Origin of the sequence: Pseudomonas nitroreducens, from assembly GCF_014204515.1 — a bacterium.
GTDB classification, from domain to species: domain Bacteria; phylum Pseudomonadota; class Gammaproteobacteria; order Pseudomonadales; family Pseudomonadaceae; genus Pseudomonas; species Pseudomonas nitritireducens_A.
Genome location: NZ_JACHLI010000046.1, coordinates 1 through 45,776, shown reverse-complemented (window position 1 = coordinate 45,776; position 45,776 = coordinate 1). Strand labels below are relative to the sequence as shown.

Sequence of the window (45,776 nt, the reverse complement as noted above, 5' to 3'; positions counted from 1 at the left end):
CACCTCTAGCTTGAACTTCCCATCATGCCTTGCCATGTGGACCCCTCAGAGTTGGTGTCCAACATCTGGGGGTCAGTTCAATAGAGGGGCTTTTTCTTGTCGCTGAATCAACTCTGGCTGATCAGGCCAGCTGACGGCGACGGAACAGCGGTTGCGGCTGGGTCACCGAGGTCTGGTAGACCTCGCTGAAATCATCCAGGCCGGCCAGCGCCGCTTGCGGGTCGCGGTCGGCGCGGATGGCGTAGGCGTCGAAGCCGCAGCTCTGCATGAAGAACAGCTGGTCACGCAGCACGTCGCCGATGGCGCGCACTTCGCCTTTGTAGCCGAAGCGCTCGCGCAGCAGGCGTGCGGTGCTGAAGCCGCGGCCGTCGGTGAAGGCGGGGAAGTTCACGGCGATGACCTGGAATTTGTCCAGGTCTGCGGCGATGGCTTCGGGCTCTTCGTCCGCGTCCAGCCACACGCCCAGGCCACCGTCACGGCCGCGCAGGGCAGGGCCGTGTTCCAGCCACAGGTTCAGCGGGATGATCACGTCGTCGCAGTTGGGCACGGTTTCCAGGGTCGCGTCCTTGGGCAGCAGGTGCCAGCGGTCGTCGACGACTTCGCGGTGCTTAATGATTCGCTGCATATACGCGCTCCTTGAAGGGGTCGATGCCGATGCGACGGTAGGTATCGAGGAAGCGTTCCTCTTCGGTGCGCTGTTCTACGTAGACGTTGATGATCTTCTCGATCACGTCGGCCATCTGCTCCTGGGCGAAGGACGGGCCGAGGATCTGCGCGAGGCTCGCCTCACGGCTGGCACTGCCGCCGAGGGAGACCTGGTAGAACTCCTCGCCTTTCTTGTCCACGCCGAGAATGCCGATGTGGCCCACGTGGTGGTGACCGCAGGCGTTCATGCAGCCGGAGATGTTCAGGTCGAGGTCGCCGATGTCGAACAGGTAGTCCAGGTCATCGAAGCGACGCTGGATGGCTTCGGCCACCGGCAGCGACTTGGCGTTGGCCAGGGAGCAGAAATCACCGCCCGGGCAGCAGATCAGATCGGTCAGCAGGCCCACGTTGGGGGTGGCGAAACCGTTCTCGCGCAGCTCGCCCCAGAGGGTGAACAGCTGCGCCTGCTCGACGTCGGCGAGGATGATGTTCTGGTTATGGCTGTTGCGCACTTCGCCGAAGCTGTAGCGGTCGGCCAGGTCGGCGACCACGTCCAGCTGCTTGTCGGTGATGTCGCCAGGCGCCACGCCGGTTGGCTTGAGCGACAGGGTCACGGCGACGTAGCCGGGCTTCTTGTGGGCGAAGGTGTTGCGCTGGCGCCAGCGGGCGAAGCCGGGGTTCTCGGCATCCAGCTGGGCGAGGGCGGCGTCCTGGTCTTCCAGGCTCTGGTAGGCCGGGTCGACGAAGTGCGCGGCTACGCGCTGCAGTTCGGCGTCGGTCAGGGTGCTCGGGCCGTCCTTCAGGTTCGCCCATTCGGCGTCGACCCGTTGGGCGAAGACTTCCGGCGTCAGTGCCTTGACCAGGATCTTGATGCGCGCCTTGTACTTGTTGTCCCGACGGCCATAGCGGTTGTACACGCGCAGGATGGCGTCCAGGTAGGACAGCAGGTGTTTCCAGGGCAGGAATTCATTGATGAAGCTGCCGACGATCGGGGTACGGCCCAGGCCGCCACCGACGGAAACGCGGAAGCCCAGCTCGCCGGCTTCGTTCTGCACCGCTTCCAGGCCGATGTCGTGCACCTCGATGGCAGCGCGGTCGCTCACGGCGCCGTTGACGGCGATCTTGAACTTGCGCGGCAGGTGGGCGAATTCGGGGTGGAAGGTCGACCACTGGCGGATGATCTCGCACCAGGGGCGCGGGTCCACGAGTTCGTCGCGGGCAACGCCGGCGAACTGGTCGGTGGTGGTGTTGCGGATGCAGTTGCCGCTGGTCTGGATCGCGTGCATCTGCACGGTGGCCAGCTCGGCGAGGATTTCCGGCACGTCTTCCAGTTCCGGCCAGTTGTACTGGACGTTCTGGCGGGTGCTGATGTGCGCGTAGCCCTTGTCGTAGTCGCGGGCGATCTGCGCCAGCTTGCGGACCTGCCGGGAAGACAGCAGGCCGTAAGGCACGGCCACGCGCAGCATGGGCGCGTAGCGCTGGATGTACAGGCCATTCTGCAGACGCAGCGGGCGGAATTCCTCGCCGGTCAGCTCACCCGCCAGGTAACGGTGGGTCTGATCGCGGAACTGCTTGACGCGATCCTCTACGATCCTCTGATCGTATTCGTCATATACGTACATGAATCTTCCTGCTGTCAGGCTATGGCGCTCAGGCTTACTGCGTATCCCAGCGCGCACGGCAACGCGCTCCACGCGGAGTGGGGCGCACGATACCAGTTCGGGAATATGCGCAAAAGTGATGTTTGAGTATATGGCGAGAACTTTCGGATCTAAGCCGCGCCAGGCTTGAAACACAGGTGGGACGGGGGCGTGAATCGGGACGCCTGTGCCGCTGCGCTTTGCGATGCAGCGGCTCGGCGATGATCGATCAGGCCTCGCGGCCGTGGGCGGAGTCGCGCAGTTGCGAGGTGTCGACACGGACGAAGATCGAGTCGCCGATGCAGGTCAGCACGTCGCCGGCGTAGACCTCGCAGATGATCCGGCTCTTGCGGCCGACTTCGCCGTCGACGTAGGCCTTGAGGGTCAGCGGTACGCCCATGGGCGTCGGCTTGATGTACTTGATGCCCAGGTTGCCGGTGACGCAGTCGATGCGCGGCAGGCTGCCCGGCTCGCGGCCTTCGGCGCGGTAGTGGTAGGCCATGGCGGTCCAGTTCGAGTGGCAGTCCACCAGCATGGCGATCAGGCCGCCGTAGACCAGTTCCGGCCAGCCGCAGTATTTGGCTTCGGGCAGGTGCTCGGCGACGACATGGACGCCGTCCTCGTGCCAGCGGCTCTTGATGTGCAGTCCGTGCGGGTTGCTGCCGCCGCAGCCGTAGCAGACGCCTTCGGGCGCGACAGTGTCTTGCAGTGAGTCCACGTGCATGGTCCTACCTTTCTATCCGCTTGTTCTTATGGAGCAGGCAGCCTAACGGCATTTGCGCGACGGTGGAAAGGTCCGGTTCCTTGAGGGGCGGGCGGAGCTGGTCTTAACTCTTGCCTGTGGTCCTTCAGCCAATAACGAGAAGATGGGGGAAACATGAGCGAAGAGTCGTCCAACAAGACCAGCGACAGTGTCGTCGATGCCCGCGCCGCATTCATCCTGATCCTGCTGGTGGTCGCCACCGCGGTGTTCTGGGTCAGCCATCAGTGACAGCGGTGCCGGCGGGCCGTCCTGCGGCCCGCCCGGTGCCCTGCTAGATTCCTGCGAAGTGCAGCACCAGCTGCACCAGTCCATAAAGCAGCAGCACGAACACCAGCGTGAAGAGAACGCCCATGGCGATGAAGTGGCTGGGCTTGCCGTGGGTGAAGTCGCGCGCGCGATTGCGCCCGCTCTGCACGCCGAAGGCCGCGGCCAGCACGCTGTGCAGCATCTGCCAGAAGGTCGGCGGCTTGTTCTGTTGCTCGTCCATCGTTCGTCCTCCTTTTTGCCTGCAAGCCTAGCTGCTGAGCGGGCAAGCGCTAGAGCTCGATCTGCGTCCACTGGCGCTTCTGCCACATCACCGCGAAGATCGCCGAGGCCAGCCCGCGCTGCAGGATCTGCATGCTCCAGATCGCCAGCAGCCCGCCGCCCAGAACCGGGCCGACCAGATAGGCCAGCGGCAGGAAGAACAGCCACTGGTTGCCCAGGCTGACCGCCATCACCGTGCGCACGGCGCCCGCACCCAGCAGCGCCTGGGTCAGCACCAGCGCCGTGGCGTCGATCACCATGCCCAGGCCGGTGAGCATCAGCGGCACCCGGCCCAGTTGGATCAGCGCGGGATCGCTGACGAACAGCCGCAGGATGGCCTCGGGAAACAGCCAGAACGGTGCGCCCAGCAACGCCAGTCCGCAGGCGGCGACCTTCACCACGTCCCAGCCCCAGCGGTGCGCGCTGTCGAAATCGCGCTCGCCCATGCTCTGGCTGACCAGGGTGGTCGCCGCCATGCCCAGGCCGACGCCGGGCAGGATCAGGAACAGCGCCAGGTTGATCAGCACGTGGGCCACCGCCAGCTCGCGGGTGCCGACCTGGGCGATGATCCAGAACAGCAGGGTGATGCCGGCGGCGAAGAAGAACTGCTGCAGCGAGTTGGGCAGCGACAGGCGCAGCAGGGTACGAATCTCCCGTTCGCTCGGCCGGTGCGGCTGGAAGCCCTGGGCGCGGGCATCGCGCCAGGTGATCCAGGCATAGATCAGCGAGCCCAGGTACAGCGCCAGGGTCGTGCCCAGCCCGCTGCCCACCGCGCCCATCCTGGGCAGGCCGAACAGGCCGTGGATCAGGCTGTAACTGATCGCCGCGTTGGCCAGGTGCATCACCACCAGGGTGCGCATGTACATGCCCGAACGGCGGGTGCCGTTCCAGTAGCCGCGGAAGGAGAAATTCAGGCCGACGGCGAGCACCGACAGCGCACGCCATTCGAAATAGGGGATGCCGACCGCGAGTACCTCGGGGTCATGGGACAGGGCGCGGACGATGGGTTCGGCGAACAGCAGGCAGACCAGGGTGATCGGCAGCGACAGCCCCAGAGCCACCAGTAGCCCGCTGTTAAGCGGCGCCGCCAGTTCCTCGCTGCGTCCTTCACCGCGCCGCCGTGCCACCAGCGCCTGCACGCCGGCGCCCAGACCCATCACCAGGGAGATGGCGACGAAATTGGCGTAGCTGCCGATGCCGACCCCGGCCAGGGACTTTTCCCCGAGATGCCCGACCATCGCCGCATCCACCAGGTTGAGCAGGCTCTGGCTGAGCATGCCGCCGATGATCGGCAGGCCCAGGTTGAGGATATTGTGGAACCGCTGGCGCTCTAGCATGGCGTCTCGGGGCAGTGTGCTCCGGCCTGTTGTGGACGTCCGGCGGGCCCGTGCCGGTAGGGCGCCGCTTTAGGAAATCCTAGCCGACAGGAGCCTGTCCCGCCGTCGTTCAGGGCGGAATGTGCCTAGGAATATTGCGAAGTAGTTCCAGAGATATTTCCGGTGCTTGTGTGAGATGCGTCACGCTTTTTCGCCTTGGCGTTTGGCACCGGCGTACTACGCTCAGAAGCAATTGACCAGGGCAAACCTGCGCGAAAGCCAGGGACGCAAAGCCACCGATCTACAGCCTGCAAGGGCCATGACCGCGGGGTTGCCAAGCCGGCCGGACGTTCGTCCGCGCCTTCTGCGAGCCTCGCGCTCGGCAACTTCAGAGTCCCGGTGAGCCTCCTGATCAACCCGTGCAGGTTGATGGTGTTTGTTGGCCCAAGGGAGCGCGCCGATGAATCAGCCGTATCAAGTCAGGTGCACCTATGGGTTCGCCCGGATGGCACTGCGGGATCAAGTGGTCTTCAAATCCATCGTCGGCCTGCTCAGCGGCCGTACGCTGGCGGACTGGGCCTATGTCGAGGGTCCGGCCGACCTGCTGGTGGAGGGTGAAGAGGGCGAGCCGAGAGTGCAGTTGCGCACCGTCGACGGCGAACCGCTCTGGGTGCATTGGCCGCTGCGTGCCAGCGAAGTCTTCGATTGCCTGGAGCGCGCGGCCCGCGCCATCAGCCACCAGCCTGTACAGATGGGTGGCGAGGCGTTGCGGCTCAAGCACTGGCCGGCGGCTTCGCTGCTGCAGGGCGATTCCCGCTACGTCCGCCTCGCTACGCTGCTCTGTGCACGAGCCATGAGCCTGGACGAGCTCTGCGAGCGCTCCGGCACGCCGCGGCAGGTCGCCGAAGCCTTCGTCCGCGCAATGGCCGGGCAGGACCTGTTGCAGCGCAGCGAGTCGGCTCCCGTGGCTGCCAGGCCGCAGCCTGCGGCACCGGTAGGGCTGCTGGCGCGAATCCGCCGCCACTTCGGCCTGGGCGGCAGCGAGGAAGCCAGTCGATGAGGGAGTACAAGATCCTCTTCACCGGCACCATGGGCGCGGGCAAGACCACTGCCATCGCCGCGATCAGCGATGTCGCACCGGTCAGCACCGACGTGCAGAACAACGACCCGAGCCTGGACAAGGCGCGCACCACGGTGGGCCTGGACTACGGCGAGGTGGTGCTCGGCCCGGACGAGCGCCTGCGCCTCTATGGCACGCCCGGCCAGGCGCGCTTCTCCTTCATGTGGGGAATTCTCTCCCGAGGTGCCCTGGGGCTGGTCATCCTGATCGACAACTCGCGGCCCGATCCACTGGGTGACCTGCGCATCTACCTCGACGGCTTCGCCGAGTGCATTGCCGTCGCGCCGTGCGTGATCGGCGTGGGGCGTCTGCCGGGCCATCCCCACCCCGGCCTGGACGACTATGCCGCCGCGCTGGCTCAGGCCGGACATACCTTCCCGGTGGTGGAAGTGGATGTCCGCGAGGCGCAGCAGGTACGCATGCTGCTCGACCTGCTGCTGCTGCAACTGGAATGCACGGTGGCCTGAGGTTCACCACGGACTGGAGTGGATGATGGAACACGCCTTGATGAACCTGCCGGAGCGCCTGCGCCAGGATGCCGAGAGCGCACTGGACGAGTTGAGTGCCAGCCTGGGCCGGCTGAGCGCGGCGGTGATCGCCACCACCGATGGCTTCGAGGTGGCTTCGCGCGCCGGCAAGGGCCTGGAGGTTTCCAAGCTGGCGGCCATGGCCTGCTCGATCTCGGCCCTGGGCGCCATGGTCGGCCAGGAAAGCGAAGTCGGCCCGCACCAGAACGTGATCGTCGAGGCCAGCGAGGGCTACATCGTCATCGTCGATATCCCGCACCCGAGCCATCCGATGATCCTCAACCTGGTCGCCGACCGCGAGGAGATGCTCGGCCAGGTGCTCTACCAGGCCAAGCGGACGGCCACGCGACTGGCTGACCTGTCGCTCGCCGGCTGAGACAAAAGGCTCCGTGGCGCGCGCGGCTGCGGGGCCCCTAAAACAGAACGCGCACTGAGGAGTAATCGCTATGGCTGCACTGCAACAATCGCTGGATGAACTGCTGAACCTGGATGGAGCCCTGGCGTCGGCCGTGGTGGATGCCAAGAGCGGCATGCTGCTCGGTCAGGCTGGTGGCGGCGTGGACCTGGAGCTGGCCGCGGCGGGCAACACCGAGGTGGTGCGGGCTAAGCTCAAGACCATGAAGTCCCTGGCGCTCAACGACGTGATCGAGGACATCCTGATCACCCTCGGCCGCCAGTACCACATCATCCGCCCGATGGCGAAGCACGAGGGCGTGTTCATGTACTACGTGCTGGACAAGGTCAAGGCCAACCTCGCCCTGGCACGCCGCAAGTTGCAGGAGGTGGAGGGGCAGATGGCGATCTGAGGTCCTTCCCGGGAGGCGGGCGGAGGGGGAGTTCCGCCCGAGTCGCGCCCATCTGGCTGGCCCTTCACGGGCCAGCTTCGTTTCATGCCAGCAGCAAGCCGGCAAGCTGCGCGGCGTGGTTGCGCAGCTCCGGTACTGCGGTGGCTTCCCAATGGCTGGCGCGCAGCATGGGACTGAGCAGATAGAGGTTCGGGTTGGCCTGGCCATGGACATCGAGCAAGCGGTACTGGTCATCGGTATCCAGCCCGAGGCACTGGCGGTCCTGGCGGATCACACCACGCTCCAGCAGCCCGTTCAGCAGCGTTTCCTGCACGCTGCGCAGGTTGGTGCACGGGCCCGTGCAATTGATCAGATAGTCGAACTGCTGCTCCTGGGATTGCCTGGCGCCACGTTGGCGAACCGTCACGGCGATGCCGGGATTGGTCGGCCGGGCCGCCAGCACGCGACCTGCCTGTACCCGCAATTGGCCGCTGTCTCGCAGCTCGCTGACGCGTTGCGCAACAGGCGGCGCGGCGCGGTGGCGATGCACATCCCAGTAAGGTTGCAGATGGCGCAGGAAGCGGCTGCGCTCGCGCTCTTCCAGGGCCTGCCAGAGCTGGGGCGTGAGCGGGCGGAGTGCCGCGATCACGTCGCGCCAGTCGTGGCCGTCAGCGCTGGCCTGGCGGATCAGCAGGCGCAGATCGCGCACCCGTTGGTTCAGGCCTGTGGCCTGCCGGAAGGCCTGCGGCAGCTCCGGGAGGACCGGATGGCTGGCGTTGTCACGGTGGGCCTGGGGCAGCAATGCGCGACGCGAGAGCGCCAGCAGGGGGCCGCGATGTCCCTGGTCCTGCAGGGCCAGCGCCATGTCGTACATGGTCAGGCCGGCGCCCAGCAGCAGGACACTGGCAGCGGCCGGGATGCCTTCCAGGGCGCCGGGCGTCCATGGATCGCGCAGATAGCCGGGATCGTCTTCCAGTGCCTTGAGCGGCGCCGGGGTTGCCGGGGTGAAGTTGCCGGTGGCGATGATGACCTTGCGGCTCTCCAGCGGCTGCCCGTCATCCAGCAGCAGGCGCAGATGGTCGCCCTGGTCGGTCAACTCCAGCACCTGCTGGCACAGGCTGCTGAAACGCACGCCGGGTGCAGCCTCGGCAATGGCGTGGCCGAGACGATCCTGCAGGTAGTCGCCATAGAAACGGCGGGGGAGGAAGTCACCCGGCTTCGCCTCGGGCATCTGCCTGCGCGCGAATTCGAGAAAGTCTGAAGGCTGGTCCGGGAAGAGGCTCATGCGCTCGGCCGGCACATTGAGAATGTGGCTGGCGGAGCGAGTGCCATAGGCCAGGCCGCGGGCCAGGCGGCCGGAGCGGTTGATCAGGCTCAGGCGAAGCGGCCCCTTCGCATTGCGCAGCAACTGGATGGCCAATGCGGTGCCGCAGAATCCGCTGCCGATAATGGCGATATGTTCCATGCATCCCGGTCCTTGTTCGGTTCGGGGCAGGGTCGCAGAGCGAAGCGAAGCTGACAACCTGTGGTCAGCGGCGATGCAGGGTGGAAGCGGCGGGAGGAAAGCAGAAGGCGGCCACTCGGGCCGCCTTTGCGCAGATCACTCGAACAGGCCGTGCCAGCAGTCGCTCAGCTCGCCCAGCTCGAAGGATTTCACCCAGGACTGCTTCTCCAGCCACAGGCGGGTGGTCTCACGATCGGCCTCGCTCAGGCTGCCGACCGCATTCAGGCACAGGTAACCGGTGAACTCACCATCTTCGGTGGCACCACCGACGAAAACCCAGCCCTCGGACTCGACGAAGGCGATCCACTGATCGAGCACCTCATCCAGGTCGCCGCTGTAGTTCACTTCCAGGCTGAAGCCGAACTCCTGGAATTCGCCCAGGCGCAGTTTCTTCAGCAGGCGGCGCTTGCGCGGTTTGGCCATCTGTTCGGGGGTGAGGTATTTCATGGTGACTCCTTGGAATTCGATGATCCGGCGTCGTGCCTGATCGGCGACAGCCAGTCGGCGATGGTATCACTTATCGACACTGACGCCTTCATGGGGCGCCTGACAGGAGAGCGCCGGCTCATGGCTCCTCAGAGATAGAACACCGTCAACTGCGCCGTACCCCTGACATTTCCGCCGGAGACCTGGGCTGCGGTACCTGTTCGGAAGTAGGAGACGTTCATCTTGATGGACAATGACGAGTTGCCGGAGGTTGGGCTGTAGTCGGAAACTACGTAGCTGGAGTCACCGAAGCGAATGGGGGCGGTGTTGGCCTCGTTGGTGATTCGCAGCCCCACGCCTTTGGCCATGTCGGTCCCGGTGGCATTCTGGAAGGTGCCGTCCGTGGCGCTGATGACCGTGCCGATTGGGTCGAGTTGATACCTGATGCTGTTCATCCCGCCTGGGCAGTTTCGCAGGGTCAACTGGAAGGGTTTGGTTCGTACGCTGGTTGCCGAGGCGAAATCGCTCTTCTGTGCGGTATCCAGAATCACGTCAGCGCCTTCTGCGGTGCACCCCAGAGTCTGGAAATTCACCGAGCCAATGATGTAGTTCCTGCTTCCTGTACTGGTCGAGAACACTCCGTTGGTATTCAGCGCGGTGTAGGTGAGGGTGAATGCTGGCATGGTGCCGGCTGTCAGCTTTCCCGTCTGGATGAGGCGGAACTGCAACTGGGCTCCAAAGGAATAGGAAGCGGACGGCACGCTCTCGCAGTAGCGGTTGCTGTAAGGAATGTTGCCTGAGCCGGTCATCCAGGAGTACCAGCCGATGGTGCCGCTGTTCTGATCGCAGCCGGGACCGGTGGTGTAGTAGCGAAAGCCGTAGACCACTCCCACTCCTGGAATGCTCGTATTGAAGACCTTGTAGCTTTCCCCGCCTTCGCTGTAGGTCCCCGCCTGGCCGAGTACGGGGAACTTTATGCCAATCCCCACCTGGGTGCTGTTGTCGGCTGTGCAGGTGTAGATGTTCGACGCTGAATCGCCCGAGACCCAGTTCGTCAGGGGATGCATTGAAGCCGAGTTGTCTCGAGGAACCGAAATCGGACTCGGGAAATTGAAGGTCTCCGCGCTGGAGCCGTTGAACTGGCAGGAGCTTGCCGCTGCTGAGAGCTGGCTCCAACTGGCCATCGCAACGACCAGCGATAGGTATGTCGCGAGCGACCACAGTCGCCCTGTGCCTTTACCACTGATGATTCCCCGCATTTTCATTTCGGTACTCCCTGATCAAAGAATTAAGCGGCAACTGGGTGGTCGAGGCGGTGCGCATTCGCACGTCCAGATACCTGCAGGTCTGGTGTGTCTTGACGTGCAGGAAAGCAGCCGCAGTATTTATTGGCTAAATGGATTAATACCGGTTACTTCGCTCTCGGTCTGTCCGAGAACAAGGTGCTTCATATAGAGAAATTTCCTGTTCTTGCTGCCAGATCCCGATAGGGCAGGTTCTCTTCAGGAGAGGCGAGAGTTCGTGCGCTGCCCTGATGTGCCAGAGTCACTTGGTGGGAGCAAAGCCGTAGCGGGAGGGGTGATCGGCAAGGATCCAGTTCGGATAGTCATCCGCGTAGGCCCGTTCGATACACTGCGCCACCTGCTGGGGGGCATCTGCATTCTTGAGTTCTATGGGGGCGTAGATCCGGTGGCCGAAGTGCCCCTTCGAGAACGAGATGTGGAAGCACAGCAGTACGGCGTCGGCATGGCTGCCGATGTTGAACACGCCACGGTGCAGGCGAGCAGATCGCCCGAGCATCGATACTTCGACGGTTTCCATGGGGTAGCGCTGCATGGTGTAAGGCGGCGCATCGCTGAACAGGACCGCAATACGCTCCTGGCGCAAGGCTCGCATCAGCCTCAGGCCGAGGCCGGAGCGGTTGTTTTCGTCGTAAGTGTGCAATATGCGCAGGCCGGGGATCAGCACGTCTTCGCGATTGCCATAGGCTTCGCGGGGGCTGCCCGACACCACCGCCAGCTCCTTCAGGCCCAACTGCGCGCGCATCGCGTCGACGACGTAGATGTTCGCGTATTCGGATACGTAGTGGAACGGCGAGACCACCACCGGTCGGCCGGGCGTCCTGCTCTGGATCGTCCGTACGGCAGTGGCCAATTCCCGAGCGGCCGCTTCCAGTTCAGGCCAAACATGGCCCTTGCCGTACAGCCTTCCCATCTGCATGCGGCGGTCGATAAGGGCCTCCAGCTCCTTGCTGGCCATGGTGCGCCACTTGTCTGCCCGGCTCAGGGAGACGCTGTCCGCTCCCCACTCGTAGCGGAGCCGGCCGTTCCAGCGCGTCCTGGCGCTGAACAGGCTACGCAGCCCCCAGGAAAGCAGTGCTGTCCGCTCGATTGCCCGAGCGGACAAGGACAACAACCAACGGTCCTGCCAGCGGATGCCCATCTCAGCTTTCCTGCTCATCGGACGTCAGCCAGTTGTCGAGCATTTTGATGTCCGCCATTTCCAGTGAGGCTACCTGCGCCTTGAGGGCGAGGAAGGCCGAGAGCATTTCGTACTGCGCCTTGGCCCGTTCGCCACGGCTGGCGAAGAGCACTTCCTGGGCCCTGAGCACGTCGAGGTTCGAGCGACTACCGGTTCTATAGCCGATGCGAGTTGCTGCCAGAGAGGATTCGTTCAGGCGAACGATCTCCCCCAGGGCGTTGCTCCGCTCCTGCGCCCAGTTGAAGCGCTCGAACCATTCACGTGTATCGGCGGCTGACTTGCGTGTGGCCGCGAGCAGGTTGTTCTGGGCTTTCTCCTCGCCGGCCATGGCCTGGCGAATGCGGGCCCGATTGGCGCCACCGGTAAACAGCGGGGCCGATATGGTCAGCATGGCGCTATTGGTCGTGGTCGGGTCGGAATAGCCCGATGCGGCGCCAGTCGGTGAGTGGCTGGCCGTCAGGTTGACGACGGGATAGCGCTGGGCGCGGGCCTTGTCGATGTTCTTGTCGGCATCGCGAAGTTCAAGCTGGCCGAGCTGTACAGGGAAACTGTATGTCTCCGCCTGATGGACCCACTGCTGCAGGCTCTTTGCTTTCAGCCAGGGACGGGTGCGTCGGGTCGAGGACAGCTCGGCGGGAGAAACCTTCCGCCCGGTCAGGTTGGCCAGCACGCGCTGGCACGCATCCAGGTTGCGGACGGCATCCTGTTGGCGCAACTGAGCTTCGCTCAGCCGTGACAGGGCTTCCTGGACGTCGATGACTGTCGCTTCTCCGCCGGCCTGCAACTTCTGGGTAAGTGCGTGTTGCTCCCTGACGGCGCGCAGATAGTCCGATGCGCGGGTATTTTCCTGGGCGGCGGCGAGCAGATCGAAATAGGCGTTGGCACTGCGCAGAACCAGCGCCTGCCAGGCGCTGGCATATTCAAGCTCTGCCTTGGCGCCGGCGATGCTTGCCTGGCGCAGTTCCACCCAGCGCACCCAGTCGAAGACGGGTTGGGTCAAAGTCACCATCCAGCCGTTCTGCCAGTACTTGGTGGTCGGACCGTTGTCTGTCTTGATCTGGTTGTAGGTGCGTCCCCAGCCGCCATCGAGTCTGGGCAGCAGCGCTGCGCGGGCCAGGGGCACTTCTTCGCGTTCGATGGCAATTTCGGCGTTCGCCGCCGCCAGCTCTGCGTCACGGGCGAGGGTGTCGTTAATGACTGACAGCAGTTCGCCTGCGGAGGCGGCGAGGGGCAGGAGCGCGATTGCAAATCCTGCCGAGATCAGTGCTTTCAAGGTTTTCATGTCGGGACTCCCTGGCGCTGAGCACGGGGAATGAGTCGTCCGTCGTTCAGTTGGTAGCTGCGTTCGAAGCGCGACGCCAGCGAGGGATCGTGGGTGATGACGATGATCGTGCGGTCCAGGCGTTGGAGTAACTCGGCGATGCCGGCAACCGAGGCGGGGTCCAGGTTGGAGGTCGGCTCATCGAGCAGAAGCAGTTCCGATTCCTGGTACAGAGCGCGTGCCAGCAGCAGTCTCTGGCGCTGACCGGCGGAAATGTTCGCGATCGAGTCGCTGATGACTGTCTGGGTGCGCATCGGCAATTGCATGACATCGCCCAGGAGACCGACGTCCTTGAGCAACTGGTTGATCCGGTTGTGGTCGGGGTTGGCGCTGAACAGCGAAATGTTGTCGGCGATGCTGCCATTGAGGATCAGGTCGCCTTGGCGCATCTGGGTCATATGGCGGCGGACTTCATCGACGGCAAGGTTGCTGTAGCTCACGCCGTTCAGGCAGATCTCGCCCTGCCGCACCGGTTCGGCTGCGCAAAGCAGCTTGAACAGCGTCGACTTGCCCACGCCGGAAGGCCCGACGATGACAATCTTGTCGCCCCGGCGGATATCCAGCGAAACGTCGTCGAGCACCTGACGGTCGGAAATGCCGTAGCTGAAGCTCAGGTCACGTACCTGGATGGACTCCAGATGACGTAGTTCGGCGATCCTTCCCAGTTGCTCGGGCGGCGCGTAGCGCTCCGGTTCGTGTTCAACGATATCGGCGACACGTTGCACCGGCACGCTGAGCATGAAGCGGCCGAACAGGGCGTTGATTGCCTGGGCCAGGCGCTCCGAGGACAGGGACTTGTAGATCATGAAGGAGTAGAACACGCCCACCGAAATCTTCCCGTCGAGCATCAGCCCGGCCGCCAGCCAGGTAATGACGATCACATCGGCATACTCGACCAGTTTCAGCACCGCATCGCGGCCGGCAGTCAGCTTCGCGCTGTAGAGCGCCGCGGCCGCATTGGCCCGGAACTTCGCCATGAAGATGGCGGTGCGACGGGTTTCTCCACACGCGAGCTTGATCAGCGAGGCGCCGCGAACCGTTTCAATCAGCGCGTCGTCACACTGTGCCGAGCGTTCCAGTACCAGCATATGGGCATCCCGCATCGGGGCGTACAGAGCGAAAGCCGTGCCCAGATAGAGTGCGAAGATCCCCAGGGCAACGACAGCCAGCAGGGCGCTCTGGATCAGCATGAGGGCGATTGCGAGGCAAGCGACGGTGAGGTCGATGCGCAGTGAAATGCTGGTGCGTACCGTGTAGTCGTTGATCTCCTCCTGGGACTTCAGGCGGGCGAACAAGTCGCCGACGTTGCGTTTCTCGAAGTAGGAGATGGGGTTTCTCAACAGCTGCCCCAGCAGCCCCTGGGTGACATTGACGCTGACCAGCGTCCCCGCCAGGGCGGTCAGATAGCTCTGTACGAACTTGCTGAAGGTGCCGATGGCGAAGATGCTTGAGAAGGTGATGGCGAGAATGAGCAGCAGATTTCGATTGTCGCTGGTGACCACATGGTCGAGGACCAGGTTGCCGAAGTAAGGCATGGCAAGAATTGCGAACTGGCTGCCGATGGCCACGAACATCAGCTTGGCGAGTTGGCCGCGCAACTGGGGGTTCAGCTTGCGTACCCGCGCCAATGCGCCGGGCACCTGCGATTTCGCGCGGATGCGGGGCAGCTGCGGCGTCGGCGAACATTCGAGGAGGTAGCCGGAAACGTTCGCCAGGAACATGTCCATTGCCAGCCTGCGCCGCCCGGACGCCGGGTCGATGACCACCACGTGGTTGCGCCGGGCTTTCTCGAACACCACGAAGTGGGCGCCGCCAAAGTGCAGGATCGAACCGGTCTTGAGGTTGGGCAGGTCGCTCGCATCGAACTGGAAGGCCTGCACGGCGAGGCCGAAATCAGTCGCCACATCGTACAGGTCCATCAGCGTCAGGCCATTGGACGACAGTGGGCGATGCGCAGTGATCTCGCGAACTGCGGTGGCGCGCCCCAGGTGCGTCAGTACCATGGCAAGACAGGCGTAGCCGCAGTCGGCGACTTCGTTCTGGTAGATGATTCTCACGGTCAGCCCCGCACTATCTGGAACAGCGGTTCGAGGACCCATTCAGCAATGGTTCGGCGCTCGATCACGACGCTGGCGGTACCGCGCATACCCGGAAGAATCTGCAGGGGCTTGCCCGCTGGGCCGAAGGTGTCGCCGGGCAAGGTTGCCCAGCCCATGTAATTGCTGGTCTCGACCGGCACGGTGGGTGCTGCGGCCGTGGTGCTTTCGCTTTTGTTCATGACGGAGTCGGAGATCGACGCAATGCTGGCCTGCACAGCGCCGAAGCGGGCATAGGGAAAGGAGTCCAGCTTGAGGCGCACGAGTTGTCCCACCTTGACGAAACCACGTTGGCGAGTGGGGATATTCAGTGCTGCCACCAGGGGTTGGCCGGAGTCCGTGTTGATCACCTGGGCCACATCTCCTGGCTGGAGCATGTGGCCAGCCACCAGGCTGGAAAAAGTCACGATCCCTGCCTGAGGGGCATAAACCGTGGTGTTCTGGCGCGCGGCCTCATAGCGAAGGCGAATTTCCTGCACGTCACGATTGAGCTGGGCGCCGATTTCGCGTTGTTGAGCCTTCAGCTCCTGCTGGCTGCCACGCAGGGTTTCCAATTCGCTCATCAGCGATTGGCGGCGGCCATCGCCCTGGGCGATTTCCGCAGCAGTCTGGTTGGCTTGCAGGCGTGCCTGCTCCACCCGATCAGCGGTGACATAGCCGGACAGATCTTCCAGGCGGCGGAGGGTGTTGGCGGCATCGCTGGCGATCTGCCGGGTACGCGACTGCTGCTTGGCGAGGGCCTGCAGCTCGAGCTCACGCGCGGCCACGGTGCGCTCACTGGCCTCGAGGCGTGCGGCGATCGCCGCAACGCGGTCTTCGTACTGACTTCTGGCGGTGACGATCTGCTCGTCGCGCATCGTTTCGTCGAACTTGGGTTTGGGAGTTCCGTCACTGGACAGATTCAGGTCCCGGACCAGTTCGAAGAGCGGTTGTCCTTTTTCGACAAGTTGCCCCGGGGCCGTGTGCACTGAGGTGACGAGGCCGACAAGGCCGGTAATCTTTACTTCTGAAGGCGAGACAATCTCGAAGGGGACGTCGCGCTTGAGTTCAATTTCCTGGAAGAATGCATAGACGATGGCCGATGCCACCACGGAAGAGCTGAAATAGGCGATCCAACGCCAGGAAATATCAGTGAAGCGCGGCAGCTTTTCTGCTTGGATACTCAAGGTGCCACCTGCCGTGTGTGTAACCGCCCTTAATGCTGTTTGACGGTATATGGGGATAATGTGTGTCGTGGCTGCCAAGCACTGTCCGGCACAAGGCCGGACAGTGTTGAATAGCATAGGCATGACAGGGCCGGATTCACGGCTCGCTGGCGATCAGGTTCATTTGATCCGCAGGCTTAGAGGCCCTGTGAGTTCATGCCTTTTATTGGCCGCCACCACCACCGTCACAGCCACCGCCTTTCGGCGGGCACGGTTTGGGGGTAGGGTTGGGTTGCTTCTTGGACTTGCAGCAACCACCGGCCAATTCGGACCTGACGAGTACTTCGCGCTCTACTTTTTTCATCTACAATTTATCCTTGATAAAAATGAGAGAAGCCTGCCGCCAAGTTGGCCTTGCAGGCGTGGAGCAGCGCAGTTTCCGTCAGTTACTTGTCGCCGCCGCCGCCGCTGCCGCCACCGTTTGGCGGGCAAGGGGTCGGAGCCGGAGCCGGCTTCTTCTTGGACTTGCAGCAGCCGCCGGCTACCTGAGCTTTGATCAGCTGTTCGCGTTCGATATTTTTCATGGTTCAATCTCTCGATATGAGTTGAGGTTTGGTTGCGTTGGAGTTCCAACGTTTGTTGCTATTCCCTTTTATGAAGCTTTCTCTTCCTTTAGAAACGGTACTTCCGAACAGAAGTTGATGCGGAATACGGTTGAGATTTCGACGGCTCTGCTATTTTCGTCCTGAAAAAGAATGTGCTCGTCGCTGGGCTATGGCGGCCCGTCCAGAGGCTTTATTCAATTGGCGGAGTGGGGTGGTCGAAGTCGGGGCGTATTTCTGTTCGGAAATTAAGATAGTGCGGCGATAGTCGTATTCGTATGTCAGGCGAAATCAATAAGATGCGCTGGAAGTGGGCTGATTATTCGTAATTGAACTATAGCGCGCAACGGATTTGTGTGCATGGCTGCGTAGGAAAGTTCCGGTACTCGGTAAGTTTGAGGGAATTGAAGGAGCCGTAATATTTTTGTTTATTTAATGTAGGATTTTTCTTTATTGTTTAATGAGGGATACAGTTCTGGAGAACTTGCTGAATGTGCAGTCTGGCATTGCAGCGAGGCGCGGAGATTTCGCGGTGGTGGAGCTGGGAAGGAGGGCGGGGCGCTGAGTCTTGCCTGGAGGAGGGGGCCGGGCGGCGGGGTGGAAAGGAGCCAGGAAGCTCCCTTCGATGGGTTGCATTGCGCCATTTGAAAGACCTGGGCGGAGGACGCCCAGGTCAGGAAGCTAGCGAGTTACCTGCCGGGGCACTCAGCTGTCATAGCCCAGGTTCGGCGAAAGCCAGCGCTCGCTGGTGCCGATCTCCTGGTCCTTGCGCGCGCTGTAGCGTTCGATCTGGTCCTTGTCGACCTTGCCCACGGCGAAGTACTGCGCCTGCGGGTGGGCGAAGTACCAGCCGCTGACGGCGGCGGCGGGGAACATGGCGTAGTGCTCGGTCAGGGTCACGCCGGACAGGCCTTTCGGGTCGAGCAGCTGGAACAGGGTGCCTTTCTCGGTGTGATCCGGGCAGGCCGGGTAGCCGGGCGCCGGGCGGATGCCGATGTACTGCTCCTTGATCAGCGCCTCGTTGTCCAGGTGCTCCTCGGGCTGGTAGCCCCAGTACTCTGTACGCACGCGCTGGTGCAGCCACTCGGCGCAGGCTTCGGCGAGACGGTCGGCGAGGGCCTTGACCATGATCGCGCTGTAGTCGTCTCCCTTGGCCTCGTAGGCCTTGGCCACTTCCTCGGCGCCGATGCCGGCGGTGGTGATGAAGCCGCCGACGTAGTCCTTCACGCCGCTGTCCTTGGGCGCGACGAAGTCGGCCAGGCTGAAGTTCGGCTTGCCGTCAGGCTTGATGGTCTGCTGGCGCAGGTGGTGCAGGGTGGCCAGCTTGTGGCCGTCGTCGCCGTAGACTTCCAGGTCGTCGTGGTGCACCTGGTTGGCCGGCCAGAAGCCGAAGACCGCCTTGGCGCGAATGAGCTTCTCGTCGATCAGCTTCTTCAGCATCGCCTGGGCGTCGTTGAACAGGCTCGTCGCCGCCTCGCCGACCACTTCGTCGGTGAGGATGCGCGGATACTTGCCGGCCAGGTCCCAGGAGATGAAGAAGGGTGTCCAGTCGATATACTCGGCCAGCACGTTGAGGTCGATGTCCTCCAGCACCTTGACGCCGGTGAAGCTCGGCACTGGCGGCTGGTAGCCGGCCCAGTCGAAGGTCGGCTTGGCGGCGATGGCCTGCTCGTAGGTGAGGCGCTCGGTGCGCGCGCTGCGGTTGGCGGTGCGCTCGCGCACTTCCGCGTATTCCTCGCGCAGCTTGCGGGCGTACTCGGGCTTCATTTCCTTGGACAGCAGGGTGGTCGCCACGCCCACCGCGCGGGAGGCGTCGGTGACGTAGACCACCGCGTCGTTGCTGTACTGCGGGTCGATCTTCACCGCGGTGTGCGCCTTGGAGGTGGTGGCGCCGCCAATCAGCAGCGGCAGGCTGAAGTTCTGCCGCTGCATTTCCTTGGCGACGTGGACCATCTCGTCCAGCGACGGGGTGATCAGGCCGGACAGGCCGATGATGTCGCACTTCTGCTCGCGGGCGGTCTGCAGGATCTTCTCGGCCGGGACCATCACGCCCAGGTCGACGATGTCGTAGCCGTTGCAGCCCAGCACCACGCCGACGATGTTCTTGCCGATGTCGTGCACGTCGCCCTTCACCGTGGCCATGAGGATCTTGCCCTTGGCCTCGGGCTTGTCGCCTTTTTCCGCCTCGATGAAGGGGATCAGGTGGGCAACGGCCTGTTTCATCACGCGGGCGGATTTGACCACCTGCGGGAGGAACATCTTGCCGGCGCCGAACAGGTCGCCGACCACGTTCATGCCGTTCATCAGCGGGCCTTCGATGACCTCGATGGGGCGCGCGCACTTCTGCCGGCACTCCTCGGTGTCTTCGACGATGAAGGTGGTGATGCCCTTGACCAGCGCGTGCTCCAGGCGTTTCTCGACGCTGTGGCTGCGCCACTCTTCGTCTTCCACTTCCTTGACCGCGCCGCCGCCCTTGTAGTTATCGGCGATGGCCAGCAGCGCTTCGGTGGCGTCCGGGCTGCGGTTGAGCACCACGTCCTCGACCTTGTCGCGCAGTTCCTTGGGAATCTCGTCGTAGATCTCCAGCTGGCCGGCGTTGACGATGCCCATGGTCAGGCCGTTCTGGATGGCGTAGTAGAGGAACACCGAGTGGATCGCCTCGCGCACCGGGTTGTTGCCACGGAACGAGAAGGACACGTTGGACACCCCGCCCGAGGTCAGCGCGTAGGGCAGGTTGTCGCGGATGTAGGCGCAGGCCTCGATGAAGTCGACCGCGTAGTTGTTGTGCTCCTCGATGCCGGTGGCGACCGCGAAGATGTTCGGGTCGAAGATGATGTCTTCCGGCGGGAAGCCCACTTCGTTGACCAGGATGTCGTAGGAGCGCTGGCAGATTTCTTCCTTGCGCGCCTGGGTGTCGGCCTGGCCGGCCTCGTCGAAGGCCATCACCACCACCACAGCGCCGTAGCGCTTGCACAGGCGGGCGTGGTGCTTGAACTGCTCGACGCCTTCCTTCATGGAAATGGAGTTGACGATGCCCTTGCCCTGGATGCACTTCAGGCCGGCTTCGATCACGTCCCACTTGGAGGAGTCGATCATGATCGGCACGCGGGAGATGTCCGGCTCGGAGGCGATCAGGTTGAGGAACTTCACCATGGCCGCCTGGGAGTCGAGCATGCCCTCGTCCATGTTGATGTCGATCACCTGGGCGCCGGCTTCCACCTGCTGCTGCGCCACTTCCAGGGCTTCGGCGTAGTTCTCCTCGCGGATCAGCCGGGCGAACTTGGCGCTGCCGGTGATGTTGGTGCGCTCGCCGACGTTGACGAACAGCGAGCTGCGATCGATGGTGAACGGCTCCAGGCCCGACAGGCGACAGGCCTTGGGGATCTCCGGAATCGCGCGCGGGGCGTACTTGGCCACGGCCTTGGCGATGGCCTCAATGTGGCCGGGCGTGGTGCCGCAGCAACCGCCGATGATGTTGAGGAAGCCGGACGAGGCGAATTCCTCGACCACCACGGCCATTTCCGCCGGAGTCTCGTCGTATTCGCCGAAGGCGTTCGGCAGGCCGGCGTTGGGGTGGGCGGAAACGAAGGTATCCGCCTTGGTCGCCAGCTCTTCCAGGTACGGACGCAGTTCTTTCGCGCCCAGGGCGCAGTTCAGGCCCACGGAGATCGGCTTGGCGTGGCGTACCGAGTTCCAGAAGGCTTCGGTGGTCTGGCCCGAGAGGGTACGGCCGGAGGCGTCGGTGATGGTGCCGGAGATCATGATCGGCAGCTCGACGCCCAGCTCTTCATAGACGCCCTGCACGGCGAAGATCGCCGCCTTGGCGTTCAAGGTATCGAAGATGGTCTCGATCAGGATCAGGTCCGCGCCGCCCTCGATCAGGCCGCGGGTGGACTCGCTGTAGTTCTCCACCAGCTCGTCGAAGGTGACGTTGCGGAAACCGGGGTCGTTGACGTCCGGGGAGATCGAGCAGGTGCGGCTGGTCGGGCCGAGGACGCCGGCGACGAAGCGCGGGCGGTCCGGGGTTTCGGCGGTCTTGGCGTCGGCCACTTCACGGGCCAGGCGCGCGCCTTCCACGTTCATTTCATACGCCAGTTCCTGCATGTCGTAGTCCGCCTGGGACACGCGGGTGGCGTTGAAGGTATTGGTTTCCAGGATGTCGGCGCCGGCATCCAGATAGGCCTTCTCGATGGCCTGGATGACGTCCGGGCGGCTGAGCAGCAGCAGGTCGTTGTTGCCCTTGACGTCGCTCGGCCAGTCGGCGAAGCGCTCGCCGCGGTAGTCCTCTTCCTGCAGCTTGTAGCTCTGGATCATGGTGCCCATGCCGCCGTCGAGGATCAGGATGCGCTCCTTGAGGGCTTGCTGGAGGGCTTGCAGGCGTGCGGCACGGTCGATCATTGGAATTCTCGGAAAAGGGCGTGGCAAAAGGTCGCTGATGATAGCAAAGCTGCACGGCTTTCCGGTGGTTCGCGGTTTTCCATGAATTTCGCTCATGTTGGCGATGGGGACGACTTGACGCCGCGTCAACCGCGCCCCGGCCACACCTGACAAGTCCGGAACTGCCTGGCGGCGGGCTTGCTGGAAGAATCCACGGCACACGGCGGTACGGATGAAGAAGTTTCTCGTCCGTCGGCCCGGCCCAGGAATCCATCCCGCAAGGAGACGCCCCATGTCGCAGAACGCCAACACCCTGATGCTGTTCTTCAAGGATCAGGCCCCGCACGAGCTGTGCGTGCTGTCGCTGGTCAACCTGATGCGCGACGACCCGGAGAAATCCCGCGGTTACCAGCAGCGCCTGGGCGTCGATCTCTCGCAGGTGTGGGAAGACGAGTGGTTCAACCAGCAGTTCAGCGCGCAACCCGAATACATCCGCCTGGATTTCGACACTTCGGTGAGCGCGAACCTGCCGCTGCCGTTGCTGGAGGGCCTGTTCGAACACGGGTTGCGCGCGGCGGTGATCGAGGTATTCCACGGCCAGGTCGGCGAGACCCAGCGTCATCATTTCCTCGACGGCAAGCTGGTGAACCGCGCCGACCTGTACCAGCGCGAGCCGTTCATCGAGCCCATCGTCAGTGCCCAGCTGGACGCCCGGCGCGAGGAGGACGAGGAGGACACCAGCGTCTGCGTGACGCGGCCGGTGCCGCTGCGCCAGCTGATCGAGGAACAGCGCGAACAGGAAGAGAACGCCAAGGCGCTGGTGGCGGGTATCCGCGAACTGGCCCAGGTCGCACGCCAGACCGGCGCCAGCCCCGGCGGAGTGATCAAGACAGGGCTGGTGCTCTGGCAGATGGCCAAGGGCCTGTTCCACGCGGTGATCTTCACCGTGCTGGCGCTGGTGTTCTTCAAGGGCTTCTGGATGTGGCTGGGTCTGGGTGTGCTGCTGGCCATCGTCCTGCCGCTGCTCTACGGCTGGGTCGAGTACAGCGACCTGAGCGAAAAACGCGAGGAGCCCGAGGCCGCCGAGGGGGCGGACTGAGCGACCGGCTGGTCGGTCGTGGGCGAAGAAATGCGAAATCCGTCGCAGCCAACGGTGAAACGCTGTCGCACCCATCTAGGCGCGATTCCCCGCCATGCGTATGCTGGCGCGCGGCGAGCGGTAGTGGCTATCTGCCTGCTCGCCTGGGGCCTGGCGTCGTCGACGCCAGCCCGATCATGAAGCCGGCAGCAGGGCAGGACCGGCGGGGATGGAGCGTGTGGCGCAGCTGGTCGCCCCACGCAGGCTATGGATTGGCGACCTTGGACACGGATGCTTTCTCGCAACTGCTGACGCTCTACATGCGGCGCATCCGCGCCAGCGCTTCGGGCGTGGCCACCGAAATCGGCCTGAGTCGCGAGGCGGTAAACAACTGGCGCAACGGCCTGTCGCTGCCCAATCCGAAGTCCCGCGACAAACTCATCGCCTGCGCCCGCTACCTGCGCCTGACCGAGCTGGAAACCAACCGCCTGTTCAGCGCCGCCGGCTTCGAGCCGGAATTCCCGCTGCAGGCCGAGACGGCCGGCAGCGTGCCCTTTGCGCCCTACATCGAGTCGCTGTTCGAGCAACTGCGCCGACTCACGCCGTACCCCATCGTCCTGCTGCTGTCCCAGGCGCACTGGGGCCAGCCGCCGTTCCGCCAGGAGCTGCTAGGCCGTGCCCGTGCGCTGTATGGCGAGCATTCGGTGCTGCACATCCAGCCGCCCTACAGCGCCAGCACCGCCAGCGCCGACTATTTTGCCGCCATCGGCCGCCAGTGCGGCTTTGCCGAGGTCACCTCGGACTACGAATTCGAAGCCGCCCTGGAGCGCCGCCTGCTGGCGGGGGAGCGGCTGTTCTGCCTGGTCAGCCGTTTCGAGCAGGGCACTCCGGCATTGCGCGAGATGCTCGCCGGCATCCTGCGCAGCCTCAGCGAGATGCACAGCGGTCGCCTGCACCTGCTGCTGTGCGGCGGGGAAGGGCTGGCCGACCTGAAGTACCGCAGCGGCGATCTGTCGCTGCTGAACATCGCCCAGGTCAGTCACTGGTCCGAGCTGAGCCTGGCCGACCTCGCGCTGCTCGCCCAGCGCCGCTGGCCGCAGCGGCGCTTCGACCAGGCGATGCTCGGCGAACTGCTGGAAAGCTGCGGCGGCCATCCGGCGCTGGCGGAAGAAGGACTGGAGTGGCTGGTGCAGCATGAGGCGCTGACCGCCGAGTCGCGGCTGGCCCTGCACGAGCTGCTGTCACGCAGCGCGCGCCTGTGGCAGGCCTTCCTGCCGCTGGCGGAAAGCGAGAGTTCGCGCGAACGCCTGCGCCAGCGCCTGGACGCTGTCGACCTGGGCCGCGCCAGCCCCTACCTGGCCGACGGCGAACTGCGCCGGCTGTTCTGGAACAACCTGATCACCGTGCGTGGCCAGGGCGACTCGGCGCGCCTGGCGTGGCGCTGCGAAATCATCCGGCAGACCGGTCGGCAGGTGCTGGAATCATGGGTCGAAGCCTGAACCGGCAACGCGGCGCGGTGCGGGTCAAGCGCTTGTTGTTCATCGCCACGGTCACTTTCCTGCTGTTCAGCGCCGTGCTCGCGCCGCGGCTCAACCCTTTCACCCGCGATTCGGCGCTGGGCAACGAGGCCTTCGAGCAGTTCTTCGGCGAAATGACCAGCTGGCGCACGGCGCTGATGCAGGCACAGCAGGTCGAGGGGCACTGGCCCGAGGATATCCAGGCCCACGCGCCGCCGTTGCGCGAGCCAATCCTGCAAGTCGTCTCGCCACAGCCGCAGCGCCTGGTGATGACCGTCGAGGACCGTGCCGAGCTGGGCGTGCTCGCCGGCAAGCAGGTCATCGTCGACATGCCGCCGAACAGCAGCGAGTGGAGCTGCCGCCCCGGCGATCCGCCGATCCCGGAACGCTACCTGATGAGCAGTTGCCTGGTCCGCGACGACGCTGCCCCGGCGGACAACCCGTTGGTGGAAAGCCTGCGCTGGCTGCTGATCGTCTGCGTGCTGCTGTTCGTCATCGCCGGGTTGCTCCTGCTGTTCCGCCACCCGCTGCTCGGGCCGGTGCAACTGCGCCCGCAGCGACTGCTGGACACCGACCCCGCCGACCTGCGCCAGCTGGACCGCCTGCTCGGTCTGCTGGGCCGCCGCCGGGCGACCCTGCGCGCCGCCGGTGTCGATGCGCCCAGCTGGCAGCAGGCGCTGGACTACGCCGGCGCCGAGGCCGAGCAGCGTGCCCAGGCGCTGGCCCTGGCGCTGGGGGCGAGTTGCCAGGTCAGCTGGGGCTGGTCGCTGCCCGGCCGGGTGTTCGAATGGAAGCTGCCCGACGCCGTCCCGGTCTCCCTGGACCGCTGCCTGGTCTACCTGCCGGCGCCCGACCAGCACGACGGGCAGATCGTGCAGCACCTGCGTACCGTCAATGCCGGCATCGACGTGATGCTGGTGCTGGCGAAGACCGGCCAGCCGCAGCTGCTCAAGTACTGCGCCGACACCGCCAACCTCTGCGTTGCCATCGAGCCCGGCGAGCAGACGCGCTGGCTGCTGGGCGGCAATGCCGGCGAGCTGCTGCTGCGCGTGCTCGCCGCGCAACTGCGGCTGACCCGCATCTCGCCCTACCAGACCCGTGGCGGGGTGGTGCGCGCCAGCTCGTTCTTCGGCCGCGACCAGTTGCTGGCGCGGGTGCTGGGCCGCGAGCCGGCCAACTACCTGGTGGTCGGTGGCCGGCAACTGGGCAAGAGCAGCCTGCTCAAGGCGGTCCAGCGGCGCCTGGAGGACCACCCGCAGATGGTCTGCCACTATGTGTCGCTGCGCGACCATCGCCTTTCGCCGCGCCTGGCCCTGCAGTTCGGCCTGGCGGCGGAAACGCCGCTGGACGCCATCATTGCCCACATCAGCACCCGGCAGGTGGGCAAGCGCCTGTTCCTGCTGATCGACGAGGCCGACCTGTTCTTCCGCGACGAGGCGGCCAACGGCTATCCGCAGCTTTCGACCCTGCGCGCGCTGAGCGAGGAGGGGCGTTGCTGGTTCATGCTCGCCGGCTTCTGGGACCTCTACGCCACCGCCGTGCTGGACTACCAGTCGCCGCTGCGCAACTTCGGCGAAGTGCTGACCATCGGCGCGCTGGAGCGCCAGGCCTGCCGGGAACTGGCCAGCGTGCCGCTGGCCAGCCTGCGCCTGGGCTTCGCCAGCGACACGCTGCTGGAGGACCTGGTGGACGCCAGCGGCCAGCGCGCCAACCTGGTCGCCATTCTCTGCCAGGAATGCCTGGAGGCCTTGCCACCCGGAGCGCGGGTGATCGAGCGCCTGCAGCTCAAGGGCGCCCTGGCTTCCCAGGCGGTACAGGACGCGCTGGCTGGCTGGGGCCGCCTGAGCCAGGACGAGGCGGCCTGTCGCCTGGACCGGATCATCGTCTACCACACCGCGCAGCACGGCAGCACCAGCCTGGCGCGGCTGCTCGAATTGTTCGGCGAGCAGACCGATGCCGTCGCGCTCAAGGAGTCCCTGGCGCGCCTGCAGCTGGCCTTCGTGCTCAAGCGCCGCGACGAGGGCTACGAGTTCGCCGTGCCACTGTTCGCCGGCCAGTTCGAGTCCGCCGAGCTGCCGTTGCTGTTGCGCCACGAGCTGTCGAACCGACCGCGCGCGACACGCTAGCCAAAAGGCGCGCAGCCGCCGCGCCCGCGAATTGGTAGACTTCCGCCGTTACTGGTCAAGGAACGCCCCCATGCTTCCCCGGATTCTCGTGCTGCTGGCCCTGCTCATGGCCAGTGTGGGCCTGCGTGCCGAATCGATGTCCTACACCCGCGATATCCAGCCGATCTTCACCGAGAAGTGCGTGGCCTGCCACGCCTGCTACGACTCGCCGTGCCAGCTCAATCTGACGGCCGCCGAAGGCGCGCAGCGTGGGGCGAACAAGCTGCCGGTGTACGACGGTGCGCGGACCAAGGCGCAGGACACCACCCGGCTGTTCCTCGATGCCCATGGCGCGGATGCCTGGCGACGCAAGGACTTCTGGTCGGTGCTCGACGGCCGCGGCAGCCAGGCCGCGCTGATGGCGCGGATGATCGACCTGGGCCATGAGCACCCGCTGGTGCCCAACGCGAAGATTCCCGACGGCCTGGATATCTCCATCAACCGCAGCAACCAGTGCCCGACGCCGCAGACCATCGACGACTTCGTCGCGAAGAACCCGCGCAGCGGCATGCCTTTCGCCGTCACCGGCCTGACTGACCAGCAGCTCGCCACGATCAAGACCTGGCTGGCCCAGGGCGCGCCGGTGGACGAGCAGGCCTGGCAGCCGGGCAGCGGCGAGGCGGCGCAGATCGCCGACTGGGAGAGCTTCCTCAACCAGCCCGGCGCACGCCAGAGCCTGGTGTCGCGCTGGATCTACGAGCACCTGTTCCTCGCCCACCTGTACTTCACCGAGCGTGGCGAGCCGGGGCATTTCTTCCAGCTGGTGCGCTCGCGCACGCCCAGCGGCCAGCCCATCGACCCCATCGCCACGCGGCGGCCCAACGACGATCCGGGCAATACCTTCTATTACCGCCTGTGGCCGATCCAGGGTGTGATCGTGCACAAGACGCACATCACCTATCCGCTCAATGAGGCGCGTCTGAAGCGCAACCAGGAGCTGTTCTACGGCACCGCCTGGGATACCGACAAGGTGCCCGGTTACGGCCTGAAGCACCGCGCCAACCCCTTCCTGACGTTCGAAGCGATCCCGGCGCGGGCGCGCTACCAGTTCATGCTGGACAACGCCGAGTACTTCGTCCGCACCTTCATCCGCGGCCCGGTGTGCCGCGGGCAGATCGCCACCGACGTGATCCGCGACAACTTCTGGGCGGTGTTCCAGGACCCGGACCACGACCTCTACGTCACCGATCCGAAATTCCAGCACCAGGCCTCGCCGCTGCTGGCGCTGCCGGGGCAGATCGACGACCTGGGCGCCATGCTCTCGCAATGGCGTTCCTACCGTGACAAGCGCAACCAGTACGAAGAACTGCGCCAGGACGTCTACGACGACGCCCCGGCGCCGACCTGGGCCGACATCTGGGCCGGCAACGACAACGCCGTGCTGAGCATCTTCCGCCAGTTCGACAGCGCCTCGGTGCGCAAGGGCCTGATCGGTGGCGTGCCGCAGACCCTCTGGTGGATGGACTATCCGCTGCTGGAGCGCACCTACTACGGGCTGGTGGTGAACTTCGACGTCTTTGGCAACGTCGCTCACCAGGCGCAGACACGCCTGTACTTCGACCTTATCCGCAATGGCGCCGAGCGCAACTTCCTGCGCCTGATGCCGGTGGCCGCGCGCAGGCCGCTGCTCGATGACTGGTACCAGGACAGCGGCAAGCTCAAGGCCTGGGTCGACTACTACACCGGCGACAGCGATGCGCCGACCGGCCTGTTCCTGCCGGAGAAGGGCGCCAAGAACGCCTTCGCCCAGCAACTGCTCAAGCACTACGTGGCGCTCAATGCGCGGCCCGACCCGATCAACCTGTGCGAGAACGGCGCCTGCTACCGCAACACCGTCGCCGCGCCGCTGCAGGATGCCGAGCAGGCCTTCAGCCGCCTGGTCAGCCGCCCGGCTGCCGGCCTGCCGGTGATCGACCAGTTCCCCGAGGCGACCATGCTGCGGGTGGAACTGCCCGACGGCCAGCGCGAGATCTACACCGTGCTGCGCAACCGTGCCCACAGCAACGTGGCCTTCCTGACCGGCGAATCGCTGCGCTACCAGCCGGGGCTGGACACCCTGACCATCTACCCCGGCGTGCTCTCCAGCTACCCGAACTTCATGTTCAACCTGAAGGCCGCCGAGGTCGGCGATTTCGTCGCCGCGCTGGAGCAGGTGAAGAGCGCCGCGGACTTCGAGAAGGTCGCCGACCGCTGGGGCATCCGCCGCAGTCACCCGCAGTTCTGGTTCTACTTCCACGACCTGGACGCCTACCTGCGCGAGACCGAGCCGGTGGAGGCGGGCGTGCTGGACATGAACCGCTACGAGAACCTCTGACCGGGCGCCCGCTCCTGCGATTCAGCGCGCGGTATTCGCTGACGTAGGAGCAACTGTCTTTGTTTCGAAAGTCTGCACCTGGGCTTCCCTCTCCCTAACCCTCTCCCTGAAGGGAGAGGGGACCGTTCGGTGCAGATTGAAACGATGGCGTCAGCCGGCACAGGCTGCTCCCTCTCCCTTCGGAGCGGGGCGCGCAGCCAGGGCGGGGGAGAGGGATCTCCGTGGAACGATATTCAGGTAGGAGCGGACCTTGTCCGCGAAATATTTCGCGCAGGAGTTCCGAGCGGCCTGCGCACGCCCATGCACTGCGCATGTTCGAAGGCGCCGGCTGTGCCGGCGGTTCGCGGGCATGGCCCGCTCCTGCAGGTTTCCCCCAGCTGCGAATTATTCCTACTAAATTGGTAGGGCTTTATCCCTGACCCCCGAATGGCGTAAACTGGCGCCACGTTTGCGAGGAGTTGCCATGAGCGCTATCACCATCACCGAAGCCGCACAGGATTACCTGGCCGAGCTGCTGTCCAAGCAGGACACCCCCGGCATCGGCATTCGCATTTTCATCACCCAGCCGGGCACCCAGTACGCCGAAACCTGCATCGCCTACTGCAAGCCGGGCGAGCAGAAGCCGGAAGACACCCCGGTCGGCCTGAAGGCCTTCACCGCCTACATCGACGCCATCAGCGAACCGTTCCTGGACGACGCCGTGGTCGATTACGCCACCGACCGCATGGGCGGCCAGCTGACCATCAAGGCGCCCAACGCCAAGGTGCCGATGGTCAACGAAGACAGCCCGCTGACCGAGCGCATCAACTACTACCTGCAGACCGAGATCAACCCGGGTCTGGCCAGCCACGGCGGCCAGGTCAGCCTGGTGGACGTGGTCGAGGACAACATCGCCGTGCTGCGTTTCGGCGGTGGCTGCCAGGGCTGCGGTGCGGTCGAGATGACCCTGAAGGACGGCGTCGAGAAGACCCTGATCGAGCGCATCCCGGAGCTGAAGGGCGTGCGCGACGTCACCGACCACAGCAACCGCGAGAACGCCTACTACTGAGTCGGCGTACGAGCAGCGAAAAGGCGACCTTCGGGTCGCCTTTTTCATGCCTGGATTTCCACGACTCGCAGGGCGAATAACGCCTCAAGAGTTATCCGCCATTGCGGCGGATAACCCGTTCCGGGTTATGCGCCCTACGAACTGGCCTTCGTGCGTCGACATCGATGTTGCCGGCGGCGTAGGAGCGGACTCCGTCCGCGATCGGCCTGCCCCCGACGCTGACCATCGGGGGGGCCGATTCCGGGTGGGTTCGCGAGCAAGCTCGCTCCTACAATCAAGCGACGAACTGCTGTGCTTTCCTGCTGGAGAGAACCCCGCCGCGCTGGATTTCGCGGACAAGGTCCGCTCTTGCGCCAGCCCCCGCACCGCCCGGAAACGTAGGGCGCATAACGCCTCAAGCGTTATCCGCCATTGCGGCGGATAACCCGTTCCGGCTCAAGCGCCCTACGAACCGGCAACCTGTAGGAGCGAGCTTGCTCGCGAACCGCCCAGGTGCGGAACGGTCAGGCCTGCACCAGCTCCCGCCGCCCTGACCAGAGCATCACCAGCGCCACCAGCAGCACCGGCCACACCAGCAGGTTCACCGCGCTCCAGCCGACGCTGGTGATCAGCGCGCCGGAGCTGAATGACATCAGGGCCGCCAGGCTGCCGTTGCCCAGCTCCATCAGCCCCTGGGCATGGCCGCGTTCCTGTGCCGTGTGGCCGCAGGCGAGCAGCGTGGTGCCCGCCACCAGCATCAGGTTCCAGCCCATGCCCAGCAGCAGCGAGCTGACCAGGAACTGCGCCACCGACTGCCCGCTCAGGGCCACCGCCGCGCTCACCGCCAGCAGTGCCATGCCGACCCAGGCCACGCGAAGCGCGCCCAGGCGATCCACCAGCGGGCCGGCGACGAAAGCGGGCAGGAACATACCCAGCACGTGCCACTGGATCACGCTCACCGAGCGCTCCAGCGGCAGCCCGCAGAAGCTCATGGCCAGGGGCGTGGCGTTCATGATCAGGATCATCAGCCCGTGGCCGGCGGCGGTGCAGGCCATGGCGGCACGGATCGCCGGGCGCGCCAGCAGCTCGCGCATCACCTTCCAGCCGCCAGTGGACGGTGCGGGTGCAGCACCTTCCGGAAGCCGGCTGAGCACCGCGATGGCGACCAGCGCCAGCGCGGCAATCGCCAGGTAGGAACCCACGAACGGCGTGGGCAGGGCGTTACGCGACCACAGCGCCAGGCTCGGCGCGAGCAGGGCCGCGAGTACGCCGCCGCCGATCACGTAGGCCGTGGCGCGACCCTTGTGGGTTTCATCCACGGCCTCCAGCGCGGCGAAGCGGTAATACATCGCCGAAGCCTGGTAGGCACCGATGGGCAGCGCGCCCAGGCAGAACATCAGGAAGTCCGCCAGCCACACGCCCAGCGCGCAGAGCAACCCACCGGCCACGCCACACGCGGCGCCCAGCAGCAGGCCACGGCGTCGTCCGTGGCGCTGCATGAACAGTGACAGCGGCTGCACCGCCAGCAGGTTGCCCAGCACCAGGATCGCCAGCGGCAGAGTCGCCAGGCTGTTGAGCGGCGTGAGCTGGGCGCCCACCAGCGAGGTGAGGGTGATGCCGATCAGCGAGCAGGACCAGTACAGCGCCTGGCCAGTGAACAGCAGGCGGATCGCCGGAGTGCGCAGCAGCATGCTCCGCCCTCAGTCCTGGCAGCCGGCGGGCTTGAGCACCCGCTGGGTCGAGGCCGGACTGCTCGCCAGTTTCTCCAGCGGCCGACGCGGGCGCGGCACCAGTTCACCGCCGCAGTTCGGGCACTTGCCGTGCAGTACCTGCTCTGCGCAGTCGCGGCAGAAGGTGCATTCGAAGCTGCAGATCAGGGCGTCGGCGCTGTCGCCGGGCAGGTCGCGGTCGCAGCATTCGCAGCCGGGGCGGAGTTCGAGCATGGCAAGGTCCTTGGGTGGTGGTCGTTGTCAGTGCAGCTGGCCGAAGCGCTCGGCGTATTCCTGCGGGCTGATCGCCAGGTGCTTGTGGAAGGTGCGGCGCAGGTTTTCCGGGTGGCCGAAGCCGCACAGCCGCGACACCGTGCTGATCGACGCCTGGGCGTCCTGCAGCAACGCGCGGGCGGCCTCCAGGCGGACCTTCTCGACGTAGCGCCCCGGCCCGATGCCCAGTTCGCTGATGAATACCCGCGACAGGGTGCGTGGGCTCATGCACGCCTGCCCGGCGAGGGCTTCCAGTGACAGGTCGCTGCCCAGGTGGGCCGGAATCCACTCCAGCAGCGCCGCCAGGCGCGGCGTACGGCTGGGTTCCGGGGTCAGCCAGTGGCTGAACTGCGCCTGGCCGCCGGGGCGCTTGAGGAACATCACCAGCCGTCGAGCGACAGCCAGGGCCAGCGCGCGACCGAGGTCGGCTTCCACCAGCGCCAGGGCCAGGTCGATGCCGGCGGTGACGCCGGCCGAGGTGAACACGTGGTCGTCGCCGTCGCGGCGCTGCGGATCATAGGTGTGCAGGCGGTCGCCCTGGACCAGCACTTCGGGGTAGCCGGCGCACAGGTCGTCGACATCCGCCCAGTGAGTGGTGGCCGGGCGGCCGTTGAGCACGCCGGCGGCGGCCAGGATCAGCGCGCCGGAGCACACCGAACCGAGCCGGCGCACCTGGGGTTCGGCAGCAGCCAGCCAGTGCAGCAGGTCGGTGTTCTCGCATTGTGTCGGCACGCCCAGGCCGCCAGGGACCAGCAGCGTATCCAGGGTGGAGGGGTCGATTTTCCGCCAGGCCTGGTCGGCGCAGATGCGCAGCCCGGCCGAGGTCGCCACCGGTTCGGCGCGTTCGCCCAGCACCAGCAACTCGTAGATCGGCGCCAGGCCCTGGCGCTGACGTTCGACGTTGGCCGAGGCGAACACCTGCAGCGGCCCGGTGATGTCCAGGCTCATGACCTCGGGGTAGAGCAGGCAGGCGATGCGGCGCGATTCCATGGCAGGGCTCGTTCATTGGATGCCACGAGTGTGGCGGTGAGCGCCGCTGGCGGCAACGTCAGTCATCCCACATATCTTGCCAAATCAGCTGGCAACCACCTTCAGGCCGCCGAGTCGGTAGGCGCTGGCATACAGCACCGGCAGCACGATCAGCGTCAGCAGCGTGGCGAAGCCCAGACCGAACATGATCACCACCGACATGCTCTGGAAGAAGGCGTCCAGCAGCAGCGGCGCCAGACCGAGGATGGTGGTCAGCGCGGTCAGGCAGATTGGCCGCAGACGCGCGCAGGCGGCGTTAACCAGCGCCTCGCGCGGGGCCTCGCCACCGGCCACCAGGTTGTCGACTTCCTCCAGCAGCACGATGCCGTTGCGCACCAGCATGCCGGACAGGCTCAGCAGCCCCAGCAGCGCCATGAAGCCGAAGGGGATGCCGGTGAGCAGGAAGCCGACGGTCACGCCGATCATCGCCAGCGGCACGGTCAGCCAGATCAGCAGCGCCTTGCGCGGCGAGGAGAACATCAGCACGGTGATGATGAACATCGCCAGGAACGCCATGGGCAGGCTGCCGAGCACGCCGTTGCGGGCGTCGCCGGAGCTTTCCACGTCGCCGCCCCAGGCCAGTTCGTAGCCGGGCGGAAGCTTCAGCGCTTCAATCTGCGGGCGCACTCGGCCCAGCAACTGCGAAGAGGTTTCGCCGCTCTGCGGGGCCACGTCGGCCATCACCGTCAGCGTGCGCTTGCGGTCCTGGCGCAGGATCAACGGGTCTTCCCAGACGCTGTCGAAGCCGCCGACCACCTGCTCGATGGGCAGGTAACGCTGGCTCACCGGGCTCCACAGCATCAGGTCGTTGATCTGCCCGGCGTGCAGTTCGCTTTCACGCACGACGATGGGCAGTTGCTGGGTGCCGTCGCGGTAGATGCCCACCGTCAGGCCGCTGAAGCTCATGCGCAGCAGGCCGTCGAGGTCGCGCTTGTCGATGCCCAGCTCGCGGGCGCGGGCCTCGTTGAACTGCGGGCGCACCAGCAGCGCACGGGCCTGCCAGTCGTGGCCGACGCCGGTGGCCACCGGGTCGGCGGCGAGGATGTCGCCCACCTGCGCACCCAGGCGGCGCAGTTCCTGCGGGTCCGGCCCGGTCAGCCGGACTTCGATGGCGCTGCCGCTGGAGGGGCCGAACATCAGGCGCTTGAGGCCGGTCTGCACCTGCGGGTAGTGGTTGTCGAGGTACTGCTGCAGGTCGGCGATCAGCCCCGGAATCTGTGCGCGGTTCTCGGTACGCACCAGCACCTGGGCGTAGTTGGCGTGCTGGCGCTCGGCGCCGTAGGTGAGGATGAAGCGCGGCGCACCCTGGCCGATGCTGGTCACGGTGCGCTGCACGCCGGGCAGGGCGCTGATGTGCTGGTCGATCTCGGCGGCGAGGTCGCGGGTGTGCTCGATGGCGGTGCCCTGGGGCAGCCACAGGTCGACGAAGAACATCGGCGTGTTGGCCGGCGGGAAGAAGTTCTGCCGCACCTGGGAGAAGCCCAGCAGCGAGGCGGCCAATGCTGCGGCGAGCACGATCAGGGTCAGCGCACGCTGGCGCAGGCAGGCTTCCAGCAGGCCGCGATAGGCGCGATACAGCCAGCCCTGGTGCGGCTCGGCACTGTCGGCCTTCACCAGCATATTGGCGAAGGCCCAGCGGGCGAACAGCGGCGCCAGGGTCATGGCAGTGATCCAGCTGAGCAGCAGCGACACCAGCAGCACGTCGAACAGCGAGCGGCAGTATTCGCCGGTGGAATCCGAAGACAAGCCGATGGGCGCGAAGGCCAGCACCGCGATCACCGTGGCGCCCAGCAGGGGCAGGGCGGTGAGGCGGACGATATGCCGGATCGCCGCATCGATGCCCTGGCCGCGCAGGCGCCCGACCAGCACGCCCTCGACCACCACGATGGCGTTGTCCACCAGCATGCACAGGGAAATGATCAGCGCGCCGAGGCTGATGCGCTGCAGCTCGATGCCCAGCAGGTACATCAGCAGCAGGCTGCCCAGCACGTTGATCGCCAGCACCCCGGCAATCACCACGCCGCTGCGCAGGCCCATGAAGATCAGCAGGGTGCCGACGACGATGGCCAGCGCCAGGACGAAGCTGAGCAGGAAGCCGTTGACCGCGCCGTGGACTTCCACCGCCTGGTCATAGAAGGGCGTCAGCTGCATGCCGGCCGGGCGTTCGCTTTCCAGCTGGTCGAGGCGCAGGTGCACCGCGTCGCCGACCTTCACCACGTTCACCTGCGGGGCGAAGGCGATGCCCAGCGCCAGGGCCGCATGGCCATCGGCGCGCCACAGGTGGCTGGGCGTATCGGTGAAGCCGCGCTTCACCGTGGCGATATCGCCCAGGCGGATCAGCTGGGCGCTGCCCGGCGCGCTGACCAGCAGGCGCTCCAGCTCGCCGACGTCGGCGAATTCACCGGTGGGGTGCAGGCGGATGCTCTCGCTGCCCACCCGCAGGCTGCCGGCATCGGACACCACGTTCTGCCGATTGAGCAGGTCCACCAGGCGCGCCAGCGGCACGCCCATGGCGGCCATCTTTTCCCGCGACACGTCCACCTGCACCTGCTCGGCCTGCAGGCCCGACACCACCACCTTGCTCACCCCCGGCACCAGCACCAGCTCGCGGCGCAGGAAGTCGGCGTAGTCGCGCAGTTCCTGGTAGCTGTAGCCCTGGCCGGAGAGGGACAGGAGGATGCCGTAGACGTCGCCGAAGTCGTCGTTCACCTGAGGCGGCGAGACGCCCGGCGGCAGGTGTGGGGCGAGGTCGTTGACCTTGCGCCGCAGCTCGTCCCAGATCTGCGGCAGCTCGCCAGCGCGGTACTGGGGTTTGATGTTGACGGTGATCTGCGACAGCCCGGCGCTGGAGATCGAGGTGAGCTTGTCGACGTAGGCCAGTTGCTGGATGGCGTTCTCCAGCGGGTAGGTGACTTCCTCTTCCACCTGTTGCGGCGAGGCGCCGGCATAGCGGGTGGCGACCACTGCGGTCTTCACGGTGAAGGCCGGGTCTTCCAGGCGGCCGATCTCGAGGATGGCGTAGAGGCCGCCCAGGGCCAGCAGCAGGATGACGATCCAGCTGCCTACCTTGTTGTTGAGGAAATAGCCGGTGAAGTCCATTACAGCCCCCGTTCGCGTTGCCACGGACGGACCTGCTGGCCCTGGCGCAGCTCGCTGGTGCCGGCGGCGACGATGCGCTCGCCCGGTTCCAGGCCGGCGAGAATCTGGATGCCCTCGGCGCCCGGCTGGCCCAGCTGCACGGCACGGCGCTCGACATGCAGCGCCTCGCCTTCACCTTTCACCACCCACACCTGGCTCTGCCCCGGTGCGCCGTCGTCGGCGCTGAACACCGCTTCCACGGGCACCCGCAGGATGGCCGGCGCGTCACGGCCGAGCTGGGCGAAGTCCACCTCGACAGTGGCGCTCATGCCCGGCAGCAGGGTGACGTCCTTGGGCCGCTCCAGGGTCAGGGTGACGGTGTAGCTCAGGGTCGCCGGATCGGGGCGGGTGCTGTGCTCCTTGTAGATCGCCGGGAAGTCGCGGCCGGGCACGCGGGCCAGGCGCACGATGGGCTGGTAGTCGCTGCGCAGGCTGGCGCCATCGACGCGCTCCAGCAGGCTTTCCGGGAGCTGGAACTGTACGTCATAGGTATCGGCTGATTGCAGGATCGCCACCGGCTGCTTGGGTTGCAGCATCTGGTGGTTCTGCACCGGCAGCTGGGCGATGACGCCGGCGAACGGCGCCTCCAGGCGGGCATAGCCGACTTCCTGGCGGGCCAGCTTGAGCGCGGCCTCGGCAGAGTCCAGCTGGGCCTTGCGCTGGTCCAGCTCGGCGCGGGCCACCAGTTGCCGCTCGTTGAGCGTGGCCACGCGCTGGTACTGGGCGCGGGCGAGATTGAAGGTGGCCTCGCGGTCGCGCAGGCGCAGGCGCAGGTCGGCATCGTCCAGCTCGGCGATCAGCTGGCCGCGCTCGACGCGCTGGCCCTGTTTCACCGAGAGGGTCTTGAGGTGGCCGGCGAGACGGAAGGACAGGTCGACTTCATCCGAGGCCACCAACTGGCCGGGGAACTGACGCACGCCTTCGGCGGCCGCGGCTGGCACGCTGAACAGCTTTACCGGGCGAACCACGTTGACCGGCGCCGAGGGCGTCGGGCCGCAGCCGACCAGCAGAGCGACGAGCAGGAGGCAGGCGGGCGTTTTCACGGGGGAATTCCTCAGGACTCAGTGGGTGCGGCCAGACTGCGCGCCGCTCGGAATGGTCCGCCTGACATACATCAAGGGCCGCTGGGCGGCTCTGGGAAAGTTCAGCGGCGGTACAGGAATCGTTCAGATACGGCCGCGTCGTCAGACCTTCAGCACGCCGCGAAAACCGCGCGCCGCGTAATACGACTGCACACCGTTGTGGTAAGTGAAGACCCGCTCGTAGCGACGGTCGCCGAACAACGCGCCGTCCAGCTTGCGCATCGAGCCTGGGGTACGCAGCCAACTGGAGGTCTTCAGGTCGAAGCTGCCCAGTTCCTGCAGCTGGCGGTACTGCGCCTCGTCGAGCAGCTCGATGCCGATCTGCGCGGCCAGTTCGGTGGCGCAGCCGGCGGGCTTGTCCTTCTTGCGTGCGTCCAGCGCTTCGCGGTCGTAGCACAGGCTGCGGCGGCCGGCAGGGGTTTCGGCGGAGCAGTCGAAGAACAGCAAGGCGCCGCTGGCGCTTTCGCGGCCGACCACGTCGGGTTCGCCGCCGGTTGCTTCCATCTGCTCCAGCGCCTTGAGCTTGGCCGGGGCGGCCGCCAGGCGTGCCTGCACTTCATTCCAGTCGATGCCGGCATGCCGCTGTGGATGTGCCTCGAAGCGTGCCTGCAGTGTCGCCAGAAGGGTATCGCGCTGCTGCGCATTCATCTCGCCATCTCCCTGAGCCGATTCCGTGTAGCCATGGCTCTGGAGTAAAGCAGGAAATCTTCGCAGCGCTCTGTTGCGGGCCTTAGCCGGCCTCGCCCCAGCGCTCACGCACCACGAGGATTTCCGGCAGGCAGCCGAGGAACAGCTCCACCAGCTGCGGGTCGAATTGACTGCCTTTCTCCCGGCGCAACAGCTCCACCGCGTCCTCGACGCTCCAGGCCGGTTTGTACGGGCGCACGCTGGTCAGTGCGTCGAACACGTCGGCGATGGCAACGATGCGGCCTTCCACGGGGATCTCCTCGCCGCGCAGGCCGTTGGGGTAGCCGGTGCCGTCCCAGCGTTCGTGGTGGGTGAGGGCGATACTGCGGGCCAGGGTGAGCAGCGGCGAGTCATGCTCGCCGATGATCCGCGCGCCGATCTCCGGGTGCTGGCGCATCACCGCCCACTCGTGATCTTCCAGGCGCCCCGGCTTCTGCAGGATGGCGTCGGGAATGCCGATCTTGCCCACGTCGTGCATGGGCGCGGCGTTGAGCAGGTCGTCGGCGGCCTTCTCGGCGAAGCCGGCGGCGCGGGCGAGGATGTGCGCGTAGTGGCTCATGCGGATGACGTGCAGGCCGGTCTCGTTGTCCTTGAACTCCGCGGCCTTGCCCAGGCGCTGGACAATCTGCAGGCGCGTTTCGCGCAGCTCCTCCACGCGTACCAGCGACAGGTGCGTGCGCACCCGCGCCTTGACGATGGGCGGGCTGACCGGCTTGGTGATGTAGTCCACCGCGCCTACCTCGAAGCCCCGGGCCTCGTCCGGCACGTCGGCCAGGGCGGTGACGAAGATAACCGGGATGGCGCAGGTGGCCTGCTCGGCCTTGAGCCGCTGGCACACCTCGAAGCCGGTCATGCCCGGCATCATCACGTCCAGCAGGACCAGCTCGGGGCGCTCGCGGTTGGCCAGCTCCAGGGCCTTGTCGCCGTCCTTGGCGAACAGCAGGCGATAGTCGTCCTGCAGGATGTGGCGCAGCACCTGGAGATTGGTGGCTTCATCGTCCACCAGCAGCAGGCACGGGCGAAGGTCTTGGGCGCTCAGGTTCATGCTTGCTCCAGGCGGTTGCCGAGGGTGCGGACCCAGTGCAGGGCCTGGTCGAAGTCGAAATCGTCGATGGCCAGGTTCAGCGAGGCGAAGGTCTCGTGGTACTCGCCGCGGGCGGTGCCGGCGCGCAGGCGCTCCAGCGCAGCGTCGTCCAGGCCGCCACGCGACAGCGCCAGCTCCAGGGCCTGCAGCGCTTCGCGCAGGTCATCGACGGCGGTCTGCGCCAGCACTTCGTCGAGCGCGCCATCGACGGCTGCCGGCACCAGCGGCACCGACTGGCGGACGATGACGAACTCGGCGCGGGCGCGGTCCAGGGCGCTGCCCAGCTGTTCCGCGGTGCCATGGTCGGCGGCGCCCTCCAGCGCTCCGATGGCGCCGGCCAGGCGCGGCAGCGCGAGATTGGCGGCGGCACCGCGCAGGCGGTGGGCGAGGGCGGTGATGGCGACACGGTCGCCGCTGTCGACCGCCTGTTCCAGGCTGACGAGGCTGCCTTCCTGTTCGTCGAGGAAGCGCACGACGGCCCGCGCCATGGGCAGCGGCCCGCCCCACAGGCGGGCGCCGACGGTCCAGTCGAGGGTGGCCAGCGCGGCCGGCGCCGCGTTCTTTTCACCCAGGACCACTGGCGCGGTGCCCAGCAGGCGGGCGATCTCATCGAGCAGGCCGTTGAGTTCCAGGGGTTTGCTGGCGAAGCCGTTCATGCCGGCGTCCAGGGCATTCTGCCGGTCGCGGTCGAGCACGCTGGCGGTCAGCGCGATGATCGGCACGGCCGCCGTGCCACGCTGCTGTTCGATGGCACGAATGCGTCGGGTGGCTTCCAGGCCATCCATGCCGGGCATCTGCACGTCCATCAGGATCAGGTCGAAGGCCTGCGCGCTGTAGGCGTCCACCGCGGCCTGGCCGTCGCCGACGCTGTGCGGCTGGTGGCCGAGGCGGCGCAGGTTGAGTTCGAGCAGCTCGACGTTCTGCGGCACGTCGTCCGCCACCAGGATGCGCAGGGCGGGCAGGCTCGGCGCGTGGCTGCGGGTCGCCGGCTGTACGCTGCGGCCAGCGGGCAGCGGCAGGTCGACGGTGAACACGCTGCCGCGGCCCACTTCGCTTTCCACGCCCAGGCGGCCGCCCATCAGCTCCACCAGCTGGCGCGAGATGGTGGTGCCCAGCCCGGTGCCGCCGAAGCGCCGGCTCATGGAGGCGTCGGCCTGGGCGAAGGGATCGAAGATGCGTTCCAGGCGGTCGGCGGCGATGCCGATGCCGGTATCGCGGATGGCCAGGCGCAGAGCGCCGGGTTCGCCGCTGATGACCAGCCGCACTTCGCCGCGCTCGGTGAATTTCACCGCGTTGCCCAGCAGGTTGGTCAGCACCTGCTGCAGGCGCAGCGGATCGCCGCAGAAGTACTCGCCCACGCGCTGGCCATAGTCGATCCGCAGGTCCAGGCCCTTGCGCTCGGCGGACAGCCGCAGCGCCGCGCAGACCTGCTCGCACAGCTCCGCCAGGGAGAAGTCGATGGCCTCCAGCTCGATGGCGCCTCGGTCGAGCTTGGCGGTGTCGAGGATGTCGTTGAGCAGCCCCAGCAGCGAGCGCGAGGCGGCCTGCACGGTATTGAGGTGGCGCCGCTGGTTCTGCTCCAGCGGCGAATCCAGCAGCAGCTCGGTGAAGCCCATGATGGCGTTCATCGGCGTGCGGATCTCGTGGCTCATGTTGGCCAGGAAGCTGCTGCGCGCGGCGGCGGCCTGCTCGGCGCGGTCGCGGGCGCTGCGCAGTTCCTGCTCCATGACGCGGCGTGGGGTGAGGTCGGTGGCCAGTTTCACCACCTTCACCGGCTTGCCGTCGAAATCCAGGATCGGGTTGTAGGTAGCGTGGATCCACACCTCGCGGCCGTCCTTCGCCAGCCGGCGGTACTCGCCGGCGCTGAACTCACCCTTGCGCAGTTCCTGCCAGAACGCCTGGTACTCCGCACTGCTGGCGTAGCCGGAAGGGCAGAACAGGCTGTGGTGCTGGCCCAGCACCTCGGCCTCGCGGTAGCCGAACAACTGCAGGAAATGCTCGTTGGCGGCCAGCACGTGGCCGTCGAGGTCGAACTCGATCAGCGCCATGGCGCGGCCGATGGCAGTGAACTTGCCTTCGTACTCGTTGCTCAGCAGCTTGGATTCGGTGTGGTCGAGCAGCACGCCGTCGATCCACTGCGGGTTGCCCGCCTCGTCGTAGCAGGCGCTGCCGCCTTCCCAGATCCAGCGCTCGGTGCCGCTGCGATCGAACAGGCGGTACTCGACGACATAGCTGCGCCGTTCGGCGATGGCGCGGCGGACTTCCGCGTTCACCGCGGCCTGGTCATCGGGATGGTAGAGCTGGCCGAAGGTGATGCGTCCGCTGCTGAAATCGTTGGCCGACCAGCCGGTGACGGCCTCGACCGCATCGCTGACGAACAGGACGTTCCAGGCGTCGTCCGGGAGGACGCGGAAGGCGATGCCGGGCATGTTGCGGATCAGCGAGCGGTACTGCTCCTCGCGGGTGCGCAGGGCCTGTTCCATCTCGCGGCGTTCGCTGATGTCGGCGACGAAGGCGACGAACCACGGCTTGCCGTGGTGATCGGTGACGCCCAGGCTGACCCGCACCGGGAATTCCCGGCCGTCGCGGGTCAGGCCCTCGAGTTCGATCTCCGAGCTGGTGAACTGGCGCTGGCCGCTGCGCTTGTAGCTCTCCAGCGCCATCTGGAACTGGTAGCCGTAGGCCGGGTTCATCAGCACCTGCATGGGCTGGCCGATCAGCTCGTGGGGGTGCCAGCCGAACAGGCGCAGCACGGCATGGTTGACCGAACGGATCACGCCACTGTGGTCGACGGTAAGGATCGCTTCGACGGCGGCGTCGAGCAGCGAGTCCAGGTGCTTGCGCCGCCGCTCCAGTTCCTGGAACAGCTGGCGGTAGCGCAGCAGGCCGTTCACCGCCGCCACGCAGATGCTCAGGCTGATGGTGGCCATGGACACCGCCATGGCCAGGTAGAAGCTGCCCTGCACGCCCTGCGGTGCACCGAACTCCTCCATGCCGACGAAGCGCGCCGCGGCCATCCCGGTGTAATGCATGCCGGCAATCGCCAGGCCCATCACCGCGCCGCTGACCAGGATCGCCAGGCTTGGCCGCATCCGCCCGCGCAGGCCGAAGCGCACCCACAGGGCGATGACCGCCAGCACTACGGCGACGATGATCGACAGGACGAACATCCAGGGGTCGTAGCGCAGCAGCGGCGCCATCTGCATGGCCGCCATGCCGCTGTAGTGCATGGCGCCGATCCCGGCGCCGACCAGCACGCCGCCGCCGATGAACTGCAACTGGCTGACGTTGCGCTGGGCCAGCAGGTTGAGGGCGATCCACGAGGCGAACAGGCTCGGCAGGCCCGACAGCAGGGTGATCAGCGGGTCATAGCGCACCGCGGCGCAGAGCTGGAAGGACAGCATGCCGATGAAGTGCATCGACCAGACGCCGCCGCCCAGGGCCACCGCGCCAGTGCCGATGGCCAACTGGCGGTAGAAGCGGTTGCGCGACATCCGCGCCACGCCGGCCAGTTGCAGGGCCATGGTCGAGGTGAAGATGGCGATCAGGACGGACAACAGCACCAGTGCAGCGTTGTGTTCGCCGAAGACCAGCAGGGAAGGCGTGTCGCCGAGGTAGAAATATCGCTGCAGATCGAGCATTGAACGTAGACCGTACTGCGTGCCGAAGGCCCGGTGGATGACGCGACTGGGTAGTCAGTGCGAAGCAGAGCACAGGATGGCTGCAAATTGCCATCATTGTCGGTCGCTGCTCACGCGAAACCCGGGGTGCGATGGGGGAATCTGACGAGCGGGCGGGGTGTTTTCGGAAACGAAGCTGAATCGATCCAGCAGAAGAGACACCGACAAGCTTCTATCGGCTGCGTGCAGGGGGAATTGAGGGGCGGGGGAAGGATTACCGATGATCGGCAGCCGCAATGAAAAGCCCGGCTGAGGGCCGGGCTTTTCGGGCGTTGCCTGTCTGCGGATCAGGCAGGCATGTGCCAATCCTGCAGGCTGTGGCCTTCGCGATTGAGTTCCTCGCGAGCCTGGGTCAGCAGGTTCTCGAGTTGCTGGCGGTTGGAATAGGCGGAGCTGGGAATGTGGGTGAGGCCCAGCAGCCGGGCACCGGTACGATCGAGGACGGACAGGTCGAGGCTGCCGTCGCCCCCCTGGTCAACCCAGGTCACACACTGGAAGGGTTGGAAGGCTCGTCCGGTGATCAGCAGAGCCTCGTTGAAACGAAGAGTCGCATGCATGGTTGTGATCTCTCTGCGGTGATCCATTGCGAAGGTGGCGAAAGCGGTTCATCCACTTTCGTGTTCGTTCACGCAATTGATGGATTCAGAGTCGAAGAAAGTCACAACCCATGTCGCGGTTGTACACAAAATAGTCGCAAATAAAACTGTTTGAGTCGCTGCAGGCCCCGTCAGCCGTGGCCTGCAGCGAGATTTCGGGTGCGCCATCGCGTCGCACGCCCCCTGGCTGACGGGCGACGAATGGTCAGGCCTGCATGGCCCAGCCGTCCACGTTCATGGCCGCCTGGCGCAGCGCCTCGGAGCGGGTCGGGTGCGGGTGGCAGGTGCGCGCGATGTCCTCGGCGGCGCCGCGGAACTCCATGGCCACGCAGTATTCCGCGATCATGTCGCCGACGTTCGGGCCGATCATGTGCACGCCGAGAATCTCGTCGCTGCGCTCATCCGCCAGCACCTTCACGAAGCCTTCGGTCTCGTGGTTGATCTTCGCCCGGCTGTTGGCGGTGAAGGGGAACTTGCCTACCTTGTAGGCGCGGCCCTCGGCCTTGAGCTGCTCCTCGGTCCTGCCCACGGTGGCGACTTCCGGGTGGGTGTAGATCACGCTGGGGATCACGTCGTAGTTCACTTCCCCGGCCTTGCCGGCGATCAGCTCGACGCAGGCGATGGCCTCGTCCTCGGCCTTGTGCGCGAGCATCGGGCCGGAGGTCACGTCGCCGATCACCCAGATACCCGGCACGGCGCTGCGGTGCTCGTGGTTTTCCAGCATGCCGCGCTTGTCGGTGTTCAGGCCCACGCTTTCCAGGCCGAGGCCCTGGGTGTAGGGGCGGCGACCGATGGCGAGCAGCACGTAATCTGCCTCTATCGTCTGTGCCGGGCCGCCGGCGGCCGGTTCCACGCTCAGCGTCACCTGCTTGCCGCTGACCCTGGCCTGGGTGACCTTGGCGCCCAGCTTGAAGCTCATGCCCTGTTTGGTCAGCGCGCGCTGGAAGGTCCTGGCGGTTTCCAGGTCCATGCCGGGGCAGATGCGGTCGAGGTATTCGATCACCGTCACTTCCGCGCCCAGGCGGCGCCACACCGAACCCAGCTCCAGGCCGATGACCCCCGCGCCGATCACCACCAGGTGCTTGGGCACCTCGGGGATGGACAGCGCACCAGTGGAGTCGAGGATGCGTTTGTTGTCGACCTCGACGCCCGGCAGCGGCGAGGGCTCGGAGCCGGTAGCGATGATGATGTCCTTGGCGGTCAGCGTGCTCCTGCTGCCGTCGGCGGCGGTCACTTCGACCTTGCCCGGCCCGTCGATTCGGCCCCAGCCTTTCACCCAGTCCACCTTGTTCTTGCGGAATAGGAACTCCACGCCCTTGGTCAGCGCGGCCACGCTCTCGGCCTTCTGCTTCATCATCTGCGCCAGGTCCAGCTTGGGCTTGACCTGGATGCCGAGGTTGGCGAACTCGCCGCCGGCCGCCGCTTCGTACAGCTCGGAGGCGTGCAGCAGCGCCTTGGAGGGCATGCAGCCGACGTTCAGGCAGGTGCCGCCGAGGGTCTCGCGGCCCTCCACGCAGGCCACCTTCAGGCCCAGCTGGCCGGCACGGATGGCGGCGTTGTAGCCGCCGGGGCCGCCGCCAATGACGATCACATCGTATGCGCTCATGCGGTGTTCTCCTTAACAGGGAAAGGGCAGTTGAGAAACAGTCAGTCGAGGTTAGCCGGCGGGTGCTGGATCACCAGCGCAGGGCCCGGGAATAGCGTTCCTCAATTTATATTACGAACATAATATATGATGTCGTGCAAGTCATGCACACATGACAGGCGCGGCGGGGAGGGCGAAAATGCAGGGCTTTGGCGCCCCAGGTTCGTGCGCCTACGGAGAATTCATGAAGATCGACTGCGATTTCGACAGCGGCAACATCCAGGTCATCGACGCCAGCGACCCGCGCCACGTGCGCCTGGCGCTGCGGCCAGACAGCAAAAGCCCGCACTTCCAGTGGTTCCACTTCAAGGCTGAGGGTCTGGTGCCCGGCCGGCAGTACCAGTTCAGCCTGACCAATACCCCCGGCTCCAGCTACACCGGCGGTTGGCCGGGCTACAACGCGGTGGCGTCCTACGATCAACGTGACTGGTTCCGCGTGCCCAGCACCTACGACTCCAACGGCCTGCACTTCAGCCTCGACGCCGAGCAACCCCAGGCCTGGTTCGCCTACTTCGAGCCCTACAGTCGCGAGCGCCACGCCGAGCTGGTGCAGCGCGCCCAGGCCAACGGCGCCGAACTGCTCGCTACCGGGCACAGCCTCGAAGGCCGCGAGATGCCCCTGCTACGTATCGGCAAGGGCGCGCCGGGCGCGCGCAAGATCTGGCTGATCGCCCAGCAGCACCCTGGCGAGCATATGGCCGAGTGGTTCATGGAAGGCCTGATCGAGCGTCTGCAATCAGCCGACGCCGACATCCAGCGCCTGCTGCAGCACGCCGACTTCTACCTGGTGCCGAACATGAACCCCGACGGCGCCTTCCACGGCCACCTGCGCACCAACGCCGCCGGCAAGGACCTCAACCGCGCCTGGGCCGCGCCCAGCGCCGAGGAGAGCCCGGAAGTGCTGTTCGTCCAGCAGCAGATGGCGAAGTACGGCGTCGACCTGTTCCTCGACGTCCACGGCGACGAGGAAATCCCCTTCGTGTTCGCCGCCGGTTGCGAAGGCAATCCCGAGTTCACCCCGCGCCTGGATCGCCTGGAGCAGCTGTTCCGCGAGCGCCTGGAGGCCAACGGCGAATTCCAGAGCGTGCACGGTTACCCGAAGGATGCCCCCGGCCAGGCCAACCTCACCCTGGCCTGCAACCACGTCGGCCGCACCTACGACTGCCTGTCGCTGACCCTGGAAATGCCGTTCAAGGACCACAACCTCTCGCCCAACGCCCGCACCGGGTGGAGCGGGGCGCGTTCCAAGGCGTTGGCTGCAGCCGTGTTGGTGACCGTGGCGAGCCTGGTCGAGGAGCTGCGCTGATCGGCTGGACCAGGTTCCACGCTGATTCCCCTGCGTAGGAGCGGACTCCGTCCGCGATGGGGCCGCCACGCGCCGGACGCCATCGCGGACGGAGTCCGCTTGTATGGCGTTAGGGTAGGAACCTGTCGGGGGTGGAGGGACAAAGTCCGCTTCTGCAAGCCAGACGGTAGGAG

Annotated in this window: 34 protein-coding genes and 1 riboswitch; of the genes, 10 read left to right on the top strand and 24 right to left on the bottom strand. The window is 65.8% G+C overall.

What is annotated here, in order from left to right; all coding sequences use genetic code 11:
* Nucleotides 1–121: 121 nt before the first annotated feature.
* The 5 genes from HNP46_RS32830 to HNP46_RS32810 all read right to left on the bottom strand — a co-directional run bounded on the left by HNP46_RS32830 (nt 122) and on the right by HNP46_RS32810 (nt 4,910).
* A complete protein-coding gene (locus HNP46_RS32830) occupies nt 122–625 on the bottom strand; it encodes a DUF934 domain-containing protein (RefSeq protein ID WP_184597562.1) in 504 nt (167 codons plus the stop codon).
* Nucleotides 609–2,267, bottom strand: coding sequence for a nitrite/sulfite reductase (locus tag HNP46_RS32825; RefSeq protein ID WP_184597560.1), 1,659 nt, complete (start codon nt 2,265–2,267; stop codon nt 609–611). The genes HNP46_RS32830 and HNP46_RS32825 overlap by 17 nt, the downstream gene beginning before the upstream one ends.
* 247 nt (nt 2,268–2,514) lie before the next feature.
* Nucleotides 2,515–3,009 carry a PaaI family thioesterase gene (locus HNP46_RS32820; RefSeq protein ID WP_184597558.1) on the bottom strand — a complete coding sequence of 165 codons (495 nt, stop codon included), beginning with the start codon at nt 3,007–3,009 and terminating at the stop codon, nt 2,515–2,517.
* 310 nt (nt 3,010–3,319) lie between these two features.
* Nucleotides 3,320–3,535 carry a DUF2970 domain-containing protein gene (locus HNP46_RS32815; protein WP_184597556.1) on the bottom strand — a complete coding sequence of 72 codons (216 nt, stop codon included), beginning with the start codon at nt 3,533–3,535 and terminating at the stop codon, nt 3,320–3,322.
* A 49-nt stretch (nt 3,536–3,584) separates the two neighbouring features.
* Complete coding sequence (locus HNP46_RS32810) at nt 3,585–4,910, bottom strand: MATE family efflux transporter (RefSeq protein ID WP_184597554.1); 1,326 nt, start codon at nt 4,908–4,910, stop codon at nt 3,585–3,587.
* Between the two features lie 230 nt (nt 4,911–5,140).
* Nucleotides 5,141–5,228, top strand: a riboswitch (cyclic di-GMP riboswitch).
* Between the two features lie 166 nt (nt 5,229–5,394).
* On the opposite strand from HNP46_RS32810, the gene HNP46_RS32805 reads away from it, so the two are divergent.
* From HNP46_RS32805 to HNP46_RS32790, 4 genes are all read left to right on the top strand, one after another.
* The gene (locus tag HNP46_RS32805) at nt 5,395–5,949 is read left to right on the top strand and encodes a hypothetical protein (RefSeq protein ID WP_184597552.1); all 555 of its coding nucleotides are present in this window, start codon (nt 5,395–5,397) and stop codon (nt 5,947–5,949) included.
* Entirely contained in the window at nt 5,946–6,476 is a 531-nt protein-coding gene (locus HNP46_RS32800) for a GTP-binding protein (RefSeq protein WP_184597549.1), read from the top strand. The genes HNP46_RS32805 and HNP46_RS32800 overlap by 4 nt, the downstream gene beginning before the upstream one ends.
* Nucleotides 6,477–6,501: 25 nt before the next feature.
* A complete protein-coding gene (locus tag HNP46_RS32795) occupies nt 6,502–6,912 on the top strand; it encodes a roadblock/LC7 domain-containing protein (protein WP_184597547.1) in 411 nt (136 codons plus the stop codon).
* A gap of 70 nt (nt 6,913–6,982) precedes the next feature.
* A complete protein-coding gene (locus HNP46_RS32790; protein ID WP_024763315.1) occupies nt 6,983–7,342 on the top strand; it encodes a hypothetical protein in 360 nt (119 codons plus the stop codon).
* An 82-nt stretch (nt 7,343–7,424) separates the two neighbouring features.
* Here HNP46_RS32790 and HNP46_RS32785 read toward each other — a convergent pair whose 3' ends face one another.
* The 9 genes from HNP46_RS32785 to metH form a co-directional block, all read right to left on the bottom strand.
* Nucleotides 7,425–8,786 (bottom strand): FAD/NAD(P)-binding protein, encoded by a 1,362-nt coding sequence (locus HNP46_RS32785; protein WP_184597545.1) that lies wholly within the window; start codon nt 8,784–8,786, stop codon nt 7,425–7,427.
* Nucleotides 8,787–8,921: 135 nt separating this feature from the next.
* On the bottom strand, nt 8,922–9,272 hold the full coding sequence (locus HNP46_RS32780; RefSeq protein WP_184597543.1) for a 50S ribosome-binding protein YggL: 351 nt from the start codon (nt 9,270–9,272) through the stop codon (nt 8,922–8,924).
* A 128-nt stretch (nt 9,273–9,400) separates the two neighbouring features.
* The gene (locus HNP46_RS32775) at nt 9,401–10,516 is read right to left on the bottom strand and encodes a fimbrial protein (protein WP_184597540.1); all 1,116 of its coding nucleotides are present in this window, start codon (nt 10,514–10,516) and stop codon (nt 9,401–9,403) included.
* A 280-nt stretch (nt 10,517–10,796) separates the two neighbouring features.
* The gene (locus tag HNP46_RS32770; RefSeq protein WP_221455204.1) at nt 10,797–11,693 is read right to left on the bottom strand and encodes a hypothetical protein; all 897 of its coding nucleotides are present in this window, start codon (nt 11,691–11,693) and stop codon (nt 10,797–10,799) included.
* Between the two features lies 1 nt (nt 11,694).
* On the bottom strand, nt 11,695–13,014 hold the full coding sequence (locus tag HNP46_RS32765) for a TolC family outer membrane protein (protein ID WP_184597538.1): 1,320 nt from the start codon (nt 13,012–13,014) through the stop codon (nt 11,695–11,697).
* Nucleotides 13,011–15,110: a peptidase domain-containing ABC transporter gene (locus HNP46_RS32760; RefSeq protein ID WP_184597536.1), complete on the bottom strand. Its 2,100-nt coding sequence runs from the start codon at nt 15,108–15,110 to the stop codon at nt 13,011–13,013. The genes HNP46_RS32765 and HNP46_RS32760 overlap by 4 nt, the downstream gene beginning before the upstream one ends.
* 2 nt (nt 15,111–15,112) lie before the next feature.
* Nucleotides 15,113–16,315, bottom strand: a complete 1,203-nt coding sequence (locus HNP46_RS32755; RefSeq protein ID WP_221455203.1) for an HlyD family secretion protein — start codon at nt 16,313–16,315, stop codon at nt 15,113–15,115.
* A gap of 425 nt (nt 16,316–16,740) precedes the next feature.
* On the bottom strand, nt 16,741–16,878 hold the full coding sequence (locus HNP46_RS32750) for a hypothetical protein (RefSeq protein ID WP_184597532.1): 138 nt from the start codon (nt 16,876–16,878) through the stop codon (nt 16,741–16,743).
* Between the two features lie 723 nt (nt 16,879–17,601).
* A complete protein-coding gene (metH, locus tag HNP46_RS32745; protein WP_184597530.1) occupies nt 17,602–21,294 on the bottom strand; it encodes a methionine synthase in 3,693 nt (1,230 codons plus the stop codon).
* Nucleotides 21,295–21,565: 271 nt separating this feature from the next.
* On the opposite strand from metH, the gene HNP46_RS32740 reads away from it, so the two are divergent.
* The 5 genes from HNP46_RS32740 to nfuA all read left to right on the top strand — a co-directional run bounded on the left by HNP46_RS32740 (nt 21,566) and on the right by nfuA (nt 29,395).
* The gene (locus tag HNP46_RS32740) at nt 21,566–22,372 is read left to right on the top strand and encodes a hypothetical protein (protein ID WP_184597521.1); all 807 of its coding nucleotides are present in this window, start codon (nt 21,566–21,568) and stop codon (nt 22,370–22,372) included.
* Nucleotides 22,373–22,632: 260 nt separating this feature from the next.
* Nucleotides 22,633–23,850: a hypothetical protein gene (locus HNP46_RS32735; protein ID WP_184597518.1), complete on the top strand. Its 1,218-nt coding sequence runs from the start codon at nt 22,633–22,635 to the stop codon at nt 23,848–23,850.
* Nucleotides 23,835–25,994: an ATP-binding protein gene (locus HNP46_RS32730; RefSeq protein WP_184597516.1), complete on the top strand. Its 2,160-nt coding sequence runs from the start codon at nt 23,835–23,837 to the stop codon at nt 25,992–25,994. Before HNP46_RS32735 ends, HNP46_RS32730 begins: the two co-directional genes overlap by 16 nt.
* Before the next feature lie 70 nt (nt 25,995–26,064).
* Nucleotides 26,065–28,347, top strand: coding sequence for a fatty acid cis/trans isomerase (locus tag HNP46_RS32725; RefSeq protein ID WP_184597514.1), 2,283 nt, complete (start codon nt 26,065–26,067; stop codon nt 28,345–28,347).
* A gap of 463 nt (nt 28,348–28,810) precedes the next feature.
* Nucleotides 28,811–29,395: a Fe-S biogenesis protein NfuA gene (gene nfuA, locus HNP46_RS32720; RefSeq protein WP_184597512.1), complete on the top strand. Its 585-nt coding sequence runs from the start codon at nt 28,811–28,813 to the stop codon at nt 29,393–29,395.
* A gap of 503 nt (nt 29,396–29,898) precedes the next feature.
* Here the strand turns inward: nfuA and HNP46_RS32715 are convergent.
* The 10 genes from HNP46_RS32715 to lpdA all read right to left on the bottom strand — a co-directional run bounded on the left by HNP46_RS32715 (nt 29,899) and on the right by lpdA (nt 44,258).
* Complete coding sequence (locus HNP46_RS32715) at nt 29,899–31,065, bottom strand: MFS transporter (protein ID WP_184597510.1); 1,167 nt, start codon at nt 31,063–31,065, stop codon at nt 29,899–29,901.
* A gap of 9 nt (nt 31,066–31,074) precedes the next feature.
* Nucleotides 31,075–31,317: a DUF1272 domain-containing protein gene (locus HNP46_RS32710; protein WP_184597508.1), complete on the bottom strand. Its 243-nt coding sequence runs from the start codon at nt 31,315–31,317 to the stop codon at nt 31,075–31,077.
* Nucleotides 31,318–31,344: 27 nt separating this feature from the next.
* A complete protein-coding gene (locus tag HNP46_RS32705; RefSeq protein ID WP_184597506.1) occupies nt 31,345–32,346 on the bottom strand; it encodes a GlxA family transcriptional regulator in 1,002 nt (333 codons plus the stop codon).
* 84 nt (nt 32,347–32,430) lie between these two features.
* Entirely contained in the window at nt 32,431–35,484 is a 3,054-nt protein-coding gene (locus tag HNP46_RS32700; RefSeq protein ID WP_184597504.1) for an efflux RND transporter permease subunit, read from the bottom strand.
* Entirely contained in the window at nt 35,484–36,566 is a 1,083-nt protein-coding gene (locus tag HNP46_RS32695; protein WP_184597502.1) for an efflux RND transporter periplasmic adaptor subunit, read from the bottom strand. Before HNP46_RS32695 ends, HNP46_RS32700 begins: the two co-directional genes overlap by 1 nt.
* A gap of 141 nt (nt 36,567–36,707) precedes the next feature.
* Complete coding sequence (locus HNP46_RS32690; protein ID WP_184597500.1) at nt 36,708–37,253, bottom strand: DUF4256 domain-containing protein; 546 nt, start codon at nt 37,251–37,253, stop codon at nt 36,708–36,710.
* An 82-nt stretch (nt 37,254–37,335) separates the two neighbouring features.
* Nucleotides 37,336–38,337 (bottom strand): HD domain-containing phosphohydrolase, encoded by a 1,002-nt coding sequence (locus tag HNP46_RS32685; RefSeq protein WP_184597498.1) that lies wholly within the window; start codon nt 38,335–38,337, stop codon nt 37,336–37,338.
* Entirely contained in the window at nt 38,334–42,017 is a 3,684-nt protein-coding gene (locus HNP46_RS32680; protein WP_184597496.1) for a PAS domain S-box protein, read from the bottom strand. The genes HNP46_RS32685 and HNP46_RS32680 overlap by 4 nt, the downstream gene beginning before the upstream one ends.
* A 326-nt stretch (nt 42,018–42,343) precedes the next feature.
* Nucleotides 42,344–42,613, bottom strand: a complete 270-nt coding sequence (locus HNP46_RS32675; protein ID WP_184597494.1) for a hypothetical protein — start codon at nt 42,611–42,613, stop codon at nt 42,344–42,346.
* A gap of 244 nt (nt 42,614–42,857) precedes the next feature.
* The gene (gene lpdA / locus HNP46_RS32670; protein ID WP_184597492.1) at nt 42,858–44,258 is read right to left on the bottom strand and encodes a dihydrolipoyl dehydrogenase; all 1,401 of its coding nucleotides are present in this window, start codon (nt 44,256–44,258) and stop codon (nt 42,858–42,860) included.
* A gap of 223 nt (nt 44,259–44,481) precedes the next feature.
* Between lpdA and HNP46_RS32665 the strand changes: the two genes are divergently transcribed.
* Nucleotides 44,482–45,603, top strand: a complete 1,122-nt coding sequence (locus tag HNP46_RS32665; protein WP_184597490.1) for a M14 family metallopeptidase — start codon at nt 44,482–44,484, stop codon at nt 45,601–45,603.
* Nucleotides 45,604–45,776 lie beyond the last annotated feature (173 nt).

Excerpts from the sequence above, each read along its gene's own strand:
- HNP46_RS32830 (WP_184597562.1), bottom strand. The coding sequence starts at position 625 with ATGCAGCGAATCATTAAGCACCGCGAAGTCGTCGACGACCGCTGGCAC.
- HNP46_RS32730 (WP_184597516.1), top strand. The coding sequence starts at position 23,835 with ATGGGTCGAAGCCTGAACCGGCAACGCGGCGCGGTGCGGGTCAAGCGC.
- HNP46_RS32725 (WP_184597514.1), top strand. The coding sequence starts at position 26,065 with ATGCTTCCCCGGATTCTCGTGCTGCTGGCCCTGCTCATGGCCAGTGTG.
- HNP46_RS32825 (WP_184597560.1), bottom strand. The coding sequence starts at position 2,267 with ATGTACGTATATGACGAATACGATCAGAGGATCGTAGAGGATCGCGTC.
- HNP46_RS32685 (WP_184597498.1), bottom strand. The coding sequence starts at position 38,337 with ATGAACCTGAGCGCCCAAGACCTTCGCCCGTGCCTGCTGCTGGTGGAC.
- HNP46_RS32795 (WP_184597547.1), top strand. The coding sequence starts at position 6,502 with ATGGAACACGCCTTGATGAACCTGCCGGAGCGCCTGCGCCAGGATGCC.
- HNP46_RS32750 (WP_184597532.1), bottom strand. The coding sequence starts at position 16,878 with ATGAAAAATATCGAACGCGAACAGCTGATCAAAGCTCAGGTAGCCGGC.
- HNP46_RS32705 (WP_184597506.1), bottom strand. The coding sequence starts at position 32,346 with ATGGAATCGCGCCGCATCGCCTGCCTGCTCTACCCCGAGGTCATGAGC.
- HNP46_RS32680 (WP_184597496.1), bottom strand. The coding sequence starts at position 42,017 with ATGCTCGATCTGCAGCGATATTTCTACCTCGGCGACACGCCTTCCCTG.
- HNP46_RS32820 (WP_184597558.1), bottom strand. The coding sequence starts at position 3,009 with ATGCACGTGGACTCACTGCAAGACACTGTCGCGCCCGAAGGCGTCTGC.
- HNP46_RS32790 (WP_024763315.1), top strand. The coding sequence starts at position 6,983 with ATGGCTGCACTGCAACAATCGCTGGATGAACTGCTGAACCTGGATGGA.
- HNP46_RS32765 (WP_184597538.1), bottom strand. The coding sequence starts at position 13,014 with ATGAAAACCTTGAAAGCACTGATCTCGGCAGGATTTGCAATCGCGCTC.
- HNP46_RS32810 (WP_184597554.1), bottom strand. The coding sequence starts at position 4,910 with ATGCTAGAGCGCCAGCGGTTCCACAATATCCTCAACCTGGGCCTGCCG.
- nfuA (WP_184597512.1), top strand. The coding sequence starts at position 28,811 with ATGAGCGCTATCACCATCACCGAAGCCGCACAGGATTACCTGGCCGAG.
- HNP46_RS32740 (WP_184597521.1), top strand. The coding sequence starts at position 21,566 with ATGTCGCAGAACGCCAACACCCTGATGCTGTTCTTCAAGGATCAGGCC.
- HNP46_RS32710 (WP_184597508.1), bottom strand. The coding sequence starts at position 31,317 with ATGCTCGAACTCCGCCCCGGCTGCGAATGCTGCGACCGCGACCTGCCC.
- HNP46_RS32775 (WP_184597540.1), bottom strand. The coding sequence starts at position 10,516 with ATGAAAATGCGGGGAATCATCAGTGGTAAAGGCACAGGGCGACTGTGG.
- HNP46_RS32785 (WP_184597545.1), bottom strand. The coding sequence starts at position 8,786 with ATGGAACATATCGCCATTATCGGCAGCGGATTCTGCGGCACCGCATTG.
- metH (WP_184597530.1), bottom strand. The coding sequence starts at position 21,294 with ATGATCGACCGTGCCGCACGCCTGCAAGCCCTCCAGCAAGCCCTCAAG.
- HNP46_RS32815 (WP_184597556.1), bottom strand. The coding sequence starts at position 3,535 with ATGGACGAGCAACAGAACAAGCCGCCGACCTTCTGGCAGATGCTGCAC.
- HNP46_RS32675 (WP_184597494.1), bottom strand. The coding sequence starts at position 42,613 with ATGCATGCGACTCTTCGTTTCAACGAGGCTCTGCTGATCACCGGACGA.
- HNP46_RS32780 (WP_184597543.1), bottom strand. The coding sequence starts at position 9,272 with ATGAAATACCTCACCCCCGAACAGATGGCCAAACCGCGCAAGCGCCGC.
- lpdA (WP_184597492.1), bottom strand. The coding sequence starts at position 44,258 with ATGAGCGCATACGATGTGATCGTCATTGGCGGCGGCCCCGGCGGCTAC.
- HNP46_RS32715 (WP_184597510.1), bottom strand. The coding sequence starts at position 31,065 with ATGCTGCTGCGCACTCCGGCGATCCGCCTGCTGTTCACTGGCCAGGCG.
- HNP46_RS32665 (WP_184597490.1), top strand. The coding sequence starts at position 44,482 with ATGAAGATCGACTGCGATTTCGACAGCGGCAACATCCAGGTCATCGAC.
- HNP46_RS32770 (WP_221455204.1), bottom strand. The coding sequence starts at position 11,693 with ATGGGCATCCGCTGGCAGGACCGTTGGTTGTTGTCCTTGTCCGCTCGG.
- HNP46_RS32800 (WP_184597549.1), top strand. The coding sequence starts at position 5,946 with ATGAGGGAGTACAAGATCCTCTTCACCGGCACCATGGGCGCGGGCAAG.
- HNP46_RS32805 (WP_184597552.1), top strand. The coding sequence starts at position 5,395 with ATGGCACTGCGGGATCAAGTGGTCTTCAAATCCATCGTCGGCCTGCTC.
- HNP46_RS32700 (WP_184597504.1), bottom strand. The coding sequence starts at position 35,484 with ATGGACTTCACCGGCTATTTCCTCAACAACAAGGTAGGCAGCTGGATC.
- HNP46_RS32690 (WP_184597500.1), bottom strand. The coding sequence starts at position 37,253 with ATGAATGCGCAGCAGCGCGATACCCTTCTGGCGACACTGCAGGCACGC.